General features: G+C 64.2%; 42 protein-coding genes and 1 pseudogene. 28 read left to right on the forward strand and 15 right to left on the reverse strand.

Annotated features, from left to right (window positions below; all coding sequences use genetic code 11):
• Positions 1 to 2 precede the first annotated feature (2 nt).
• The 4 genes from ACIPY3_RS19860 to ACIPY3_RS19875 all read left to right on the forward strand — a co-directional run bounded on the left by ACIPY3_RS19860 (position 3) and on the right by ACIPY3_RS19875 (position 4,454).
• A complete protein-coding gene (locus ACIPY3_RS19860; protein ID WP_400336759.1) occupies positions 3 to 893 on the forward strand; it encodes a glycine betaine ABC transporter substrate-binding protein in 891 nt (296 codons plus the stop codon).
• 219 nt (positions 894 to 1,112) lie between these two features.
• The gene (gene dapA, locus ACIPY3_RS19865; RefSeq protein WP_400336760.1) at positions 1,113 to 2,015 is read left to right on the forward strand and encodes a 4-hydroxy-tetrahydrodipicolinate synthase; all 903 of its coding nucleotides are present in this window, start codon (positions 1,113 to 1,115) and stop codon (positions 2,013 to 2,015) included.
• 85 nt (positions 2,016 to 2,100) lie between these two features.
• Positions 2,101 to 3,606: an aldehyde dehydrogenase family protein gene (locus ACIPY3_RS19870; RefSeq protein WP_400336761.1), complete on the forward strand. Its 1,506-nt coding sequence runs from the start codon at positions 2,101 to 2,103 to the stop codon at positions 3,604 to 3,606.
• A 173-nt stretch (positions 3,607 to 3,779) separates the two neighbouring features.
• Complete coding sequence (locus ACIPY3_RS19875; RefSeq protein ID WP_400336762.1) at positions 3,780 to 4,454, forward strand: GntR family transcriptional regulator; 675 nt, start codon at positions 3,780 to 3,782, stop codon at positions 4,452 to 4,454.
• A 29-nt stretch (positions 4,455 to 4,483) separates the two neighbouring features.
• Here the strand turns inward: ACIPY3_RS19875 and ACIPY3_RS19880 are convergent, their stop codons facing one another.
• Entirely contained in the window at positions 4,484 to 5,608 is a 1,125-nt protein-coding gene (locus tag ACIPY3_RS19880) for a mandelate racemase/muconate lactonizing enzyme family protein (RefSeq protein ID WP_400336763.1), read from the reverse strand.
• Positions 5,609 to 5,830: 222 nt separating this feature from the next.
• On the opposite strand from ACIPY3_RS19880, the gene ACIPY3_RS19885 reads away from it, so the two are divergent.
• The 7 genes from ACIPY3_RS19885 to ACIPY3_RS19915 all read left to right on the forward strand — a co-directional run bounded on the left by ACIPY3_RS19885 (position 5,831) and on the right by ACIPY3_RS19915 (position 11,562).
• Positions 5,831 to 6,928, forward strand: a complete 1,098-nt coding sequence (locus ACIPY3_RS19885) for an alcohol dehydrogenase family protein (protein WP_400336764.1) — start codon at positions 5,831 to 5,833, stop codon at positions 6,926 to 6,928.
• A 2-nt stretch (positions 6,929 to 6,930) separates the two neighbouring features.
• Positions 6,931 to 8,040 (forward strand): mandelate racemase/muconate lactonizing enzyme family protein, encoded by a 1,110-nt coding sequence (locus tag ACIPY3_RS19890; RefSeq protein ID WP_400336765.1) that lies wholly within the window; start codon positions 6,931 to 6,933, stop codon positions 8,038 to 8,040.
• 29 nt (positions 8,041 to 8,069) lie between these two features.
• Positions 8,070 to 9,182 carry an App1 family protein gene (locus tag ACIPY3_RS19895; protein ID WP_400336766.1) on the forward strand — a complete coding sequence of 371 codons (1,113 nt, stop codon included), beginning with the start codon at positions 8,070 to 8,072 and terminating at the stop codon, positions 9,180 to 9,182.
• Between the two features lie 37 nt (positions 9,183 to 9,219).
• Positions 9,220 to 9,648: a hypothetical protein gene (locus tag ACIPY3_RS19900; protein WP_400336767.1), complete on the forward strand. Its 429-nt coding sequence runs from the start codon at positions 9,220 to 9,222 to the stop codon at positions 9,646 to 9,648.
• Between the two features lie 157 nt (positions 9,649 to 9,805).
• A complete protein-coding gene (locus ACIPY3_RS19905; RefSeq protein WP_400336768.1) occupies positions 9,806 to 10,411 on the forward strand; it encodes a TasA family protein in 606 nt (201 codons plus the stop codon).
• A gap of 32 nt (positions 10,412 to 10,443) precedes the next feature.
• Positions 10,444 to 10,881 (forward strand): hypothetical protein, encoded by a 438-nt coding sequence (locus tag ACIPY3_RS19910; protein ID WP_400336769.1) that lies wholly within the window; start codon positions 10,444 to 10,446, stop codon positions 10,879 to 10,881.
• A gap of 66 nt (positions 10,882 to 10,947) precedes the next feature.
• A complete protein-coding gene (locus ACIPY3_RS19915; protein WP_400336770.1) occupies positions 10,948 to 11,562 on the forward strand; it encodes a dihydrofolate reductase family protein in 615 nt (204 codons plus the stop codon).
• An 8-nt stretch (positions 11,563 to 11,570) separates the two neighbouring features.
• Here ACIPY3_RS19915 and ACIPY3_RS19920 read toward each other — a convergent pair whose 3' ends face one another.
• The 4 genes from ACIPY3_RS19920 to ACIPY3_RS19935 all read right to left on the reverse strand — a co-directional run bounded on the left by ACIPY3_RS19920 (position 11,571) and on the right by ACIPY3_RS19935 (position 14,808).
• Positions 11,571 to 11,723 (reverse strand): hypothetical protein, encoded by a 153-nt coding sequence (locus ACIPY3_RS19920; RefSeq protein ID WP_400336771.1) that lies wholly within the window; start codon positions 11,721 to 11,723, stop codon positions 11,571 to 11,573.
• A gap of 139 nt (positions 11,724 to 11,862) precedes the next feature.
• Positions 11,863 to 12,855, reverse strand: coding sequence for a Gfo/Idh/MocA family protein (locus tag ACIPY3_RS19925; protein ID WP_400336772.1), 993 nt, complete (start codon positions 12,853 to 12,855; stop codon positions 11,863 to 11,865).
• A 41-nt stretch (positions 12,856 to 12,896) separates the two neighbouring features.
• Positions 12,897 to 13,418 (reverse strand): methyltransferase family protein, encoded by a 522-nt coding sequence (locus ACIPY3_RS19930; protein WP_400336773.1) that lies wholly within the window; start codon positions 13,416 to 13,418, stop codon positions 12,897 to 12,899.
• A 10-nt stretch (positions 13,419 to 13,428) separates the two neighbouring features.
• Positions 13,429 to 14,808 carry an MFS transporter gene (locus ACIPY3_RS19935; RefSeq protein WP_400336775.1) on the reverse strand — a complete coding sequence of 460 codons (1,380 nt, stop codon included), beginning with the start codon at positions 14,806 to 14,808 and terminating at the stop codon, positions 13,429 to 13,431.
• Between the two features lie 217 nt (positions 14,809 to 15,025).
• Here ACIPY3_RS19935 and ACIPY3_RS19940 point away from each other — a divergent pair, with 217 nt between their 5' ends.
• Positions 15,026 to 16,237 (forward strand): MFS transporter, encoded by a 1,212-nt coding sequence (locus tag ACIPY3_RS19940; protein WP_400336777.1) that lies wholly within the window; start codon positions 15,026 to 15,028, stop codon positions 16,235 to 16,237.
• A gap of 22 nt (positions 16,238 to 16,259) precedes the next feature.
• Here the strand turns inward: ACIPY3_RS19940 and ACIPY3_RS19945 are convergent, their stop codons facing one another.
• The gene (locus ACIPY3_RS19945; protein WP_400336778.1) at positions 16,260 to 16,958 is read right to left on the reverse strand and encodes a FadR/GntR family transcriptional regulator; all 699 of its coding nucleotides are present in this window, start codon (positions 16,956 to 16,958) and stop codon (positions 16,260 to 16,262) included.
• Positions 16,955 to 17,770 (reverse strand): SDR family NAD(P)-dependent oxidoreductase, encoded by an 816-nt coding sequence (locus tag ACIPY3_RS19950; RefSeq protein WP_400336780.1) that lies wholly within the window; start codon positions 17,768 to 17,770, stop codon positions 16,955 to 16,957. The genes ACIPY3_RS19945 and ACIPY3_RS19950 overlap by 4 nt, the downstream gene beginning before the upstream one ends.
• Before the next feature lie 58 nt (positions 17,771 to 17,828).
• Between ACIPY3_RS19950 and ACIPY3_RS19955 the strand changes: the two genes are divergently transcribed.
• Positions 17,829 to 18,548, forward strand: coding sequence for an SDR family oxidoreductase (locus ACIPY3_RS19955; protein WP_400336781.1), 720 nt, complete (start codon positions 17,829 to 17,831; stop codon positions 18,546 to 18,548).
• Positions 18,549 to 18,566: 18 nt separating this feature from the next.
• On the opposite strand, the gene ACIPY3_RS19960 is transcribed toward ACIPY3_RS19955, so the two are convergent.
• The gene (locus ACIPY3_RS19960; protein WP_397326126.1) at positions 18,567 to 19,403 is read right to left on the reverse strand and encodes a helix-turn-helix transcriptional regulator; all 837 of its coding nucleotides are present in this window, start codon (positions 19,401 to 19,403) and stop codon (positions 18,567 to 18,569) included.
• Between the two features lie 85 nt (positions 19,404 to 19,488).
• On the opposite strand from ACIPY3_RS19960, the gene ilvD reads away from it, so the two are divergent.
• Positions 19,489 to 21,351: a dihydroxy-acid dehydratase gene (gene ilvD, locus ACIPY3_RS19965; protein ID WP_400336783.1), complete on the forward strand. Its 1,863-nt coding sequence runs from the start codon at positions 19,489 to 19,491 to the stop codon at positions 21,349 to 21,351.
• A 200-nt stretch (positions 21,352 to 21,551) separates the two neighbouring features.
• Entirely contained in the window at positions 21,552 to 22,823 is a 1,272-nt protein-coding gene (locus ACIPY3_RS19970; protein ID WP_400336785.1) for a flavin-containing monooxygenase, read from the forward strand.
• Between the two features lie 80 nt (positions 22,824 to 22,903).
• Here ACIPY3_RS19970 and ACIPY3_RS19975 read toward each other — a convergent pair whose 3' ends face one another.
• Genes ACIPY3_RS19975 through ACIPY3_RS19990 form a run of 4 tightly spaced genes read right to left on the reverse strand, consistent with a single transcriptional unit; the run spans position 22,904 to position 26,589 of the window.
• A complete protein-coding gene (locus ACIPY3_RS19975; protein ID WP_400336787.1) occupies positions 22,904 to 24,322 on the reverse strand; it encodes an aspartate ammonia-lyase in 1,419 nt (472 codons plus the stop codon).
• 32 nt (positions 24,323 to 24,354) lie between these two features.
• Positions 24,355 to 25,509 (reverse strand): M20 family metallopeptidase, encoded by a 1,155-nt coding sequence (locus ACIPY3_RS19980; RefSeq protein ID WP_400336789.1) that lies wholly within the window; start codon positions 25,507 to 25,509, stop codon positions 24,355 to 24,357.
• The gene (locus ACIPY3_RS19985) at positions 25,499 to 26,170 is read right to left on the reverse strand and encodes a DUF1028 domain-containing protein (RefSeq protein ID WP_400336791.1); all 672 of its coding nucleotides are present in this window, start codon (positions 26,168 to 26,170) and stop codon (positions 25,499 to 25,501) included. The genes ACIPY3_RS19980 and ACIPY3_RS19985 overlap by 11 nt, the downstream gene beginning before the upstream one ends.
• Positions 26,167 to 26,589, reverse strand: coding sequence for a RidA family protein (locus ACIPY3_RS19990; RefSeq protein WP_400336793.1), 423 nt, complete (start codon positions 26,587 to 26,589; stop codon positions 26,167 to 26,169). Before ACIPY3_RS19990 ends, ACIPY3_RS19985 begins: the two co-directional genes overlap by 4 nt.
• A 132-nt stretch (positions 26,590 to 26,721) precedes the next feature.
• On the opposite strand from ACIPY3_RS19990, the gene ACIPY3_RS19995 reads away from it, so the two are divergent.
• Positions 26,722 to 27,648, forward strand: a complete 927-nt coding sequence (locus ACIPY3_RS19995) for a LysR substrate-binding domain-containing protein (protein ID WP_400336795.1) — start codon at positions 26,722 to 26,724, stop codon at positions 27,646 to 27,648.
• Here the strand turns inward: ACIPY3_RS19995 and ACIPY3_RS20000 are convergent.
• Complete coding sequence (locus ACIPY3_RS20000; protein ID WP_400336797.1) at positions 27,645 to 28,235, reverse strand: TetR/AcrR family transcriptional regulator; 591 nt, start codon at positions 28,233 to 28,235, stop codon at positions 27,645 to 27,647. The two genes, ACIPY3_RS19995 and ACIPY3_RS20000, sit on opposite strands and share 4 nt — an antisense overlap.
• Before the next feature lie 104 nt (positions 28,236 to 28,339).
• Positions 28,340 to 30,322, reverse strand: a complete 1,983-nt coding sequence (locus tag ACIPY3_RS20005) for a primary-amine oxidase (RefSeq protein ID WP_400336799.1) — start codon at positions 30,320 to 30,322, stop codon at positions 28,340 to 28,342.
• Positions 30,323 to 30,441: 119 nt separating this feature from the next.
• On the opposite strand from ACIPY3_RS20005, the gene ACIPY3_RS20010 reads away from it, so the two are divergent.
• The 4 genes from ACIPY3_RS20010 to ACIPY3_RS20025 all read left to right on the forward strand — a co-directional run bounded on the left by ACIPY3_RS20010 (position 30,442) and on the right by ACIPY3_RS20025 (position 34,819).
• Entirely contained in the window at positions 30,442 to 30,921 is a 480-nt protein-coding gene (locus tag ACIPY3_RS20010; protein WP_400336800.1) for a hypothetical protein, read from the forward strand.
• Positions 30,922 to 30,957: 36 nt separating this feature from the next.
• Positions 30,958 to 32,454, forward strand: a complete 1,497-nt coding sequence (locus ACIPY3_RS20015; protein WP_400336802.1) for an aldehyde dehydrogenase family protein — start codon at positions 30,958 to 30,960, stop codon at positions 32,452 to 32,454.
• Positions 32,455 to 32,742: 288 nt separating this feature from the next.
• Positions 32,743 to 34,275 carry an APC family permease gene (locus ACIPY3_RS20020; protein ID WP_400336804.1) on the forward strand — a complete coding sequence of 511 codons (1,533 nt, stop codon included), beginning with the start codon at positions 32,743 to 32,745 and terminating at the stop codon, positions 34,273 to 34,275.
• An 88-nt stretch (positions 34,276 to 34,363) separates the two neighbouring features.
• Positions 34,364 to 34,819 (forward strand): iron chaperone, encoded by a 456-nt coding sequence (locus ACIPY3_RS20025; RefSeq protein ID WP_400336806.1) that lies wholly within the window; start codon positions 34,364 to 34,366, stop codon positions 34,817 to 34,819.
• On the opposite strand, the gene ACIPY3_RS20030 is transcribed toward ACIPY3_RS20025, so the two are convergent.
• Positions 34,816 to 36,375, reverse strand: a complete 1,560-nt coding sequence (locus ACIPY3_RS20030; RefSeq protein ID WP_400336808.1) for a glycoside hydrolase family 32 protein — start codon at positions 36,373 to 36,375, stop codon at positions 34,816 to 34,818. The genes ACIPY3_RS20025 and ACIPY3_RS20030 overlap by 4 nt on opposite strands.
• Before the next feature lie 315 nt (positions 36,376 to 36,690).
• Here ACIPY3_RS20030 and ACIPY3_RS20035 point away from each other — a divergent pair, with 315 nt between their 5' ends.
• The 8 genes and pseudogenes from ACIPY3_RS20035 to ACIPY3_RS20070 form a co-directional block, all read left to right on the forward strand.
• A complete protein-coding gene (locus tag ACIPY3_RS20035; RefSeq protein WP_400336810.1) occupies positions 36,691 to 38,127 on the forward strand; it encodes a GH32 C-terminal domain-containing protein in 1,437 nt (478 codons plus the stop codon).
• 50 nt (positions 38,128 to 38,177) lie between these two features.
• Positions 38,178 to 39,515, forward strand: coding sequence for an ABC transporter substrate-binding protein (locus ACIPY3_RS20040; protein ID WP_400336812.1), 1,338 nt, complete (start codon positions 38,178 to 38,180; stop codon positions 39,513 to 39,515).
• A 64-nt stretch (positions 39,516 to 39,579) separates the two neighbouring features.
• The gene (locus tag ACIPY3_RS20045) at positions 39,580 to 40,461 is read left to right on the forward strand and encodes a carbohydrate ABC transporter permease (protein ID WP_400336814.1); all 882 of its coding nucleotides are present in this window, start codon (positions 39,580 to 39,582) and stop codon (positions 40,459 to 40,461) included.
• The gene (locus ACIPY3_RS20050; protein ID WP_400336815.1) at positions 40,458 to 41,363 is read left to right on the forward strand and encodes a carbohydrate ABC transporter permease; all 906 of its coding nucleotides are present in this window, start codon (positions 40,458 to 40,460) and stop codon (positions 41,361 to 41,363) included. Before ACIPY3_RS20045 ends, ACIPY3_RS20050 begins: the two co-directional genes overlap by 4 nt.
• Positions 41,364 to 41,401: 38 nt before the next feature.
• Positions 41,402 to 42,478 (forward strand): LacI family DNA-binding transcriptional regulator, encoded by a 1,077-nt coding sequence (locus ACIPY3_RS20055; protein WP_400336817.1) that lies wholly within the window; start codon positions 41,402 to 41,404, stop codon positions 42,476 to 42,478.
• Positions 42,479 to 43,027: 549 nt separating this feature from the next.
• Positions 43,028 to 44,413, forward strand: a complete 1,386-nt coding sequence (locus ACIPY3_RS20060) for an MFS transporter (protein WP_400336819.1) — start codon at positions 43,028 to 43,030, stop codon at positions 44,411 to 44,413.
• Complete coding sequence (locus ACIPY3_RS20065; protein ID WP_400336820.1) at positions 44,403 to 45,665, forward strand: alpha-L-fucosidase; 1,263 nt, start codon at positions 44,403 to 44,405, stop codon at positions 45,663 to 45,665. The genes ACIPY3_RS20060 and ACIPY3_RS20065 overlap by 11 nt, the downstream gene beginning before the upstream one ends.
• A gap of 117 nt (positions 45,666 to 45,782) precedes the next feature.
• Positions 45,783 to 46,266: pseudogene (locus tag ACIPY3_RS20070) on the forward strand (HNH endonuclease); the annotation flags it as partial.

Genomic DNA, 46,266 nt, shown 5'->3' on the forward strand with positions numbered 1-46,266 from the left:
ACGTGTTCAAGAAAATCGGGGCCTTCGCGGCCGTCGCACTGCTCGCTACCGGCGTCAGCGCCTGCTCGGGAGTCAGTACCGCCTCGTCGCAAGGCGGCGGGACTGACACCAAGACCATCACCGTCGCACTGCCTGCAGGGTATGACGACTCCGTGGCCGTCACCGGTCTCTGGACGGAACTCCTGTCTGAGCGCGGCTACAAGCTCGAAACCAAGAGCGTGGACCTGGCCGCAGGATTCTCCGGCATCGCCCGCGGAGACCTGGACGGCTACCTCAACGCCTGGCTGCCCACCACGCACGGAACCATGGTGGACAAGTACAAGGACCAGCTGAACATCCTGGACAAGCCCTTCTTCGACAACGACCGCCTGGTCCTGGTCGCTCCCAAGTCGGTTCCGGAAAACACCATCGCCGACGTTGTGGCCAACGCGGCAAAGTACGACTCCAAGATCGTGGGCATCGAGGCCGGCTCCGGCGAAATGAAGATCCTCCCGGATGTGCTGAAAAAGTACGGAGCCACGGACAAGCTCAGCATCGTTGCCGGCAGTACTCCTGCAACCCTGGCAGCGCTGAAGGATGCCACGGCGAAGAACAAGCCGATCGTTGCCACTCTGTGGACCCCGCACTGGGCGTTCTCCTCGATGGACATCAAGGTCCTCGAAGACAACCTCGAGGGCTGGCCCAAGCCGGACGGATCCTACGTGGTGCTTTCCAAGGACTTCGCCTCGAAGCATGCCGATGTGGCCAAGTGGCTGGGCAATTTCAAGATCACCGAGCAGCAGTTCTCGGACCTGATGCTCAACGTCAGCGAGGCCTCCAGTCCCACTGAGGGCGCCAAGAAGTGGCTGGAGAACGCGGACAACAAGAAGGCGGCCGACAGCTGGTTCAACTAGTCGGGCCAAGGCCGCGACCTGCCGGAAATCGGTGCGTCGCGGCCTTCCTGCGACGTTTGTTTCGCCTGTGTTTCCCGGTCGTTTAACCCTTGTCTCGGGACGGGTAAAGCCTTGTGCCGACGTCCGGGAACCGTCAATAATGAACAAAGTGTTCACTTGATGAATATTGCCTCCCCAATGCACGGTAGTGATTTTTTTTCCAGCAGACAGGACCAACCCATGGCTACACAGCTCACAGGTGTACTCACCGCGCTCGCTACTCCGTTCACGCCCGATGGTGCCGTTGATGTTCCGGCGCTCCGCCGGCTGGTGGACCGTTCCATCGACGGTGGTGTTGATGGTGTGGTGGCTTGTGGTTCCACCGGCGAGTTCGCCTCCCTCAGTGCCGGGGAACGCAGGCTCGTTGTTGAAACAGTCACCCAGCACACAGCAGGTCGGGTGCCGGTGGTTGCCCAGACGGGTGCCACCAGCACGGCCGAGGCCATCAGCAACTCCCGCCATGCCCAGGAGTGCGGCGCCGATGTGCTGATGGTGGTGGCTCCGTACTACGATCCACTTTCCCTGGGCGAGACGACCCACTATTTCCGCGCCGTGGCAGAGGCCGTGGAACTGCCGGTGATGCTCTACAACTACCCCTCGGCCACCGGGGTGAACCTGGATCCCGCCACCGTGGGCAAGCTGGCCCGCGAGGTGGAGAACATCCGCTACATCAAGGACTCCAGCGGTGACATGGGCCAGGCTACCCAGCTCATCCACCACCACAGTGACTACATCTCCACGATTGTGGGCTGGGACGCGCTGATTCTCTCCGCGCTCACCGAAGGTGCTCCGGCCGTCATGGCTGGCACGGCCAACATCCTGCCGCGGGAAATCGTGGCCGTCCAGCGGGCAGTCGCCGCCGGTGACTTCGCCACGGCCAAGGCCGAATGGGACCGGATCTACCCGCTGATCGACGCCATCCTGTCCTCGCCCTTCGTCCCGGCCGTCAAGGCCGCCCTGGAGATCCTCGGCGAGCCCATCGGCTCCCCCCGGCGCCCCACCGCCGACCTGGATGCTGCCTCCGTGAACCGCATCCAAACACTCGTGAACCAGCTGCAACCGGCACCGGCACCGGCCGGCTAAAACGCACGACGGCGGCGCCCGCCGCCGTCGTGTCCCTCACCCCCGCACCGATCACCTGACCACCACAACCTAAGGACCATCAGTCATGACCATTGACGTCACCACCAACCAGGCAACCGTGCGACGCGGCACCGGTGCCATTACGGAAGCCGGCGTGCTGCCGCCCACCACGCACTTCATCGCCGGAGCGTTCCGCGATGGACTCGGCACCGATACGCAGGCCGTCGTCGATCCGTGCAGCGAAGAAACCATCTGCCAAGTCAGCCAAGGCACCGCAGCCGACGTCGACGCCGCAGTCTCAGCAGCCCTGGAAGCCAAGGCAAGCTGGGGACGCACCCTTCCCAAGCAGCGTTCGGAAATCCTGCACGCCATCGCGGACCGGCTCGCCGAAAACGCGGACCTCCTCGCAAGGTTGGAGGCCTGGAACACCGGCAAGCCCCTCATGGTCGCCGAAGACGACATTGCCGGTTCCATCGATTCCTTCCGCTTCATGGCAGGCGCCGCCCGCGCCACCACCTCGCTCGCCGCCGGCGAATACGCCGAAGACCACCTCTCCGTGATCGTCCGCGAACCACTGGGCGTGGTGGGCGTCGTTACCCCGTGGAACTACCCCTTGTTGATGGCTGCCTGGAAGATCGCACCCATCCTGGCCGCGGGCAACACGATCGTCCTCAAGCCCTCCGAACAAACCCCGCTGACCACCCTCAAGTTCGCCGAACTCACCGCCGACCTCCTTCCCGCCGGTGTCTTCAATGTCGTCACCGGCCTTGGCCCAGAGGTGGGCGGCCGCTTGTCCGAACACCCCAACGTGGACATGATCGCGCTCACCGGCTCGGTGAACAGCGGCAAGGCCGTGGCCCGCAACGCCGCCGAAACCGTCAAGCGCGTCCACCTCGAACTCGGTGGCAAAGCACCAGTGGTCATCTTCGAAGACGCTGACCTGGCCGCCGCGGCCGAATCCCTCCGCGCAGCAGGCTACTGGAACTCCGGCCAGGAATGCGGTGCCGGCTGCCGCGTGCTGGTCCACGAATCCGTCGCCGAGAAGTTCACCGGGTTGCTGGTCGACCAAGTGCAGACCCTGGTAGTCGGCGAACCCACCGCCGGCGACGACGTGGAGATCGGCCCCCTGATCTCCAAGGCACACTACGACCGCGTCCTGGCACACCTCGAGCGGGCCAAGGCCGACGGCGCGGAAGCTGCCCTCGGCGGCGGCGCCATGGAAGGCCCCGGCTACTTCGTAGTGCCCACCGTCCTGGCCAACGTCCCCGAAGGCTCCGCCTGCACCCTGGAGGAAATTTTCGGTCCCGTGATCACCGTTGAAACCTTCTCCACGGAAGAAGAAGCCATCACCCGCGCCAACGCCGTTCCGTATGGATTGGCCGCTTCCGCCTGGACCCTCAACCCGCAGCGCGGCCACGACGTCGCATCCCGCCTGGACGCCGGAACCGTGTGGGTCAACTCCCACCTGGTCCTCGCCAACGAAATGCCCTGGGCCGGTTTCAAGAGCTCCGGCTACGGACGCGACCTCTCCGCCTACGCCCTGGACGACTACTCCCGCACCAAGCACGTCATGCACAACAAGACGCGCTAGAAACGCCAACAGGCGCCCGTCTGGGGAACACCCAGCCGGGCGCCGTCTTGTCGGACGCCAGCCTGCCGCCGGAGAGTCGACGGCACGCCAACCTTTCCCAACCGCGTGAACGGTAAACCGATGACCGTTCCGGTAGGCTGATGTGGCTCATTCAGGAGGAAGGATCGCAGGCGATGGCCAGGCAGGTAGAGCGTCCAGCAGCGCTGGGACAGCAAGTGGTGACCTCATTGCGCGCGGACATCCTGTCCGGTGAGCTCGAACCAGGGGACGCCTTGGTGGAAGCAACGATCGGTGAGGCGTTCGGGGTCAGCCGGGGTCCTGTCAGGGATGCTTTGCGGACCTTGGCCGGGGAGGGCCTCATCGCGGCTTCCGGCAGGAGCTACCGGGTGGTGGGCCTGGACGAGAAGGACATCCGCGATCTCTTTTCGCTTCGGGAACTCCTGGAGGTTTCCGCGGCGCAACAGTGCGCAAAAGCAGACCCGGAAGGTCTGAGGGCTGCTGCCGAAGCTGCCCTGGACGCCATGCGGAAAGCGGCCGAGTCGGCTGATTCCGATGCCTTCGCACAGGCCGATGTTAGCTTCCACTCGGCTTTCTTTGCTTTCTGCGGCAACCGGCGCCTGCTGGCAGTGTGGGAGCAGCAAGTGCCCACCTTCACGGAGCTTTTCCGCCTGACCACGGCTTTGGACCACCCTCTGCTGAGCACGGTGGAGTCACACCGGGCGGTACTGGACATTATCGACGGAGGCGACCCCGACGCCATCGCGGCCGGTGTCCGGGAACTCATCGTCGGCGGTGACGAACAGATCATTGCCACGCAGAAGGCGCTCCGGGAAGAACGGGGCGCCTGAGCCGGCACCGCGGGCCGATGCGTTGCATGCTAGTCGCCCCAGACCGCCACGGGTTGACCCAGCACCTCTTCGTGGACGGTAATCCCCAGGCCTGGCGCTTCCGGGGGAAGGATTCCGCCGTCCCGCTGGATGAAGTTGAACTCCGCGGTCTTGAGCGTGACCATGTCGTCGCAATTGAGCACGCAACGGAGCAGCTTTTCGGGTACGGTCGCGCCCAGTTGGGCGATGCCGGCGAAGGCGATGGCTGAACCCACCGTGTCCTGCACGCTGACGGTCATCCCGGCGGCGCGGGCAATGTCGCGCTGGCGGCGGCCGGGCGTCAATCCGCCTGCTTTGGAGATCTTCAAGCCAATGCCGTCCGCGACGTCGTTGGCGATTGCCCAGGCCAGGTCGTTGTCCTGCTGGGCCAGTTCGTCAAGGATGATCGGGTAGGGGCAGCGCTGGCGCAGGGACATGGTTTCGCGCCACGTGGCACAGGGCGCTTCGATCACGAAATCCAGGCCGGCGGGCAGCAACGCCAGCATGCGCAGGGCGCTTTCCGGCGTCATGCCTCCGTTGGCGTCCACCAAAAAGAACTCGCCCGGTTGCCTGTCCGCCAGGCACGCGGTGATGCGTGCGGCGTCGATGGCCGGTCCGCCTTCGCTGTCCGGAGTACCGATCTTGATGGAATGGCCAAGGTAGCCCCTGGCCCTGTGGTCGGCAACCCTTGCCCGCATCTCTTCGGGTTCGCCCACGTGGATCGAGGAAATCATGACCATGGGAGTGCCGGTTCCACCTCCCAGCAATTCGTACACGGGCAACCCTGTGGATTTGCCGAAGATGTCCCAGCAGGCGATGTCCAGGGGAGTCTTCGCGTGGTTGTGCCCCACGAGCGTGGCGTCCATCAAGTCGTAGTTCCGGTCTACCCGGCGCGGGTCCCGGCCCAGGAGTGCTGGAGCCAGTTCGGCGATGCCCGCCCTGGTCCCGAGTGCATGGGCGGCGATGTAGGTGGAACCGAAGGGTGTGCTTTCGCCCCAGCCGACCGTCCCGTCGTCGGCGGTGATCTTGACGATCGACGCGTCGAAGGACTGGTAGGTCCTTCCGCCCGAGAGGTTGTACGTGCCTCCCGAGTAAGGCAGGTCAATCTGGAAGAGCTCAATGCGTTCGATTTTCATGAGGGTGTCCTGTTCAGAGGCAAGCGTGGTCTGCGGCCGCGTAAGTAGGGGTTGGCATCGTTCAATGGCTGAACGTGATGTTCAACATAGTTACCCACGTGAGCAATTGTCAACGGTAAACCGAAGCATTGTCATAGCGAGCTGTGTGTGAATAAAATGACCAAACCATCCATCTAGTGGATGACTTTCCATCCTGACCAAATCTTTCGAAAGGGATCGATGATGACCCTGCCAACAACAATGACCGCCGTTCTGCTGACCGGGCACGGGGGCCCCGAAAAACTTGAGTACCGCACCGACGTTTCTGTCCCTTCGCCGCGAGCCGATGAGGTTTTGATCCAGGTGGAGGCCGCCGGCATCAACAACACGGATATCAACACGCGCATCGGCTGGTACTCGAAAGCGGTCACCGGCGATACGAACTCGACGGCGACCGGGTCCGCCGGCAGCGCCGACGAGGACGACGCATCGTGGTCCGGTGTACCCCTGACGTTCCCGCGCATCCAGGGCGGCGACGTCTACGGCAAGGTCGTGGCAGTCGGACACGGCGTGGACGCGGCCCGGCTCGGGGACCGGGTCATTGTCCGCAACTTGATGCGCCATTACGTGGACCGCCGCCCGTTCGAATGCTGGACCTACGGCAGTGACTGCGACGGCGGGTTCGCCCAGTTCGCCGTGGCACCCTCGTCCGAGGCCTACACGGTCGAATCCGAGCTCTCCCCTGTGGAGCTCGGCGCCATTTCGATCGCCTACTCCACGGCTGAGGGCATGCTTCACAGGTCCCGCCTCAAGGCAGAAAAGGTGGTCATCACGGGTGCTTCCGGTGGCGTTGGCCTGGCAGCGGTCCAGCTTGCCAAGCTCCGTGGCGCCGAGGTCATCGCGATCTGCTCGCCCAGCAAGGCCGACGTGGTGCGCGAGGCGGGCGCCGACCAGGTGATCGACCGCGGCAAGGACCTGCTCGAGGCCCTCGGGGCGCGGTCCGTCGACGTGGTGGTGGACGTGGTCGGAGGAGATGGTGTATCAGGGCTGCTCGCCTTGCTGCGCCGCGGTGGCCGGTACGCCATCGCCGGGGCCATCGGCGGTCCCCTCGCTGAAGTGGACCTGCGGACCATCTACCTCAATGACCTTTCCCTGTTTGGCTGCACCTTCCAGGAGGATGAGGTCTTCGAGAACCTGGTGCGCTACATCAACCAAGGCCGCATCCGGCCGCTGGTTTCCCGGACCTATCCCCTTAGCGATATCCACCGCGCACAGGAGGATTTCATCTCCAAGAAATTCGCTGGGAAGCTCGTCCTGGTCCCGCCGGCCGTGGAGTCGTGACCGTGAAAATCACAGAAATAGCGATCTACGCGCACGATCTTCCCGTCAACAACGGACCGTACCGGATGTCCCACGGCGAGATCTTCTCGCTCGACACCACCCTGGTTCGCCTCACCACGGATACCGGCCTGGTGGGTTGGGGCGAGGCCTGTCCTGTTGGACCCGTCTACGAACAGCACCATGCAGCAGGCAACCGCGCCGCCCTGTCCGAGATGGCCCAGGGCCTCATCGGTCAGGATCCAACGAACATCGTCTTGCTTCACCGTCGCATGGACCAGTTGTTGTACGGCCACCGCTACGCGAAGGCAGCCATCGACATCGCGGCCCATGACGTTACCGGGAAGCACTACGGCGTTCGGGTTGCCGAGCTGCTGGGTGGCGTGGAAACGGAACGGATCCCGTCCTACTACGCCCTCGCGGTCGACGAACCAGACGTTGTCGCCGAACGCGCCGCCGAAAAGGCTGCGGGGGGCTATCCAAGGTTGCAGTTGAAGGTCGGTGGGCGGCCCATCGAACTGGACATCGACACCATCCGCAAGGTCTGGGAGCGGGTGGGGAAGAGCGGCGTCCGCTTGGCGGTGGACGCGAACCGTGGACTCACTACGCGTGATGCCTTGCGGCTCAGTCGTGAATGCCAGGACATCCCCTTCATCATCGAGCAGCCCTGCAACACCTTGGAAGAAGTCCGCTCGGTGCGCGATCGCGTGAACCATGCCATCTACCTCGATGAACTCACCACGGACCTGACCAAGGCGGTCACTGCGGTTGCCACGGGTGGTTGCGATGGATTCGGCCTGAAGGTCACACGCTTCGGCGGGCTGCACCCCGCCTCGGTCCTCCGGGATGTCTGCGATGCCTACTCGACACCGCACACATCAGACGATTCCTGGGGCGGCGACATCATCGCAGCGGCCTGCGCACACCTGGGGGCAACCATCCGACCCGAACTCAACGAGGGCGTCTGGATTGCGCAACCGTACATCGAAGGCCACTACGACCCCCGGGGCGGCATCACGGTGGAGGGCGGCCACATCGACCTTCCGCAAGGTCCGGGGCTCGGCATCGAGCCTGACGAAGCCCTCTTCGGCGAACCATTTGCCGTGTTCAGCTAGCGCCCCTCCAGCCGTGCCAGACTGGACCCATGCGTTCACGTTCCCAGACACCGCGCACACCGTCCCGGACCGCCGGAGCCGGCCACCCGCCGTCGTACGCCACCTCGGGCCGGCGGCACTTGGCTGCAAGGATCGACGACGCGTGGCTGAGGTTCCAGAACAAGCTCGCCATCCGCCGCGGCCACGTGGTCACGGTGATTCCGCATACCGGCTACGGGTCAACGTCCTGGGTCCGGGTGCTGGCGCGTGTGGTCCGCAGCGATCCCCGCTATGCCGGCAACGGATCGGTAGACGGCAAGCGGAAGCCGCTCACGGAAGGCCTGCGCGGGTGGCGCAACTTCACCAGCGCCCCGGTGGCCCATGCCGCCGTCCGCATCACCGTTGACGGGGTGGAGTACGACGTCGAGGCGGACCGCGGCGGGGTGGTGGACGCCAGGATTCCGGCCGGCTTTGCACCCGGCTGGCACACGGTGACCTTGCAGGCGGGGGCCTCCGCAGTGGTTGAGGCGCCCGTCCAGGTGGTTCCGGACGACGCGGATTTCGGCCTTGTCTCCGACATTGACGACACCGTGATGGTCACGGCGCTGCCGCGCCCTTTCCTGGCGGCGTGGAATACGTTCGTCCTCAATGAGCATGCCCGCACCCCGACTCCGGGCATGGCCGTGCTGTATGAGCGGATTACGCGGAACGCCCCCGAGGCACCCGTTCTTTACTTGTCCACCGGTGCATGGAACGTGGCTCCCGCGATCTCGAGGTTCCTCTCCCGCAACCTTTACCCGGCAGGGCCCAAGCTCCTCACTGACTGGGGTCCCACCACGGATCGTTGGTTCCGGAGCGGGAAAGAGCACAAGCACGGCAGCTTGGAACGCCTCGCTGAAGAGTTCCCGGGCATCAAATGGCTGCTGGTGGGGGATGACGGGCAGCACGATGTTGCCATCTACTCCGAGTTTGCCCAACGGCACCCGGAGAACGTGAAGGCGATCGCCATCCGTCAACTCTCGGCAGGCGAGGCGGTGCTTGCCGGCGGCCGCTCGTCCGACGCCCAGCCAACTCCCGGAGTTCCCTGGATTTATGCTCCCGACGGCGCCGGCATGGCGGCGCGGCTGGAGCAATTAGGCATCATTGGGCCCTCGCTGCGGTAGAATTTAGTAAGGATGCTTACTTATGCGAGGTGCAGCCATGGCAAAGGATTCAACTCCATCGGGCGAAATGTCCGTGCCTCAGGGGGAGCGGATGTGGTGCTCAACGTGCGGCTCGGACGAGCACTTGGTGCTCCACTCGATTGAGTCCGTCCGGGCCCACACGGTAGGGCTGCTGGTGGCGGTGTCCTACAGCTGTGCGGACTGCGGCTCAGTCCTCTCCCACTTCACCCCCTTCCGCGAGGTCGCCGCGAAGCTCAACACCAAGGCAAACCTCGAGGGGCTCATCCTCTTCGGCGACAGCTACCTCCATTGCGGTGAGCCCATGACCAGGGTGCCCATCGAAGTCAGGCGCAGCGTCACCGCGAAACCAGTGCCCGGGGAGGAGCTGGTCCTCCTTGATGTGCGGTTGGGAACCAAGGTGCTGCAGTGTTTGGGCTGCGGTTTCAGGTTGGAGTTGCCTGCTTGAGGAAGTCTTGAGGTTTTCCTGACGCGGTGCTGTGGGTTTGCAGCGTTCTGTCTTGAGGTGGGGCCGTCAAAGTATTTCTTGTCAGCCAGTAAGGCTGGAAACAAGGAAACGGCCGTCCGGGGAAACGGTGGCCACTTTGAAAAGGACACTGATTCACATGGCCATCAGCCTCAAGACCACCTCCGGCAAGATCCTCGCCTCCGTCGCCCTGGTCGGCACCGCAGCCGCTGTCGCCGGGATGGGCACCTACGGTGCGTTCACTTCCTCCACCTCCGCGTCCCAGGCCGTGACTGCCGGGACCGTGACCATCGCCCTGGGCACCGGGGCATCGAACACCCTGAACGTCCCGGTCGCGGGCCTGCTGCCCGGTGACAAGGTCGAAAAACTCGTCACCCTGGCCAACACCGGCAACTCGGACCTGAACAACGTCACCCTGACCACCTCCGCCGGCGCCACCGGATCCCTGCTGACCACCGACACGACCAATGGTTTGCAGCTGACCATCGAGAACTGCTCCGTGCCGTGGACCGGGTCCGCTGCCCCGTACACCTGCGGCGGGACCAAGACCACCGTGCTGGCCTCGGCCCCGGTGATCGGCGCGAACAAGGTCCTGAACAACCTGACCTCCCTGACCTCGGCCAAGACCGACAACCTCAAAGTCACCACCGCGTTCCCCACCACCGCGGACAACACCTTCCAAGGCGCCACCTCCACCATCGCCTTCTCCTTCACCGGCACCCAACGCACCGAAACCGTCAAGTAACCACCCCGCCACGCCACGCGAAAGGACCAGTCGTGAAAAGCCGCTTCAACTTCCTGCGCAGCGTAGCTGTGGCCGTGGTTGTGGCGGCTGGCGTGTTTTCGGGTACGACGGCGGCCAGCGCGGCTTTCCGCGACAGCGAACTGGCTTCTCCGCAGTTTTCGGCAGCGAGCCTGGCCGCACCCGCTGCCGCCAATGTCTCCATGAGCTGCCAGTTCGGCATCAGGGCCACCGTGACCGTCAATTCGTTCAGCGCGGTGGCAAATGCCAACTACCACGAGGTCAAGATCTTCGACCGCTCCGGAAACCTCGAATTCACCGGCGACCTCAGCAAAGCTGCCGGCAAGACGTACACCTCCGGCTACGAGGTCATCGGCACGTGGTCCTACGAGATCCGCGGCTATTACAAGGTTCCCGGCACCTCCAACGCCTGGACCGGCAAAGTCCTCAAGGGCAACCTCACCTGCGCATAGGGGCTCTGTTCATGAACCCGTCATCATGGCAGGCTGGAGCAAAACCACCTCCTGAGGAGCGCTCACATGGGAATGCTGTCCGTTGATCTGTTCATCACCCTTGATGGCGTGTACCAGGCGCCCGGCGGGCCGGACGAGGATCCTTCGGGCGGTTTCGAGTTTGGTGGCTGGCAGGCTGCCTACTCGGACCAAGGGACCGGTGCTGTAATCATGGCCGGCATCGATCGCATGGACGCCCTGCTGCTGGGTCGGCGGACCTATGACATCTTTGCGGGGTATTGGCCCAGCCAGGACGCCGGCGATCCAATTGCCGGCAAGTTCAACGCCATGCCGAAGTTTGTTGTTTCACGTTCCCTGACTGACCCGTCCTGGCAGGGCACCACCGCACTCCCTGACGTATCAGAGGTGGGCCAACTGAAGGACCGCTTCGAAGACATCCATGTGGTGGGCAGCGGGGACCTGACCCGCTCCTTGCTCAATGCCGACCTTGTTGACCGGCTGAACCTCTACGTCTACCCGCTCACCTTCGGCAAAGGGAAGAAGCTGTGGACCGAAGGCACAGGTATTCCCGCGGCCTTCCGGCTGGTTGGACAGCCGCAGGCTTTCCCCAAGGGAGCCCTCTGCTTGGTGTACGAACGCGCCGGTGATCCCGTGACCGGAATCGATATCGGCCAGCAGTAGCGGCGGGCCTACTCCGCCATGTCCGGGAAGAGCGGTCCGTCGTAGTCGGCCGCCGGGAGGTGCTTGGTGGAGGGCTCTGTTCCGTGCCCCGAGCGGCTCTGCCTGCTCGCTGCCCCGCGGTTATTGACGTTGATCCTGTCGCGACGAGTCATCGCAATCATCTCCAAAGAATGAACTAAATGTTCACTGAATGAACCAACTTCAGTGTGATCTTCACAGGTCTCCCTGTCAAGCATTTTTGAACACTTCGTTCACTGAATGAATATTCTTAGGGAGAGTTCTTGGCCTAGCTACGGATTGTCAGGCCTCACTGTGCTTCCGGGCAGCGTCCCGAAGTGCTGTCAGGGTGCGGGCGTTGTTCGCCGCGTCAGCGAGGTCGTAGCGGAGCGGGGTGCCGTTCAGGACGCTGTCCGCGAAGTGTTCGCCCATCCGGACAAAATGGTTCCGGCCTTTGACGTGGTGACGAACGGGATCCTGCCCGAAGTGGTGCTCCTCAAGGACGGAATCCTCGTCCAGGAGCCCGAACGGGTTGTCCAGGTACAGCCGGCCTTCAGTGCCAGTGATCTCCAGGAAGTTGCGGCGTTCCAGATTGACGCCGGTATCGAACAGCACAGTGGCGTTGCCCGGGAAGCGCATGATCCCGGCGATGCTGGTGTCGATCAGTCCGTCGTCGCTGGCTTCGCGCATGTTGGCAAAGGCTTCCACGGAGGTGGGCTCTTGGCCGGTGACCATCCGGGCCGCATTGACGCAGTAGCAGCCGGTGTCGAAGAGCGCACCGCCGCCCAGCCCGGCGTACCAGCGGATGTTGTCGTCTCCGCCGGCATCGAAGGAATGGGCGACGTGGACGAACGTCAAGGTCCCCACGGCTCCTGCCTCCAGAAGTTCCTGCAGCTTCTCGAACCGCGGATGGAAGCGGTACATGAAGCCCTCAAGGACTTTGAGCCCCGTCCCGTCGGCCTTGCGCGCGATGTCTTCGCATTCGGCGGCGTTCATGGCCAAGGGCTTCTCGCAGAGGACGTGCTTTCCTGCGTCGAGGGACTTCAGGATCCATTCATGGTGCAGCGCGTTGGGCAACGGCAGGTAGACCGCGTCAATGTCGGGGGAGGCCAACAGTTCGTCGTAGGAACCGAAAGCCTGCGGAATGCCGTGCTTGTCTGCCAATTCCTTTGCTTTCACTTCAGAGCGGGAAGCAATCCCCACTACCTCGCCGTTGGCCGTGGCCTGCAGTGCCGGAATGGTCTTGCGGACAATGCGTGCGCCGCCCAGGATGCCCCAACGTACTTTCGCGGTCATTGAACTCCCCTTTGCCACCGCTTCCGTTTACCCCGGACAGCCTACTGTGCGCCTTCTTCCCCGCGCCACGGTGTGAAGCGGGGCCACCAGCCGGGGACGTGGCGCCGGTAGTCGAGGTACTGCCCGCCGTATCTGTCGGTGAGAGTCGGTTCCTCGTAACCCTTGACGAAGGTGAAGACGGCAAGGAAAACCAAAGCGGCGTAGAACGCCACCCACCAGTTCGCGAACAGCAGGGCCTGCCCCAGGATGATGGCGAGGACCGCCAGATACATCGGGTTCCGGACGAAGCGGTAGACGCCCGTGACTACCAGTGTCTCTGTGGGCGCAACCGGGGCCGGAGTCCCGCGGTGGATCGCGAAGAGGGCGAATGCGTACAGCAGGAAGGCAACCCCGACGGCGATGGCCACCAGGGCGATCGGCTCGACAATCCAGGCCTCACCCCAGTCGTGCCGCCGCCAGCCGGAGATGGTCCACGGCACCAGCCCCGCCACGACTCCGGGCGCAAGGAACAGGAAGAAGACGGTGCCAATCCATGCGCGGGCGGAAGCGGCGGGGCGTGCCATGAGGATCAGGTCAGCGCGTTTCCAGCTCGTCCAGCGTCTTGCCCTTGGTGTCCGAGGACAGCAGGGTGGCTACGGCGGAGACGAGGCAGATGCCGAGGGTGGTCAGGCCGATGACCAACGGGATGTTCGCGGACCCCGGAGGAGCGATCGCGGTAAACAGGCTCGGGAAGAAGGACGCGATCATGAGTCCGATGTTCTGCGAAACGGCGAAGCCGGTGACGCGCATCCGCATGGGGAACTGCTCCTGGAAGAACGTGGCGAAGGTGCCGTTCCACATCTGGAAGAAGATGCCCTGGACGATCACTACGCACACGAACACCAGGGGCAGGCTGCCCAGCTGGATCGCATACAGGTAGCCCATGGTCAGCAGGCCACCCACAATGCCACCGGCAACCATGAGCGTCCGCCGGCCCATGCGGTCGGACAGGGCGCCGAAGACCGGGATGGTGACGACGGCCGCAACGTTTGCAGCCATGGTGACCCAGAGGAACTCGCTGCTGGTGAAGCCGATGCCGTAGCCCTTTTGGGTGGCGAAGGAGACGCCGAAGATGAGGGTGGCCATGCCGATGACGTTGGTGAAGGTCATGGCGATGCAGCGGACCAGGACCCACGGGTGGGTGCGCAGAAGATCGAACAGCGGGAAGCGGCGCTTGGCCTGTGTTTTCCCGGTCAGGGCCGCCTCGGACTGTGCCAGGTAAGCGGGTGGTTCCGTGACGCGCCGGCGGATGATGTAGCCGGCCAGGATCACTACGGCGCTCAGCAGGAACGGGATGCGCCAACCCCAGGAGTGGAACTGGTCATCGGGAAGCAGGGAAGCGAGCGGGATCAGGACGGCCGTGGCCAGGATGGAACCAACCTGGGTGCCCTGCAGGCTGAAGCTGGCAAAGAAGCCGCGGCGTGCATCGGGGGAGTGCTCCACGATCATGGCGCTGGCCCCGCCAAGCTCGCCTGCCACGGCGAAGCCCTGGATGAGGCGGAGGATCACCAGCAGTACGGGAGCCAGGAGTCCTACCTGTCCATACGTCGGCAGGAGGCCGACGGCGAAGGTGGCGAAGCCCATGAGCAGCATGGCAAACACAAGGACTTTCTTGCGTCCATGCTTGTCGCCGTAGGCACCCAGGACCACTGCGCCGATCGGCCGGGAAACGTAGCCCACGGCGTAGGTGGCCAGGGAAGCGATGATGCCCACGGTGGGGTTTTCGCTGGGGAAGAAGATCGTGGGGAACAGAAGTGTCGCGGCCAGCGAGTACAGGGCGAAGTCGTAGTACTCGAGTGCGCTTCCAATCCAACCGCTCATGGCGGCTTTCTTGGGGTCTTTCCTGCCTGGTCCATTGTCGAGAGGGGCGGTCTCGAGCGTGGGCTGGATGTCCCGTCGGTGCATGACGCTCATTCGTGAGTCTCCTTTGTCCGTCATTGGCAAGGAACAAGAGCTCTTCCCCGCTTACGCAGCGTGAGGAGGGTTACATCTTGAATCGATTCATAAATCATAGAACGTGACCTGCGCAACGTCAAAGGGGGGTTGGTAGTAGGGGTAACGCCAGTGACTCCCTGCGCGTGGGATGCCACCGTAGCGTTGAAGGCATGTCCACCGAATTCCCCGCCGCCCCGTGAGCGCCCCAACTGCCTCGCGCACCCCAGCAAGCGCACCCACCAAGGATGGCCGCGGCTTTATCGCCGCTACCTCATCCTTCGTCAGCGTCTTCGCCGCCGGTGCCGCCGTCATCCCCTTGTACGACACTTACCGGGTTGCGGACGGCCTCACGAACGACCAATTCTCGCTGGTGGCCGTTGCCTATTTCTGCTGCGCGGTCTTTGCCTTGCTCTTCCTTGGCCGGCTCTCGAACCATTTCGGCCGCCGCCCGGTGTCGATTGCGGCGCTGACGCTGGCCGTCTTTGGCTGCGTCACCTTGTTGTGGGTCCACAGCTTCCTGCCCCTGCTGCTTGGCCGTTCCCTCCAGGGCCTCGCCGCCGGCGTCGCGTCGAGTGCCATCGGCGCCTACGTGGTGGACACCGCTCCTCGGCGGCCCCGATGGCTCGTGGCCGCCGTTACGACGGCGGGGGCCACGGTGGGGCTCTCCGTTGGCGTGTTTCTTTCCGGCGTTTTGGTGGAGTTCGCGCCCGCTCCGCGCCAGCTCACCTTCTGTGTCTTCGCACTGGTCCTTATCGCCTGCGCCATCGCACTGGCCACGCGGCCGGAAACGGTCAAGCGCGTGGGTGGTGGCTGGCGTTCGCTGGTGCCCAACCTGGCCGTACCCGCCGCCGCTAAACCGCATCTGCCCCTCGCGTCAGGCGTTTTCGTGGCCACGTGGGCGTTCGGCGGCTACTTCAACTCGTTCGGGCCCTCCCTTGCGGCCGACAACCTCGGCTCGCACAGCCCCATCATCGCCGCGGCCGTGTTTGCCTCCTACATGGCGCCAGGCTTCCTCGGCGGGTTCATCGCCGGGCGGCTGGGTCCCGCAACGGCCCAGCGGTGGGGGATGGCCTTGGTTGCCGCAGCGGGCGCAGGCCTGGCGTTCGCCAGCACGGCGGGGATCCTGGCACTCTTCATCGGCGCCGGGGTGGTGGGCGGCATCGGCATGGGCATCGCCACCTCGGGCAGCATGAACACGCTCCTGCCCCACGCCCTCCCCAAGGAACGTGCCGGACTCCTGGCGGTGATCTACGCGATCTCCTACACGGGTTCGGCGCTGCCCAGCCTCGTGGCCGGGCAGCTGAGCCGGAGCCTCAGCCTTCCCGCCATCACGGCCGGGTATGCCGCACTCGCCGCCTTGGTGTGGATGGCAACGCTGGTATGGGCGGGCCGCAAGGCGCGCACGTAGGGTACGACGGCGGGACGCGCCGTCAGCTGGCTTCGTCGGCGCTGCGGGTGAGCAGGTTCCGCATGGTGGCGAAGGCGGCTTCCGGTTCGCGGCGCTGGACGGCGGCGGCCACCTCCGAGTGGAGTTGCAGGGCCACGGGGTGCGGATGGCCGGGGCCAAGCCCGCCCGCATGCCAACCCTCAAGGAACTCGCTGATGAGCCCCTGCAGCTGGACGAACATCGGATTGCCCGAGCATTCGAGCATGAGCGCGTGGTACTGGACGTCGAGTTCCAGGAACGCCTGCAGGTTGCCTTCTTCGCCGGCGGCCCACATGCGTCCAGCCAACGCCACCAGCTCCGCCGCCTGGCCGGGCGAGGCGTTCAACGCGGCGAGGCGTGCGGACTCGGGCTCCACGGCGAGGCGCAGTCCAACGAGTGCTGCCAGTTGTTCTGGCCGTTGCGGTGATTGCATCCGCCAGCGGATGATCCGTGGCTCGAAAAGGTTCCACTGGTCCGGATCCAACACCTTGATCCCCACCCTTCGGCGCGAGACCACCAACTGCATGGATTCCAGGACACGCACCGTTTCCCGGGCCACCGACCGCGAGACGCCGTGTGTTCGTTCCAGTTCCTCCAGGGTCAGGGTGCTGCCCGGCGCCCGCACGCCTGAGCAGATGTCCTTTCCCAGACTGTCCAGGACCTGGTCGTGCAGTCCCGGCAAGGGGCGCGGCCGCTCCGTCACGGGCGGGCGTCCACGGCGTCGTAGGCCTTGGACGGGATCTGCGTGGCGAGCTTTCCTCCGCTGACATCGATCTGGGTTCCCGTGATGTACCGCGAAGCGTCGCTGGCGAGGAACAGCAGGAGATCGGCCACCTCCTGGGGCTCGCCCCACTTCCGCAGTGTCAGCGTGTTCAGCAAGCGGTCCTGCGCGTCTTGGGGCATGGTGGCGAAGCCGTTCATGCCGGTGGGGATCATTCCGGGAGCATAGGCGTTGACGGTGACGTTCCACGGCCCCAGCTCTCCGGCCAGCACTTTGGTGAATTGCACGACGGCGGCCTTGGACGCCGCGTAGGCGGCGCTGCCGATGCTGGGCACAATCGCAGCGAACGACGCCGCGTTGATCACCCGGCCGTGGCCGCTCTCCTTGAGATAGGGAATGGCTGCTTTGCACATGCGTGCCACGCCGGTGACGTTGACATCGAAGCAGCGTTGCCACGCCGTGTCCTCAAGCTCCTCCACCGTGCCTTCAACGTTGATTCCCGCGTTGTTGACCAGAATGTCGATCCCGCCGAAGTGCCCGGCAGCCCGTTCCACAGCTTCCTGCACCGAAGCGCTGTTGGTGACGTCGCAGGCAAGGCCGACGACGGCGGCGCCAGCCTTGGTCAGTTCGGCGGCTACCGCCTCGACGCCTTCTCGCGAGATATCCAGGGCGGCAACCTTGGCTCCGTTGCGTGCGAAGCTCTCTGCAATAACGCGGCCAATGCCCTGGGCCGCTCCCGTCACCACCACCACGCGGCCTTCGATTCCCCACTGAACTTCTGCTGCATTAGTCATATGAATAGCATACGATGAGTTCCAAAGATATGACTATTAAAAGTTGGAGTTGGGATTCATGGCTGGCACACTCTGGATCATCGGTGGCGGAAGCGGCATGGGCAGGGCTGCCGCTGTGGAGGCGGCCGAAGCCGGCTGGCGGGTAGCAGTCACCGGCCGCCGCCACGACGCCGTTGCCGAAACCACACGCCTCATCGCGCTCGCCGGTGGCGAAGCCCTGGACGTGGTGGCGGACGCCAGGAACTCTGAATCGTTGGCCGGGGCGCACTCAAGGATCGAGGAACACTGGGGCCCGGTGACCGCCGTCGTACTTGCCGCCGGCCTCAACGCGCCCAACCGAACGTGGGCGGACCAATCGATGGATGACTTCGCGGACATCGTGGACACCAACCTCACCAGCGTCGCCCGGGCCATCCACCTGGTGCTCCCCGGCATGCGGGCCGAAGGCTCCGGGAACATCGTGGTGGTGTCCTCTCGTGCCGCCTGGCGGTTCTCGCCCGGTTCCGGCGTGGCCTACATGAGCAGCAAGACCGGACTGTCCGCGCTGGTCGCGTCCATCAATGACCAGGAAGGCACCAACGGCATCAAGGTCTGCCATCTATGCCCGGGGGACGTGGACACCGATTTCCTGGCCATGCGCCCCGAAGTGCCGGACGCCGAACAGCGCTCGCAGATGCTTGGCGCCGGGGATGTGGCCAGGGCCGTGCGCTTCATCCTCGACAGCCCGCCACATGTGCGCATCGACGAACTGGCCATCAGCCCGATCGGGCAGCGCTAAGCCTGCGGAGGAGCAACCCTAGGATCCCAGCTCCATCAGTCGCGCGATCTGCTCCTCCGCACCGCTGTCCGGTGCCGGCGTGTACACCACCAGGTGCAGGTCCGGCCGGTCCGACGGCGAAACCTGGTGGTGCTCCAGGTGCAGGACGCCCACGGCCGGGTGGTGGAACTGGCGCTCGCGGGATTCGAAACCGAGGATGTCGTACTGGTCCCAGCTTTCCTGGAACTCCGGGCTGGCTTCCTTGAGCCGTTCCACCTGGAATTTCACGTCCGGATCGCCCAGGCGCTGGCCGGTTTCTGCGCGGAACTCCGCGAGGAAGCGGCGGCTGGTGACATCCCAGTCCGGGAGCAGATCGCGGATGTACGGATCCGTGAAGACGAGCCACAACAGATTCCGGTCCTCGGCGGGGACGTTGGCGATGTTCGGGTACAAGGCGGCGTAGGCCTTGTTCCACCCGGCAACTCCCCAGTCGGGGGAGAGCGCATACGAAGGGTTCGGGTCCAGGGCATCGAGCAGGCGTTGCACGTGCGGGGGAGCGCTGCCGGCAACGGGCGCGGTTGAAACCGAGGAGGCATAGCCGCCCAGGGACAACACATAAGCCAGCCCGGTATCGGACAAGTGCAGCGCGCGGGCGATCGCTTCCAATACCTGCCGGGACGGGCTGATGTCCCGCCCCTGCTCAAGCCACGTGTACCAAGTGACGCTCACGCCGGAGAGGAAGGCGACTTCTTCGCGGCGCAGGCCGCGCTCGCGTTTCCGGGAGATGGGGGGTAGCCCGTATTCGGAACGGAGGGCCTGGTCCCGCCGGGCCCTGAGGAAGAGGCCGAGTTCTTTGCGTCTCTCCGAATCGTGCACCCATAAATACTATTACTCTGGTACTCCTACTACTAGTATCAAGGCCGTCTTCTGCGCCGGGTCCCGAGGCAGCAGGATGGTATTCATGCCTGCACTACGTTCAAAAACTGTCACCCACGGCCGCAACATGGCCGGCGCCCGCGCACTGCTGCGCGCCTCTGGCGTCGCCAACTCCGACATCGGCAAGCCGATCATTGCCGTGGCCAACTCCTTCACCGAGTTCGTCCCCGGCCACACCCACCTTGCCCCGGTAGGCCGGATCGTTTCCGACGCGATCCTGGCTGCCGGCGCCGTGCCGCGTGAATTCAACACCATCGCCGTGGATGACGGCATCGCCATGGGCCACTCAGGCATGCTCTACTCGCTGCCGTCCCGCGACCTGATCGCGGACTCGGTGGAGTACATGGTCAACGCCCACTGTGCCGACGCCTTGGTGTGCATCTCCAACTGCGACAAGATCACCCCGGGCATGCTCATGGCCGCGCTGCGCCTGAACATCCCCGTGGTCTTCGTGTCCGGTGGCCCCATGGAAGCCGGCCGCGTGACGCTGAGCGACGGTTCCGTGCGCTCCCTGGACCTGGTGAACGCGATCGCCGACGCCGTGGACGAGTCCATCTCGGATGAGGACATCAACCTCATCGAAGAGAATGCCTGCCCCACGTGCGGTTCCTGCTCCGGTATGTTCACCGCCAACTCCATGAACTGCCTTGCCGAGGCGATCGGCCTCGCGCTGCCGGGCAACGGCTCCGTGCTCGCGACCCACACCGCCCGCAAGGCGCTGTACGAAAAGGCCGGCGCCACGATCGTCGAACTCGTCAAGCGGTACTACGAAGGCGACGACGACTCGGTGCTGCCGCGCTCCATCGCCACCGCCGAGGCCTTTGACAACGCCATGGCCCTGGACATCTCCATGGGCGGCTCCACCAACACCATCCTGCACCTGCTGGCCGCGGCCCAGGAAGCCGGCGTGGAATACGGCCTGGCCGAAATGGACGCCAAGTCCCGGCAGGTGCCCTGCCTGGCAAAGGTGGCCCCGAACGTTGCCAAGGACAAGACCTACTACATGGAGGACGTGCACCGCGCCGGTGGCATCCCCGCGCTCCTGGGTGAGCTGAACCGCGGCGGCCTCCTCCACAAGAACGTCCACTCCGTGCACTCCACCGACCTTGACGGCTGGCTGGACGACTGGGACATCCGCGGCGGCAAGGCCACCGAGGAAGCCCAGACACTGTGGCACGCGGCCCCTGGCGGTGTCCGTTCCTCCACCGCGTTCTCGCAGTCGAACGTCTGGACCTCCCTGGACACCGACGCCGAGGGTGGCTGCATCCGCTCCGTGGAACACGCCTACTCCAAGGACGGCGGCCTGGCCGTGCTGCGCGGCAACATCGCCGTGGACGGCGCCGTGGTGAAGACCGCCGGTGTGGACGAGTCCATCTGGAAGTTCGAGGGCCCGGCCATCGTGTGCGAGTCGCAGGACGAAGCCGTGGAAATGATCCTCAACAAGACCGTCAAGGAAGGCGACGTGGTGGTCATCCGCTACGAAGGCCCCCGCGGCGGTCCGGGCATGCAGGAAATGCTCTACCCCACGTCCTTCCTCAAGGGCCGCGGCCTGGGCAAGAAGTGTGCCCTCATCACGGACGGCCGCTTCTCCGGTGGCACCTCCGGCCTGTCGATCGGGCACATCTCCCCGGAAGCTGCTTCCGGCGGCGAGATCGCCCTGGTGGAGAACGGCGACATCATCAGCATCGACATCACGCAGCGCTCCCTGCAGTTGAAGGTCTCCGACGAGATCCTTGCCGAGCGCCGCGAGAAGCTCCTGGTCAACGGCGGTTTCAAGCCCAAGAACCGTGACCGCCAGGTCTCGCCGGCCCTCCGCGCCTACGCCGCGATGGCACTGTCCGCAGACAAGGGCGCTGTCCGCGACGTCTCGCTGGTGGAGAACCTCTAGCGGTACTGCTTTACCAACACGCACGACGGCGGCGGGTCGCCTCGGCTTCGAAAGGAGCCGGGTGGCCCGCCGCTTTCGCTGCCGCGACCTCCTTGCTGCATCGATATTTCCGATGTGATTGCGCTGTTTTATGTGCTATGCAGATGCACTTGGGCCGCCTGAAAATGGATCAACAGCCGAAGTGAAGCAGAGGAGATCGCATGACAAGCCAAGAGGTTGAGGTTCTCGTCGTTGGCGCCGGGCAGGCCGGCGTAGCGATGAGCGAGCATCTGACCAGCCAAGGGATCCACCACGTGGTCCTGGAGCGCCACCGGATCGCGGAGCGCTGGCGCTCCATGCGGTGGGATTCGCTGGTGGCCAATGGCCCGGCATGGCACGACCGTTTTCCGGGACTGGACTTCGACGGCATTGAACCTGGAGCATTCGCCTCCAAAGAACAGGTAGCCGACTACTTTGTGTCCTACGCCGAGAAGATCGGCGCGCCCATCCGCTGCGGCGTGGAAGTAAGCTCAGTCCGCAGGAATGCAGGCGCCCCCGGTTTCCACGTCCAGACCAGCGACGGCGACTATAACGCGCGTTACGTGGTAGCGGCGACGGGGCCGTTCCAGCGTCCGGTGATTCCCGCCGTCGTGCCTGAATCTTCGGGGCTGGAGCAGCTGCACTCAAGCCTGTACCGAAACCCGGGCCAGTTGCCCGAAGGCGCCGTGCTGGTGGTTGGCGCGGGCTCGTCCGGCGTGCAGATCGCTGCCGAAATCCAGCGCTCGGGCCGCCAGGTCTTCCTTTCCGTCGGTCCTCACGACCGGCCCCCGCGGAGCTACCGCGGCCGCGATTTCTGTTGGTGGCTGGGAGTCCTCGGCCTCTGGGATGCGTCCACTCCTCCCCAGGGGGCCGAGCACGTCACCATCGCCGTGAGCGGGGCCGACGGCGGCCACACGGTCGACTTCCGCGAACTCGCCGAAGAAGGCATCACCCTCGTGGGGCGTACAGAAGCGTTCGACGCCGGGACCGTGCGTTTTGCGGGCGACCTGCAGGACAACATCGCCAACGGCGACGCGAACTACTTGCGACTGCTCGACGAGGCCGACGAGTACGTGGAGCGCAACGGCCTGGACCTTCCGGAAGAACCTGAAGCCAGGGTGCTTCGACCGGACCCGGAATGCCTCAGTAACCCGGTCCGTGAACTCGACCTGGCTGCCTCCAGGATTACCAGCATCATCTGGGCCACCGGGTTCGCCCAGGACTACAGCTGGCTGAACGTGGAAGCCTTCGATGAGCGGGGCCGTCCTGTGCAGCAACGCGGCGTGTCCAGTGAACCGGGGATCTACTTCCTTGGCCTGCCGTGGCAGTCCCGCCGTGGATCAAGTTTTATCTGGGGTGTCTGGCACGACGCCAAATACGTAGCTGACCAGATCGCCATCCAGCGGAGCTACCTGCAGCATGACCAGCAGGCAGCGCAGCCGGTGGGCGTCTGACCGCCGAGCAACCAGAGAACGGACCAACAATGAGGGACCATGCCCACCGGGCATGGTCCCTCTTTGGCATGAGGCTCGCTTCAGCCAAGCCCGGCCAGCGCCGCCGCGGAGAGGGCCGTCTCTGCCTGCTGTCGGTCCAGCAGTCCCCGCTCGAGCACCAGTTCGGCGATGCCCCGGCCGGTGGCAAGTGCCTCCTTGGCCAGCTCGGCGGCAGCGGCGTACCCCAGCAAAGGTGCCAGTCCCGTCACAACGCTGATGGAGCCGAGCATGCGCTGCTGCAACATGGGGACGTTGGCAGTGATGCCATCCACGCAGTGGGTCCTCAGCTGCCTGCAGGCCACTGTGAGCCAAGCGAGGGACTCCAGCAGGGAATCGGCCATGACGGGTTCAAAGGCGTTGAGCTGGAGTTGGCCCGCCTCAACTGCCATGGTGACCGTCGCGTCCGCCCCCACCACGCGGAAAGCCACCTGGTTCACCATTTCGGGAATCACCGGATTCACCTTGCCCGGCATGATGGACGAGCCGGCTTGTACCGCCGGCAGGAAGATCTCTGCGAAGCCAGCCTGCGGGCCGGAAGAGAGCAAGCGGAGATCGTTGCAGATCTTGGAGAGCTTTACGGCCGCCCGCTTGAGCACTCCGGAGACGAGCAGGAAGACGCCGGTATCGCTGGTTGCTTCCACCAGGTTGCTTGCGGAAGCCAGCGGCAAGTCCGTGATGGACGCAAGCTCCCTGATCACGGCTTCCCGGTATCCCGAGGGGGCCGTAATACCCGTCCCGATGGCCGTGGCCCCCAGATTCGACTCGGCCAAATGCGGCAGGAGTTCCAGGAGACGGTGCCTGTCCTCGCGCAGGGTTTCCGCGAAGGCGCCGAATTCCTGGCCCAAGGACATCGGTACGGCATCCTGCAGTTGCGTTCGGCCCACCTTGACGATGCCGGCGAACTCAGTTGCCTTTGCTTGGAACGACTCGATGAGCAGGCTGTGCTCGGCACACAGCTTTGCCAGGTCCAGTTGCAGGGCGATCTTGACGGCGGTCGGGTACACGTCGTTGGTGGACTGGCTGCGGTTGACGTCGTCAATCGGATGCAGGGCGGAGTAGTCCCCCTTGCCGTGTCCCAAGAGCTCCAAGGCCCGGTTGGCGATGACCTCGTTGGCGTTCATGTTGGTGCTGGTCCCGGCACCGCCCTGGATCGCGTCCACCACGAATTGGTGGTCCCAGCGTCCAGCCATCACTTCGCGGGCGGCCGACTGGATGGCAGCGGATTTGTCCGGTTCCAGCAGGCCCAGGCTTTCATTGGCCCGGGCTGCGGCGCATTTCACAGCGCCCAACGCGTGGACCAGCGAACGCATGCTGCCGATGGTCCGTCCGCTGACCGGGAAATTCTCCACCGCCCGCAGCGTGCTGATTCCCCAATAAACAGCCTCGGGGACATCGCGGTCCCCGAGGCTGTCGTGTTCCCGGCGCACGGAGTGGGCCCAGGTGGATGGTTGATCTGTCATGGTCCTGTTCCTGAAGATAGGAGGACTCCCGGCTACTCCGCCAGGTAGTCCAGTGCCGTGAGCGCCAAGGCTGCGGCACCGTCGTGGATAGCTCGGTTGGCAGCATCGCCGATGCAGTGCGCGGCGAACTCCGGCTGGTGGTTGGCGGCGGGAAAGCAGCCCAGTCCGATGTAAGGGTGGATGGCGGGGACGATCTGGGAGACGTTGCCCATGTCCGTTGATGCCCTGTTCATGGTGGCCTGTTCCGGAGGAACGTTGAAGTCCCGGCCAAGGGACTCCGCGTGCTTGACGTATAGTTCGAGTGCACGCCGCTCGGTGCGGAACTCCGAATAGGGTTCCGATTCCGGCGTGATCTCCAGTTCGCACCCCGAGGCCACGGCGCCTGCCTCGAAGCACCGGTTGACCCGCTCTTCGAGCTGTTCGAGCTGGGCCAACGATTCCGCCCTCACGTACCAGCGCCCTTCGGTCTTCTCAGGAATCGCATTGGGAGCTTCGCCACCGCGCGTTTGGATGCCGTGCACCCTGGTGCCTGCGGGCAGTTGCTGGCGCAGGAGGCCCAGGGCAACCTGGGCCACGATGAATGCATCGTTCGCGTTGACGCCCTGGTCCGGGTAGGCCGCCGCGTGGGCGGACTTGCCACGGTATTCCACGTGGTTGTGGGCAACAGCAAAGGGCCGGGCCTCCGCGGAATCCACGGGGCTGGGATGGGCCATCATGGCCAGGTCCAGGCCGGCAAAGGCGCCCTTCTTGAGCAACTCGATCTTTCCGCCCCCGCCTTCTTCGGCGGGCGTACCGTACACCTCCACAGTGAGGTCCTGCTCGTCCGCGAACCGGGACAGTGCAACGGCCGCGCCACACGAGATGGCGGTGATGATGTTGTGGCCGCAGGCATGGCCCAGCCCGGGCAGGGCGTCGTATTCCGCCATAAGCCCCACACGGCGGGATCCGGAACCGAAAACCGCCCGGACCGCCGTCGGGAATCCCAGATAACCGCGCTCCACCTCGAAACCCTGCCGTTCAAGGAATTCGGCCGTCCACTCGGCGGCGCGGTGTTCCTGCCAGCCAAGTTCCGGGTTGGCATGGAGCGTCTCCGAGAGCCGCACCAAGGCGGCTTGCTGGGAAGCCACCAATTCCAGGACGTGAGCGCGCCGCACCGCTGGCGCCATGGGCGTGGTGTCAGCGGTCATCGCCAGGCACCCCGTAACCCACCGAGGCCGCGGGATCGAGCCCACGCGCCACGTAGTCCTGCCGTTGTGGCAGCCATACCTCCAGGAGGCGCCCAAGTTCCGCAATGGGATCATCGTGCCAATCGACCCGGAGGTCTGTGTCACGCCAGCCGTGGCCGGACACCACCGAGATCCCAGCAGACCGTACCGGTCCAACCTCCCCGCCGGCGGCTTCTGCGGCTTCGAGCGCACTGAGCAGCCGCCGTTCGAGCTCCCCGGTGGAGGCTTCAAACGCATCGCACAGCGACTGGGCAACCGCCGGGTCCGCAAGCATGTTTCCCGCGGAAACGCTGGAAGGCCCGCGTCCGTCGCCGAAGACACCCAGAGTGTGCTTGCCGCTGAACACGGCAGCTCCGCCACGGGCGTCGAGGACCACCAGTTGCCGGTAGTCCACATCCGGCGTTCCATGGACGACGGCGTCAATCGCCTCTTGAGCAGAACAGCCCGCTTGCAGCCGGTCGAGAAGCGCAAGGCCCAGGCGCGGATCGGTGATGTTTTGCGAGCTGACAGCCCCCACTCCATCCCGCAAATGGGCGCAGCGCGCTGCAACGGCAGGGGAGGACGAAGAAACCGCTATGCCGAAGCGGCCCTGCCCGTCCGTGGCGGCAATACTGAAGGTCACTGTTGGCCCTCCGTGGAGAGCACTGCGGTTGCATCGATTTCCACGAGCCATTCCGGGCGTGCGAGGGCCTGCACCACAATGCCGGTCGAGACCGGGAAGACGCCCTTCAACCAGCGCCCTATGGTCCGGTAGACCGTTTCGCGGTAGCGCGGGTCAATGAGATAGACCGTGACCTTCACGATGTCCTCGAGGCTGCTGCCCGCTTCCTTGAGCAGCATGTCAATGTTGGCCATGGCTTTCTCGGTTTGCGCCTCGACGTCGCCGATCCCCACAGATTCGCGGGTGTCCAGGTCTTGGCCGATCTGGCCCCTGAGGTAGACCACGCCATTGGCGACCACTGCCTGGCAAAGGTCGTTGTCGAGGTTCTGCTCGGGGTAGGTGTCCTTGGTATTGAAGGTGCGGATGCGTTGGTGCTTCACGGAACTGCCTTTCGGTCCTGTAGGTGACGGGTGGTCGTATCCTTCAGCTTCCTGCGACCCATCAAATCTGTCCAACAGTTCTTTCCGAACGATTTCATCGGTATTTCTGATGAAGCAAGGTAGTCTCTTGCCATGGATGTCACCCTGACGCAGTTGCGCTATTTCGTGGAAGCCGCCGCCCAACTGTCCATGACGGGCGCGGCCCTTCGGCTCAACGTGGCCCAATCGGCCGTGTCGGCCGCGATCGCGCAGTTGGAGCGCCACGTGGGCACGCAGTTCTTTATCAGGCAGCGCTCCAAGGGACTGGTGCTGACCCCCGCGGGGGAGTTGTTCGTGCGCGATGCCCAGGCAATCCTTGCGCAAGTGGAGGAAAGCATCGACCACGCCCGCGGTGAACACCAAAGCGTCACCGGACGCATCCGGATTGCCTGCTTCAGCACATTGGCCCCGTTCCTGCTGCCAGGCGTGCTCACCAAGCTCCGGGAGGACCATCCGTCCCTGGAAGTTGAGGTCATCGAAACGGATACCCCGGGGTGCATCAGTGCGCTGCTCACAGGGCAAGCCGACCTGGCGCTGTGTTACGACCTTGACCTTCCGGAAGCCCTCTCGCGGTCGGTGGTGGATACGGTCCGTCCCTACGTGGCCCTTCCGCCGGACCACAAACTGGCACGCTCAAAGAAGGTCCAGTTGTCCGCGCTCGCCGACGAGTCGTTCGTCCTGCTGGACATGCCCCACACCCGGGACCTCATGCTCACCATTGCCAGGCTTGGCGGACGGGAGCCGGAGGTCAGATTCCGCTCCGCCAGCTACGAGACGGTCCGCACGTTCGTGGCGCGGGGACTTGGCTATTCCATCCTCCACCAGCGCCCCCAGCATCACTTGACGTACGACGGCGGCAAGCTGGCCGCCGTCGAAATACGTGACGACGTTCCGGAGCTGAAAACCGTCCTGGCCCACCTGAAGTCGCATCGCCCGACGGCGCGCGTCCGTGCCGTCGCCCAGGCTGTTCGGCACCAGATAGCGGCGGCCAAGGACCCGGAGGGGCGGAACCAGGGCTAGGCAAGCCTCGCCAGTGCACGCTCCATCAGATGGCGTTGCCTGGACCCGGATACAGCGTCGGGGTCCAGCATCGATGTGACGTGAAGGCCCATCATGATGTTCAGCAGCTCATCCGCAACCGCGTCCGGGTCCACCAAAGGCGCGCACCCGCCGTCGTACTCTGCCTGGGCAAGGAAATCCAGTATCAGACCACGCCAATGAAGCAACGCTTCGCGCCCCACGGCGCGCAGCGCGTCCTCCGTCTGGGCGCGCTGCCAAAAAGATACGGCCACGCGCGCTTCCACCACGGTGAGCGGGTCGGCAGGGATGATCTCCAGGCACAGTCTCCGCAAAGCAGGCAGCCCTCGCTTACCCTCGGTTCCCCCGGCGATCCGTTCGTTGGTGCGCTCGCAAATCAGTTGATAGGAAGCCAGCAGGAGCGCGTCCTTGTTCGGGAAATAGTGGGCCAGGACGCCCGGTGCGGCGTAGCCGCACTCCCGGGCGATGTCCCGCATGCTGGCGTTCTCGATGCCTTCGTCTGCGATCAGCCGCCACGTGGTTTCGATGATGGAGCGACGCCGTTCATCGTGATCGACCAAGCGGGGCATGCTGCTCCTTCAGGGGTTCAGGGTTTCAGTGCCGGGACCGTGTGCACCCTACCACCGCGGGAGCGGCTGCGTGTCCCGCGGCGGTGAGTGGGTGCTTGGTGCGGTCAGCTCCAGTGAGCGCAGTGGCCTGGCTCGGACTGCCCGACGGCGGTGCCGCAATGGGCCGCCGCCGTTGACGGCACATTCAGCGTGGGGTTTTGGTCGAAGAAGCCGTGCGGCTTGAGGGTGAACCCTGTGGTGTCGACGGGCATGATGGGCCAGTCTTCGGGGCGGGGGAAGTGCGTGAGACCGAACGAGTGCCACACCACGATGTCCTGTCCATCGATGTCCCGGTCCTGGGCGATATACGCGGGGAGGCCGGCACCGCCGGGGTGCTGGTTGACGAAGTCGCCGGCAGCGTACAGTTCGGCCTGGTCGTGGCGGGTGACCCAGAGGTGGTGGCGGGCGAAGGCTGCCCTGGAAGCGATGGACGAGTCATCAGCCATGGCCAGCGTGGGGTTCCCTTCCGGATAGAGCGTGTAGCCCACGGGGTGGCCAAGGTGGTTCAGCGAGTCCGGGTTGCTGATGTGCCAGACCCTGCCCTTGGTTCCGTCCGCGTCGCGGACAGCCTCGGATTCGCGCGCCAGCATGGTCCGCTTCTGCGTGAAGGCGTTGCCGTGCGGGTTCCCGGGCCCTTTCGGAAGCCGTACGAGGTCCAGTTCCTCTACCCGGTTGGCGCCGCCGTCGACGTCCATGTCCAGGCGTGCGCTGAAAAGGTGCTGGTGATACGGCGCGCCGAGTCCCGGGGCGATCTCCGAAGCGTAGGCGTAACCCTTGTCCGGAAGGGCGGCCGTGAAGACTATACCGGTGGCTTTGGCCTCGAATTCGATGGTGCCGTCCAAAGAGAGGTACCAGTAGAAGCCGTAGTCGTAGTTGCCCACAGTGGTGAAGAAGGACACCACCAGGCGGCGGTTGCGGCGAACCTCGTTTGAACCGGCCCACTCATCAGTGTGCTTCCAGAGGATGCCGGCGTCTTCCTCGTGGATGCAGATGCCGTTGTGGATGGTCCTTGGGTTGCCGAAGTCGTCCGCCACCACGGGGGACATGTAGGTGATGTCGCCCAGGCAATCGCAGCCGAGCTTGAGTGAGTTGGCGTCCCGGCCCACGAGGTATTCACCGGAATCGAAGTAGTTTTGCCAGCTCCGGTACGGAGACGGATCGCCGTAGGGGACCACCATTTCGGAGATGGAGGCCCGGTGGATGATGGGTCGCCGGCGGCCTTGGTGGGTGTGGTGGAGCTGGTGCAGGACCACGCCTTCACGGGCATCGAAACCCACGCGCAAATCCCAGCCGGCCCACGAGAGGTGGTTCCCTTCCAAGGTGAAGCTTGGGCCTTCCGGCTGGGTGATTTCGATCGGCTTGAGGTCAGTACGCAGTTCCCCCTGGATAGCTGGCTCGGTGTAGTTGCCGTTGACGTCCGGGACCGGAACCGGGCCGTCGTCGATCAAGTGGTCCACGCGGCGCTTCTCCACGTCAACGAACGCCACCAGGCCATCAATCGGGTGCGCCCAGGGGTGGTCGGCAGGGTGGTCCTGACGGAATCCGAGACCACGGAGGAGCCGCTTGCCTTCCTCGTTCTCATACTCGAAGACTCCGGCCGAGAGCGGTGCCACGCGCACCTGCTGCGGAGTAAGGTCCCGGCTCGCCAGGGCAGCATTCCACTGCGGGTCCACGGCCAGGATGTCCTCGATGAGCTCGAATTCTTCCAACAGGACGGGCAGTTGACCGTCGACGGCGGGATTAAGGTCGCGCTGTTCCAGCACCTGGCCGGCGGTCAGGGACACACGGACGTCGCGGGACTGCGATGTGGCGGCGTCCCACAGCATTGCGCGGACCAGGCGATCGGTAACTGGGGCGTCCTCGCGAAGGGCCGCCTTGGGAGGTTCGATCAACCCGAGGTAGGCAAAGCGGGTGGTGTCGGCGACGAGGCCGGCGTCGGCAAGGATGTGGCGGGCCCGCTGGATCTCCTCCGCGTTGAGCTGTTCCAGCGGGTGCTGTGCCCCGGAGCCTGGTCCGAGTGGTGCCAAAGGGGTGGTGTGAAGGGTCATGACACTTCCTGAAGTCGAATTTTGATGGTACAACTGTTCAACCAACGCTTTGATGTTACCCACCTCACAAGCCCGGCGTAAAGTCCCAGACCCCAATGCGCCGCACAGCCAGGAGAACCATGGACCAGAGAACCCGCTTCCTCCCCGGGTGCGCCCCGGCGGGCATCGTCGGCACCGCCGCTGCAGGCAGTGCCGCGGCCCACGTGGTGGCCGCCGCGCTCGGCCCGGCGGGAGCGATGGCATGGTGGATGGCCGGCATGGGGATTGCCTGCCTGGCCTGCCTGGGCCCGATGCTGCCGGGGCGGCTGTGGGCAGGGAGGGCCGGGAGAACGGTTCCGCTCCCTGCTGACCAAGCCGCTGGCCGGGCCGCCGGGCACTTGCTGGTCATGGGCGCCGCCATGGTGCTCGTCCACTTGGTCCTCTTGGTGGCACCGGGCGCCGGCGGCCACCATGGCCGTGCGGACACCGCGCTCCCTTCCGCCCACGGCGTCACCATGCTGGCGCTCATTGCCGTTGAACTGCTCTGCCTCATCGGCGCTTCCGCCGCCCTGCGCCTGGCGCGCCGGGGCCTGCACCGCCGTCGAGCAGTCACCACCTGACCCACCACTGACAGACCACTTCAAAGGAGCCCACCTATGAACACCGCATCCACCATGATTTCCTCCGACTGGCGGCGCCGCGCGGAAGGCCTGGCCATTGACGGCCGGGCCTTCATGGATGGCCGCCGGACAACCGCCAAGGGCGCCCGGGTGCGTCCCACGAGCAGCCCCATCGATGGCCGTGTGCTGGCTGAACTGGCCGCGTGCGGATCCGACGAGGTGGACCAGGCCGTTGCTGCTGCCCGACGCTCATTCCCTGCCTGGTCCAGGTTGGGGGCCGAAAAACGAAAGAGCGTGCTGCTGGCGCTCGCCCGGCTCATGGAAGAGCACTCCGATGAACTGGCGCTCCTGGAAACCCTGGACAGCGGGAAGCCGATCCTGCAAACAACCACCGTGGACGTGCCGGGAGCCATCTCCACCCTGAGGTGGTACGCCGAAGCCGCAGACAAGCAAAGCGGAGAACTCCCTGCCGTGCCATCCGGCGCCACTGCCTTGGTGACGCGCGAACCGATGGGGGTGGTGGCAGCGATCGTGCCTTGGAACTTCCCCCTGGAAATCGCCATGTGGAAGTTGGCGCCGGCGCTCGCTTCCGGCAACGCAGTAGTGCTGAAGCCCGCGGAACAAACTTCCCTCAGCGTTCTGCGGGTGGCGGATCTGGCGGCCGAGGCGGGGATTCCGGATGGTGTCCTCAGCGTCGTCACCGGCACTGGGCGGGAAGTGGGCGCTGCCCTGGCCCATCACATGGACGTTGATGCCCTTGCCTTCACCGGATCCACTGCGGTTTCCCGAACCCTCTTGGAGGCCTCGGGCAAAAGCAACCTCAAGAGGCTCAGCCTTGAAGCAGGTGGGAAGAGCTCCAATCTCATCTTCGCGGACACTGCTGACCTCGCCGCAGCAGCGGCGAAGGCAGCCTTCGGCGCCTTCTATAACCAGGGCCAGGTATGTTCGGCCAACTCCCGCATTTTGGTCCAGCGGAGCATCCATGATGAATTTGCGGCGCTGCTGGCCGACGCCGCTGCCGGCTACGGCGCGGCGGACCCGCTGGCGGGACTGGAAGGCAATGGCGCGCTGATCAGCAGCGCCCATACCGACGACGTCGAACGCTGGATCCTGCGCGGACGCGAGGAAGGAGAGGTGCTGTTCGGTGGCGAGCGCCGGGAGATCAGGGGCTCTGACGCGTACCTCGAACCGACGCTGCTCGGCGGGCTCAGCGCCGCCCATGAGATTCACCGCGAGGAAATTTTCGGCCCGGTTGCGGTGCTGCATCCCTTTGATACCGAGGCAGAGGCGATAGAGCTGGCCAACGCCACGGACTATGGCTTGGCTGCATCAGTGTGGACCTCCGACCTCTCCCGTGCCCATCGGGTGGCCGGCGAATTGCTGGCCGGAACAGTGTCCGTGAACACCGTTGACGCCCTGGGCAACACCACGCCCTTTGGCGGCTTCAAGCAGTCCGGGTTCGGCCGTGACCTTTCGTTGCATGCGTTCGACAACTACACGGCGCCAAAGACCACGTGGATCCAGTTCGGCTGATCAGCCTCATCTTGGGAAGATTCATCTAAAAAACAGATGATGTGCATCAAGATTCAATGGTTTACGTGATGCAGCTCACAAGCTTACGCTGGGTCTGACAGCAGACCAGGCAGGGCGTCGAGGGGCTTGCGGAACGCCCGCCAGCATCTGCGAGCATCCTTCCACCGTTCTGGGGACACCCTCCCATGAAATCGATGCTCCGCTCCCGCCTCTTCGACATCGAACAAGGGCGTACTTTCCACTCTTTCTTTCCCAGTAGCAGACTTAAGCCGTAGCAAAGGACCAATCATGGACCAACCAGCAGTCTCAACGGGCACTGCCCAAACTCAATTAGCCCAGGAGCAAAGCAACCACCTGCAGAAATCCCTGGGCCGTTTCGACATCCTCTTGTTGGTGGTGGCGGCCGTCATCTCCGTGGAGGTGCTGGGGCAGGTTTCCGGCTTTGGTGGCGAGACCTTCACCTGGACCCTCATCCTCGCCGTCACCTTCATGGTTCCGTATGGGCTGATCTTCGCCGAGACGGGCGGCGCCTTCACCGAAGAAGGGGGCGTGTACGTCTGGACCAAAATGGCCTTCGGCCGCGTGGTTGCCGCCATCACCTCACTCTTCACGTGGGTGACGCAGCCGGTATGGGTGGGCGGGGCCATGGCGTTCGTGGCCGTGGAAACGTGGTCAGAGTATGTGGGCCACGTGGAAGCCGGCAGCCTGGGCGACTACCTTTTCAAGCTGGTGTTCATCTGGATCACGGTGACGTCTGCGATCGTCAGTCTGAAACACGGTAAATGGCTGCCGTCGCTCGGGGCGATCCTCAAGGTGTTGTTCCTGACTTTCTTCATCATCGTCACTCTGGTTTACGGACTGCAGCACGGCTTCAATGGGCTGGACCTCGGCTTCTTCTCTCCCACGTTGGCCGGCTTCCTCGGGGTCACGCCGTTGCTGCTCTTCTCCTTCCTTGGATTCGAATCCGGTAACAGTGCGGCCGGGGAGATGAAGAACCCGGCCAAGGACGTGCCCATCTCGGTAGCCCGTTCCTCCATGATCGCTGCGGCAAGCTACCTCCTGCCGGTCCTGGCCATTCTCCTGGTGGTGCCGCTGGACCAGATCACGGGCATCGGCGGACTGTTCGGTGCGGTATCCACTGTGTATGCCGTGTTTGGACCGGCGGCAGACGCCATGCTGGCCATTTCCGCCGTCGTGTTCTGCTTTGTCCTGGTGTCCCAGGGTGCGGCCTGGATGATCATCAGCGACCGCATGCAGGCCATGGCCGCAGCCGATGGCTCGTTCTTTGGCGGGTTCTTTGGACGCTTCCATCCCAAGCTGGGCACGCCCATCCGCGTCAACACGCTCTCGGGCGTGGTGGCCACACTGTTCATGCTCGCCGCGATGCAGCTGACGGGGACCAGCAGTGCACTGTTCGGGGTAGTGCTCTCCATCGCCATCTCGACGTTCCTGCTCAGTTATCTCTTCGCGGTTCCCGCGGCCGTGAGGTTGCGCAGCAAGTATCCGGATGTTGACCGCCCTTTCAAGGTCCCTGTCTCCGACGCCGGGTTCCGCCTCCTTGGCATCATTTGCTTCGCGTGGATCCTTGTTGGTTCGTGGGTAGCGATCTTCCCGGCGACTCTGGATGTACTGTTCGGACTCCAGTACGACTTCGAGGCGACCTGGGGCGTTTCCCAGATCGCCTTCGAAGCCTTTGCCCTGGGCACGCTCGCATGCATCCTGGCCTTGGGACTCGTGGGCTACGCCCGCGGCAAGAAGGTCCGCGACGCGGCAGCGCCGGTCCGCGAGGCGCCGGAGCTGGTGAAAGGGCCGCGGTCCTGATCGAGCAGTTTCGGAGAAGCCGCGGCAGGGTCACCCGCTCTAGCGTTGGATGACAAGCAACATTCGACACTGAGAGAAGGGCCCTGCCGTGGCTGAGACCGGAACCGCAGAGAAATCCAAGTCCTACGACGGCTTCACTGAGGACGAACGCGCGGCCATGAAGGAGCGTGCGCAGGAACTCAAGAAGTCTTCGCGCACCAAGGCCGGCAAAGCCGACGGGGAAGCGGACGTCCTCGCGAAGATTGCCGAGATGCCTCCCGCCGACCAAGTCATGGCCGAACGGATCCACGCCATCGTCACGGAGCATGCCCCCGCGCTTTCGCCGAAGACCTGGTACGGCATGCCCGCCTACGCCAAGGACGGCAAGGTGGTGTGCTTCTTCAAGTCCGCCGATAAATTCAAGTCACGGTACACGACGCTCGGCTTCGAAGAAACTGCCGCCCTTGACGATGGCAGCATGTGGTCCACGTCCTTTGCCCTGACCCAGCTGACACCCCAGGACGAAGCGCGGATCGTGGAGCTCATCAAGCGGGCCGCCGGCTAGATCGCGTTCCCGAACTCGCGGATGGTGATTCCCGTGAAGGTCGCGGGGCCGCCGTCGGAGTACAAAGAGATCCCCGTATCGCCCTCTGCAAAGTGGACCTGCTGCGAAACCACAGTGTGCCCGGCGTTGATGAAGACCTCCACGCTTTGCGTGTCCACGAAGATGCGAAGGTGCACGGATCGGGCGTTGGCATCGATCGGTGCGGCCGCGCGCGTGTACGGCACCAGGGAGTAGCCGGCCAGGTCGGAGGGAGCCCGGTCCACGTAGAGGTCTCCGCCGTACTTGCCGATGTTCGTGTGGCGGGAACCATCCGCTGAGCGCCCCACGGATACTCCCACATTCGCCGCCGCGTCCCAGGCAATGTCGAGTTCCAACTCATAGGACCGCCCGCTCCACGGCAGGACGAAACTGCCGTTAACGGTCTGGTTGGGGAGGGTGGTGGTTGCCGTGACGTACCCGGACAGGCCGGCCACCGGTCTGCTGAGCAGCGAATACCAACCGCCGCCCTGGCGCTCCAAAGTGAGCTCACGGGTGATGGAGTTCTGTCCGTTGTAGCCGTCCGACGGATCCGTCGGCACGTCGCGGGCGGCGTACTTCCAGTTGTTCATCCATGCCGTGGCCAGCCGTTTGGTTTCGGGGGCGTCTACGGACGGCCACGTCACAGCCGCGTACCAGTCCCAGCCCCAGTCGAGCCATTGCGGGGTGAGGTTGTCGGCCACGAAGGACGTACCGTTCCAGGTGCCTGTCCAGTATGCATAGGTCATCGGGAGCCCGATGCTGTAGGCATCCATGCTCGCTGCGAACACCCAATGCCGCGTGCCGTCGCCGGCTGTCATCTCGAACAGGTCCGGACACTCGATCCCCCCGAGCGCGTGGTTGGGGTAGTCGAAGTTGGACTTCCATTGCCAGTCCCGCAGGTTCGCAGACGTATAGAAAGCTGCGTACCTGGCCCGTCCGATCACGCACACCCACTCACCGCGCGCTGCATCCCAGTGGATCTTGGGGTCGCGGAACCACTCGGCGTTCTCGATCTCGGCCTGGGTAGTGGCCGTCCGGCCGTCCGTGTTCACGATCACCGGATCCGGCAGGGGAGTGAAGGTGTACCCGCCGTCCGTGGACCAATACAGGTACTGTTCCTGATACTTGCGGATGCCCTCGGTCGGCTTGGTGGCCAGTACGACGACGGCTCCCGCACCAAAGCCTGCCGTGTTGGCCGTGTCCACCACGCCGGAGCCGGACCACACCGGGAAGTTCGGCTGGAGCGGCAACACTGCTCCGTGGTGGGTGAAGGACACCCCGTCCGTGGTGGTGGCGTGGTCCCAGCCGCCTTGGCCGTTGTTGATGCCGGAGTGCAGGTAGTAGAGCTGGTAGGCGCCGTTGGTGTAGACGGGCCTTTGCGGATCGCACAACCATCCTGTCGGTGGCGTCATGTGGTAGACCGAGCGCAAGGACGGCACTGCCTGGGCTGCGCCGGCCGCGGCGCCTCCCATGAAGAGAGCCAAAGCTCCGGCTCCGGTGCCTTGCAGGACTGTCCGTCGGGAGAATTCGAGCGTCATGAAGCGGTTTCCTCTCAAGCATTCATTGGTTGAGAACGCGATGGCAGTACGGACACGGAGATGCATCCGGGCACGCCAAAGTGCGCCATCAAAGGGGCTGGAGTTACTTCGTCCGGTGGCTGTAACCCACTCCGCCCGCTCGGCGTCGAGGGGCGTGGGTGTGCCATCGGTAGCAAGGACCCTAACTGGCAAGGAATGACTTGGTCAAGCGTTTTAGCGGAGCAAAATAACTTTTGCTAAAACGCTTGACCATCACCAACCCAAGAGCTAACTTCATGGTGATCAAACGCTTTAGCAGAATGGATATCAGCGCAGATGAAACGCTCAGTCTTCTTCCAACCCAGCGATGGCTGGGTTGGGGACCTCATCCCCTTCGAGAAGGGCGGGGAGTTCTGGCTCTTCTACCTCCACGACGTACGCACCGACCCCAAACCAGGTACGTCCTGGAACCTCGTGACCACCAAGGACCTCACCCAGTTCGAGTACCACGGAGTCGCCTTGCCGCACGGCAGCGAGGACGATGCGGACTTCAACGCCTACACCGGCAGCGTGGTGACCGACGACGACGGCACCCACCACCTGTTCTACACAGGCCAGAACCCGGGCAACCTGGGTGCGGACGGTGCGCCCCTCCAGTTGGTCATGCACGCCACCAGCCGCGACGGCATGCAGAGCTGGACCAAGCACCCGGAGCACACTTTCGGCGCACCCGAAGGCTACGAGACCGGCGACTGGCGCGACCCTTTCGTGTTCCGCGATGAGGCCACGTCCCAGTGGCGCATGCTGATCGCCGCCCGCCACGCGGCCGGACCCGACCGTCGTCGGGGTGTCATCGCCCAGTGCGTTTCCACCGACCTCGTGACTTGGGACTACACGGAACCGTTCTGGGATCCGCGCCGGTACATCACCCATGAATGCCCCGACGTCTTCCAGTGGGGCGAGTGGTGGTACATGGTCTATTCCGAATTCTCCGAGACCTTCACCACGCGGTACCGCATGGCCAAGAGCCCGGACGGCCCGTGGACAGTGCCGGAACTGGACAGCATCGACGGCCGCGCCTTCTACGCCTCCAAGTCCGCAGGCCGCGAGGACCGCCGTTTCTTCTTCGGCTGGATCGCCAGCAAGGAAGGAAATTCCGACGACGGCGCCTGGCAGTGGGCGGGCACCATGTCCGTCCTCGAAGCCCGGCAAAACCCGGATGGCACCCTGGGATTCGGTTTCGCCGACGAGCTCGTGGACAGCTTCTGGGAGGAGCTGCCGGTCTCGCTCTCCAGCCAAATCCCGGCCGCGCTGGACGTCCCTGACAGCTACGCAGCCATCCTCTCTGATGAAGAGCTGCCCAGCCAGTTCTACGCGAAAGCCGTCTTCGACATCGCGCCGAACACCACCGAATGCGGGCTCCTGCTTCGCGCAAACCACGACGGCGACGAGTCTTACGTCCTGCGCCTGGAACCCAAGCGCAACCGATTGGTCTTCGACCGCTGGCCCCGTGAGGTTACCGGCGACGCGCAGTGGCACGTCTCGGGCGACGTCCCCTACGACGTCGAACTTGAGCGCCCCTGCACCCTCACCCCGGGCGAGCACACGCTTGAGGTCATCGTCGACGGCGACTTGTGCGTCGCCGTCGTCGACCGCCAGGTTGCGCTGAGCGCAAGGCTCTATGACCGCCCGACGGGGCGCATCGGTCTGTTCGCCGGTGAGGGATCCGCCGTCGTCACTGAACTCGATATCCGTCAACGCATCGACAACTGAAACACCATCCCCAACCCCAACCTCCAGAACAATCAAGGGAGATTGCCCACATGAAGAAGCTATTCCGAGTCGCGGCCGTAGCCGCGGCAGCAGCCCTGGCCCTGACGGCCTGTGGTGGCGGCGGAAATGCCAGCAGCCCGGCCGACGTGAACCCCACCGGTGAGATCAAGCCCCGCGAGATTTCCTGGCTGCTGTCCCGCCCGGCCGACGGCGCCGTCATCAACATCATGAAGAAACTGGCCGATGACTACGCCAAGGACCACCCCGGGTTCTCGCTGAACCTCATCACCACCCCGGATCGCCCGTCCTACATCCAGAAGCTCGAAACCCTGGCCGCGGCCAACAAGCTGCCGGAACTGTTCGATACCGACGCCACGCCGTTCGCCCAGCAATTGGCCAAGCAGGGCAAGATGCTGGAGGCGGACAAGTTGCTCAAGTCCCTGGGGCTGTACGACGACTACCGCCCCGGTGCCCTGGACTACCAGCGCTTCGATGACGGGTCCCTCTACATGATCCCGTTCCAGTTCGAGCTGGAATTCGTTTGGTACAACAAGGCCCTGTTGGAGAAGGCCGGGGTAGCCGTGCCGAAGTCGCTCGACGATATTCCCGCCATGTGCACGGCACTGCGGTCGGCCGGCATCACGCCGATCGCCATCGACGGCCAGGACCAGTGGCCGCTGGAACGCTACGTTGCCTACCAGCCCTTCCGTGAGGCCGGACCGGATTTCGTGCAGAAACTGAAGAAGGGCGAAGCGAAGTTCACGGACGCCGCCGGACAGAAGACCGTGAACTGGATGGCTGAACTGGGCAAGGCCAAGTGCTTCCAGGATGGCTTCTCTGCCCAGGGCTACTCGGACGCGCAGAACCAATTCACCTCGGGGCAGGCAGCCATGTACAACATCGGCACGTGGGAGCTGCCCAGCCTGGCCACGGACAAACTGAATCCGGCTGTCCGGGATGACGTGGATTTCTTCACCCTGCCAACCACAGCGAATTCGGTGACGGCCGCGAACGAGTTCGTTTCGCCGTCGGGCATTGGCATGGCCGTCAACGCCAAAACCTACGATCCCCTGGTGAGCGACTTCCTGAAGTTCGCGCTGCAGAAGTACCCCAGCGAGTATGCGGCAACGGGAGCACTCTCGCCCACCACCAACGTGCAGACCGCCGTTCCGGCCAACGCCACCCCGCTGTACAAGAAGGCCTTGGACGCAGCCAACAACCTCGGTTCCAAGCAGGCCATGCCGTGGGACACCCAGTTGGACCCCACCACCAACGGCCGGCTCCAGCAGGAACTCGTCCTCCTGGTCCAGGGCAACATCACTCCTGAGCAGTTCACCAGCACCATGGACCAGACCATCAAGCAGAACGCACCGAAGTTCTTCAAATAAGCGGTTCTTCACGTAGATCCCAGCGGCGGGGGATCGGCAGGTCCCCCGCCCGAAAGGCCCAGAAATGCTACCCAACAGATCAAAGACATCCGTCCTGGTCTTCCTGCTCCCGCCTCTTTTCCTGTACGGCGCCGCAGTGCTGTTCCCGATCCTTCAGTCTCTGTTCCTGAGCTTCTTCTCCTGGAACGGCATCAGCGACATGGAGTTCGTCGGCCTCGCCAACTACATCCGGATGCTGACCGGCGACGATATCTTCTGGCGTTCCTTCGCCAACGCGCTCATCTACCTGGCCATTTGCCTGGTCCTGCAACTCGGCGGTGCCTTGGTGGTGGCCAGCCTGTTGACGTCGCTGACCCGTGGCCGCGAGCTCATCAAGACCCTTTACCTTCTTCCCGCAGTCATCTCCACGGTGGCCATCGCGTTCCTCTTTGTACGGATCTACTCGATTGACCCCGTGGGACTCCTTAACCAGTTGCTGCACTGGATCGGGCTCGGTTCCTTGGAGCGTGCCTGGCTGTCCGACGTGAATACTGTCCTCGCGGCCGTTTCCGCTCCTGAAGGCTGGAGGTTTACCGGCCTCTACATGCTGATCATCTACGCTGCCCTGATCGCGGTGCCGAAGGAGTTGGAGGAAGCCGCGGTCCTGGACGGCGCCTCCAAGTGGACGCTGTTCACCAAGATCCGCTTCCCGTATATCCGCCCGGTGTGGATCACCACCACCATCATGGCCACTACCTACGGCCTGCGCGGCTTCGACATCCCGTACCTCATGACCAACGGCGGCCCCGGCCAATCCTCCGAACTGCTCACCACCTACATGTACAAAACGGCCTTCACGAGCACCGATTTCGGGTACGCCAGCACCATCTCCGTCTTCATCGTGATCGAGTGCCTCGTCGCCGTCGGCCTCATCCTGTTCATGCTCAAGCGGAAGGCTGACTCATGATCGCCCAAACAGCACCTGCCACACCGCGGACTCCCATCCGGCCCCCGGCGCCCGTCATCAAGCGCCGCCGCCGGAAGCCCAACGTGTACCGCACTCTTTCCAGGGTCCTGATCTCCCTCATCGTGATTGTCCAGGTCTACCCCCTGGCATGGCTCTTCCTCACCAGCCTCCGGACCGAGCACGACTTCGCCACAGGAGACCCGTTCGCCCTGCCCGGGGCCTGGACGTGGGACAACTATGCGCGGGCTTTCGAAACAGGGGACCTGGGCCGGAACATCCTCAACAGCTTCATCGTCACCATGGGCGCCAACGTGCTGATCGTCCTGTTCGGCATGATGGCCGCGTACGCCATCCAGGTCCTCGGCTTCCGGCTGAGCAAGTTCGTGCGTGGACTCTTCCTGATCGGCATCATCGTGCCCGTCCAGATCGCACTGGTTCCGCTGTTCATCGACTACTCCGCAGTGAACCTGCTCGACACCTACCAATCGATGATCATCCCCTTGGCCGGATTTGCGCTGCCCATGTCCATCTACTTGTTCTCGTCCTTCTTCGAATACATCCCGCGGGAGACGTACGAGGCCGCCTCGCTGGACGGTGCCGGCCCCTACCGGATCTTCGGCCTCATCACCTTGCCGCTGTCCCTCAACACCGTGGTCACCGTAGTGCTGGTCAACAGCATCTTCATTTGGAACGACTTCATCTTCGCCAACACTTTTGTCCTTTCCGAAGACCTCAAGACCATCCCGCTCGGCCTGCAGAACTACATCGGAGCCATGGGCAAGGTTGACTGGACCGCCACGTTCGCTGCCGTGTGCGTGACCATCACCCCGTTGCTCCTGGTGTTCCTTGTCCTGAACAAGGCCATGATCCAGGGCTTGGAGAGCGGGGCGAACAAGGGATGACCGCCCCGGCTGATGGATATACTCCTGATGGAGGGCAGATGATTTCGCAGGAGAAAGATCCAGGCACGCCGGCGACCCCCGACGCTCCTGTCGGAACAGGCCGCGCACATCCGGTGACCCTCCGCGAAGTAGCCGAAGCGGCCGGCGTTTCCACTGCCACGGTCTCGCTGGTCATCAACAAAAAGAAGAACGCACGCATCGCCGAGGACACCCGGCAACGCGTGAAGGACGCCATTAGGAAGCTCGGCTACCGCCCCAACGCCATGGCCAAGACCCTGGTCAGCGGCACCTCCAAGTTCATCGGGCTCGTGGCCGACGGCGTTGCCACCACCCCTTTCGCCGGCCAGATCATCCACGGAGCCCAGGACGAGGCCTGGAAACACGGGTACGCCCTGCTGATCGCCAACACCGAGGGCAACGTGGACCTGGAAAACGACGCGATCAACATGATGCTTGAGTACAAGGTCCGCGGGATCCTGTATTCAACGTGGTTCCACCGGACCACGGACATTCCGGAGACCCTGCGCGAGGCCGACTTTGTGCTGGTGAACTGTTTTTCCCCTGAAACCTCGGCCCGTGCTGTGGTCCCTAACGAAGCCCAGGGCGGCCAGTCGGCTACGGACATCCTGATCCGCGGCGGCCACCGGCGCATTGCCTTCATCAACGCCACCACCCCGGCTCCTGCCCGCGACGGCAGGCTTGAGGGGTACAAGTCAGCGCTCGAAGCAGCAGGCATTGCGTTCGATCCAAGCCTGGTCCTGGAGGCTTTTCCTGACCAGGAAGGCGGATACGGAGTCACGAAGGAGCTGCTCAAGCGTGACATCACTGCCGTGTACTGCTACAACGACCGGATGGCCATGGGCCTCTACGACGGACTGCGCGAGAACGGCCTGTCCATCCCGGACGACATTGCCGTGGTGGGGTTCGACAACCAGGAAGTCATCGCAGCACACCTGCGCCCGCCCCTGTCCACGGTTTCCTTGCCGCACTACGAATTGGGTGCCGCGGGCGTGCGTCTGCTGCTCGGCCTGGACCAGGCTCCCGCCGATTCGGCGTTGCGGATCGAATGCCCGGCCGTGGAGCGCGCCTCCGTCGCGGTGCCGTCGAAGGCTTAGGCCCCCGAACACCCTTGTTTAAAGCCCGACGGCGGCTGGTCGCGTGAGGCGACCAGCCGCCGTCGTACTTCACTTCAGTTGCGCCGCACTTCAGTTGCGCCGCACTTCACTTGCGCCGCCTCACTCGGGCAGCGGGTCTCCGAAGGTCGGGTCCGGGTGTGGAGGAGGAGTTGCCGGGCCGGGATCCGGAATCGGCAGCGGTCCTGGCTCCGGATTCGGGCCGGGCGATGGCGGTGGGAACGGTTGCGTCGGATCCGGCGGCGGCTGTACAGGCCCCGGTTCGGTGGGTGGCTGCGTAGGCCCGGGCTCGGGCGGGAACGGATCGGGTTCGTGCTGTGGAGGAAGGGTCATCATCACTCCTTGGAACTCGGATAATCAGGTGGCTTACTGAAGGGTCCAGCCTACGCCTCCATCGTGCGTCAGGCCATGGCTGGGAAAACCCTTGACCCGCTTGCTGAAAGGCTTGACCCGTCCGGGACGAGCGGTCAATGCTGGATATGCCGCGCTTTTCACCCAGGGGGACACTCGCATGCATAGGGGCCGGAACGAATGACCGAGCAGACAGCCAACGTTGATCTCTCCCTGCGCAGCCCGGCCCAGCGATCCCGCACCTTCATGGGCATCCTGGTCAACACAGCCGCGGCCAACATCACCACCAGCTACCTCTGGTTTGCCCTGACGTTTTGGGTGTACTTGGAGACCCGCAACGTCATCGCCACCGGTGTGGTTGGTGGGGCATACATGCTGTTGATCGCCGTTTCCAGCATCAGCTTCGGGACGTTCGTGGACCGCTACCGCAAGCTCGCCGTGATGCGGTTCGCGGCAGCCTTCACACTGGTGATGTTTGCGATCTCCGGGGTGGTCTTCCTGCTGGTCCCCACTGCATCCTTGCTCGACCTCGGCCAGCCCTGGTTCTGGGCCTTCACGCTGATCATCCTGGTGGGTGCCGTGGTGGAGAACATGCGAAATATCGCCCTCTCCACCACAGTGACCATCCTCATCGAGCCGGACCGCCGGGCCAACGCGAACGGCCTGGTTGGCATGGTCCAGGGCTTGATGTTCATTGTTACGTCCGTCTTGTCAGGGCTGTCCGTAGGGCTCGTCGGCATGGGCTGGACGATTGCGATAGCGCTGGTTCTCACCGCGCTCGCCTATGTACATCTCCTGACGCTCCGGATGCCTGAAGAGTTGCAACCGGCGGCTACGGATGCGAAAGGCGGCTTCGACCTCCGCGGTTCCTACGCTGCCGTGGTGGCTATTTCGGGGTTGTTCGCGCTCATCATCTTCTCTACGTTCAACAACTTTGTGGGCGGGGTCTACATGGCCCTGATGGATCCGTACGGCCTGGAAATGTTCCCCGTGGAGTTGTGGGGGACGTTCTTCGCGGTGGCGGCAACGGGGTTCATCATTGGCGGTGCCTTGGTGGGCAAGTTCGGCTTGGGCGCCAATCCCTTGCGGACCATGCTCATTGCCGTGGCCGTCATGGGTGTGCTGGGAGCGCTGTTCACCATCCGCGAGTGGCCGTGGCTCTACATTCTTGGGATCTGGCTTTACCTGACCCTGGTTCCGATCGTCGAAGCCGCCGAGCAGACCGTGATCCAGCAGGTGGTTCCGTTGCCCCGACAAGGGAGGGTGTTCGGGTTCGCCATGGCCTTCGAGTCGGCGGCAGCGCCGATCACGGCCTTCCTGATTGCCCCCATTGCCCAGTTCTGGATCATTCCCTATGCGCGGTCCGAATCAGGCGCTGCGCAGCTGGAACCGCTTCTGGGCGAGGGTACGTCGCGCGGAATAGCTTTGGTGTTCCTGGTGGCCGGCATCATCATGATTCTTGCCGCCGCGTTGGCCTTCCTCACGCCCGTTTACCGGCGGGTCTCGGCGTCCTACAAAGAGAAGGCCACCGAAGAAGGTGCCGCCTCGACTGCTGATGAAGGCTAGCCCCGCGCAGCTGCGCTGGCAGCAGCTCGAGTTCGGCATCTTCATCCACTTCGGCATCAACACTTTCGCGGGCAAGGAATGGAGTGACGGCACTGTTTCTCCTTCTCTCTTCAACCCTGTGGATTTCGACGCCGGAAGCTGGGTCCGCGTGGCCAAGGACGCGGGTGCCAGGTACCTGATTCTCACCGCGAAGCACCACGACGGTTTCTGCCTGTGGCCTTCCTCGACCACGGACTACTCCGTCGCCGCCTCGCCATGGCGCGGGGGATCCGGCGATGTAGTGCGTTCCGTTGCCGACGCGTGTGCTGATTTTGGCCTGGGCTTTGGTGTTTACCTCTCGCCCTGGGATCGGAATGCGGCTTGCTATGGCGATCCTGCGGCCTACGATTCCTTTTACGCCCGGCAACTCACCGAACTCTGCACCGGTTACGGACCGCTCATGGAACTCTGGTTCGACGGTGCCGGCTCAGTGGGCCGGTCCTACGACTGGGACCGCATCATGGCCGTGGTGCATGAACACCAGCCCGACGCCATGGTGTTCAACATGGGCCAACCGACCATCCGCTGGGTGGGCAACGAGAACGGACTCGCTGCGGATCCCGTGCAGTATGTGGTGGATCAGACCCTCGACAGCCAATACACCGAGTCGAGTTCAACTCTCACTGCCCGCTACCTTCCGCCGGAGTGCGACGTTTCCCTCCGGCGCGGCTGGTTCTGGCATCCCGACGACGAGCCCAAATCCACCGAACACCTTCTCGCCATCCACCATCAATCAGTTGGCATGGGAGCCAACCTGCTGCTCAACCTCCCGCCGGACACGCGCGGCCTCATCCCTGTGGAGGACCAGACCCGGCTGCGTGAATGGAAGGCAGAGCTGGACCGACGCCTTTCCGGCGCCGTTGAAGCAGCGCTGGAACACCACGACGACGGCTCTGTGACCATGCGCTTCCCGACGCCGGTCACGTTCAACTACGTCGAGTTGGTGGAAGACCTGGGTTCCGGGCAGCGGATTACCCGCCACAGCGTCACGCACGACGGCGGTACTCACGACGGCGGTGAAGTCGCCACCGGGCTCACGGTCGGGAACCGTCGGCTCCACCAGGTTCCTGTCACTACGGCCATTGGGCTGCGAGTATTTCTCTCCGGTCCCGGGGCGGTGTTGGCCTCGGCGCGCGTCTACACTGGCGCGCTGGACGCTTCGCCTCCTAGGATCCCCGAAGGCTACGAAGCCCCGACGGACGCGCCGGAGTAGTGGAGCTCTCAAAGACTCCGTGCTGTGGAGGAACAGTGCTGGGGGGAGTTTTTGAGGCTGTCCACATAGGCCTGTCGGGGTCTTATCCCGGTGTTTCTGGGCTGGAAGAGTGGGGGTATGGACGGGTTTTCGGGGCAGTTGGGTGGTGGTGTTGGTGGCGCTGCCGGGGTTGCTGCTGCCTCCGGTCATGTGTCTGTGGAACGCTCCTTGGCGGTGGGCTGGTCGATTGCGGATTTGATTGCGGCTGTTGGTGCGCTTGAGCTTGCGGGCGACAGCGGGGTGTTGGTGGATTTGTTGCGGGGGTTGGAGGATGTGAAGTCGGCGGTTTCGGCGGCGCAGGCGAGGGTGGCTGTGGCGTTTGATCTGGCCCAACGCAGGGAGCAGGCGGAGGCGGGGGTTCCTGTTTCGGAGCGGGGTAGGGGTGTGGGGGCGCAGGTGGCGTTGGCGCGGCGTGAGTCCCCGAATAAGGGGGCCCGGTTGTTGGGGTTGGCGAAAGCACTGGTGACGGAGATGCCGCGGACGTTGGCTGCGTTGGAGTCCGGGTTGTTGAATGAGTGGCGGGCGACGTTGTTGGTGCGGGAGACGGCGTGTTTGTCGGTGG

This window comes from Paenarthrobacter sp. NPDC089714, assembly GCF_044748905.1.
Taxonomy (GTDB): Bacteria; Actinomycetota; Actinomycetes; order Actinomycetales; family Micrococcaceae; genus Arthrobacter.

Bases quoted from the DNA above. Each gene is read 5' to 3' on its own strand.
- ACIPY3_RS19900 (WP_400336767.1), top strand. From the start codon at position 9,220: ATGGCAAAGGATTCAACTCCATCGGGCGAAATGTCCGTGCCTCAGGGG.
- ACIPY3_RS20015 (WP_400336802.1), top strand. From the start codon at position 30,958: ATGAACACCGCATCCACCATGATTTCCTCCGACTGGCGGCGCCGCGCG.
- ACIPY3_RS20035 (WP_400336810.1), top strand. From the start codon at position 36,691: ATGAAACGCTCAGTCTTCTTCCAACCCAGCGATGGCTGGGTTGGGGAC.
- dapA (WP_400336760.1), top strand. From the start codon at position 1,113: ATGGCTACACAGCTCACAGGTGTACTCACCGCGCTCGCTACTCCGTTC.
- ACIPY3_RS19970 (WP_400336785.1), top strand. From the start codon at position 21,552: ATGACAAGCCAAGAGGTTGAGGTTCTCGTCGTTGGCGCCGGGCAGGCC.
- ACIPY3_RS20010 (WP_400336800.1), top strand. From the start codon at position 30,442: ATGGACCAGAGAACCCGCTTCCTCCCCGGGTGCGCCCCGGCGGGCATC.
- ACIPY3_RS19875 (WP_400336762.1), top strand. From the start codon at position 3,780: ATGGCCAGGCAGGTAGAGCGTCCAGCAGCGCTGGGACAGCAAGTGGTG.
- ACIPY3_RS19925 (WP_400336772.1), bottom strand. From the start codon at position 12,855: ATGACCGCGAAAGTACGTTGGGGCATCCTGGGCGGCGCACGCATTGTC.
- ACIPY3_RS20060 (WP_400336819.1), top strand. From the start codon at position 43,028: ATGACCGAGCAGACAGCCAACGTTGATCTCTCCCTGCGCAGCCCGGCC.
- ACIPY3_RS19870 (WP_400336761.1), top strand. From the start codon at position 2,101: ATGACCATTGACGTCACCACCAACCAGGCAACCGTGCGACGCGGCACC.
- ACIPY3_RS20050 (WP_400336815.1), top strand. From the start codon at position 40,458: ATGATCGCCCAAACAGCACCTGCCACACCGCGGACTCCCATCCGGCCC.
- ACIPY3_RS19885 (WP_400336764.1), top strand. From the start codon at position 5,831: ATGACCCTGCCAACAACAATGACCGCCGTTCTGCTGACCGGGCACGGG.
- ilvD (WP_400336783.1), top strand. From the start codon at position 19,489: ATGCCTGCACTACGTTCAAAAACTGTCACCCACGGCCGCAACATGGCC.
- ACIPY3_RS20045 (WP_400336814.1), top strand. From the start codon at position 39,580: ATGCTACCCAACAGATCAAAGACATCCGTCCTGGTCTTCCTGCTCCCG.
- ACIPY3_RS20005 (WP_400336799.1), bottom strand. From the start codon at position 30,322: ATGACCCTTCACACCACCCCTTTGGCACCACTCGGACCAGGCTCCGGG.
- ACIPY3_RS19920 (WP_400336771.1), bottom strand. From the start codon at position 11,723: ATGATTGCGATGACTCGTCGCGACAGGATCAACGTCAATAACCGCGGG.
- ACIPY3_RS19935 (WP_400336775.1), bottom strand. From the start codon at position 14,808: ATGAGCGTCATGCACCGACGGGACATCCAGCCCACGCTCGAGACCGCC.
- ACIPY3_RS20040 (WP_400336812.1), top strand. From the start codon at position 38,178: ATGAAGAAGCTATTCCGAGTCGCGGCCGTAGCCGCGGCAGCAGCCCTG.
- ACIPY3_RS19975 (WP_400336787.1), bottom strand. From the start codon at position 24,322: ATGACAGATCAACCATCCACCTGGGCCCACTCCGTGCGCCGGGAACAC.
- ACIPY3_RS19980 (WP_400336789.1), bottom strand. From the start codon at position 25,509: ATGACCGCTGACACCACGCCCATGGCGCCAGCGGTGCGGCGCGCTCAC.
- ACIPY3_RS20055 (WP_400336817.1), top strand. From the start codon at position 41,402: ATGATTTCGCAGGAGAAAGATCCAGGCACGCCGGCGACCCCCGACGCT.
- ACIPY3_RS19995 (WP_400336795.1), top strand. From the start codon at position 26,722: ATGGATGTCACCCTGACGCAGTTGCGCTATTTCGTGGAAGCCGCCGCC.
- ACIPY3_RS20065 (WP_400336820.1), top strand. From the start codon at position 44,403: ATGAAGGCTAGCCCCGCGCAGCTGCGCTGGCAGCAGCTCGAGTTCGGC.
- ACIPY3_RS19880 (WP_400336763.1), bottom strand. From the start codon at position 5,608: ATGAAAATCGAACGCATTGAGCTCTTCCAGATTGACCTGCCTTACTCG.
- ACIPY3_RS19895 (WP_400336766.1), top strand. From the start codon at position 8,070: ATGCGTTCACGTTCCCAGACACCGCGCACACCGTCCCGGACCGCCGGA.
- ACIPY3_RS19950 (WP_400336780.1), bottom strand. From the start codon at position 17,770: ATGACTAATGCAGCAGAAGTTCAGTGGGGAATCGAAGGCCGCGTGGTG.
- ACIPY3_RS19930 (WP_400336773.1), bottom strand. From the start codon at position 13,418: ATGGCACGCCCCGCCGCTTCCGCCCGCGCATGGATTGGCACCGTCTTC.
- ACIPY3_RS19915 (WP_400336770.1), top strand. From the start codon at position 10,948: ATGGGAATGCTGTCCGTTGATCTGTTCATCACCCTTGATGGCGTGTAC.
- ACIPY3_RS20020 (WP_400336804.1), top strand. From the start codon at position 32,743: ATGGACCAACCAGCAGTCTCAACGGGCACTGCCCAAACTCAATTAGCC.
- ACIPY3_RS19955 (WP_400336781.1), top strand. From the start codon at position 17,829: ATGGCTGGCACACTCTGGATCATCGGTGGCGGAAGCGGCATGGGCAGG.
- ACIPY3_RS20030 (WP_400336808.1), bottom strand. From the start codon at position 36,375: ATGACGCTCGAATTCTCCCGACGGACAGTCCTGCAAGGCACCGGAGCC.
- ACIPY3_RS19905 (WP_400336768.1), top strand. From the start codon at position 9,806: ATGGCCATCAGCCTCAAGACCACCTCCGGCAAGATCCTCGCCTCCGTC.
- ACIPY3_RS20000 (WP_400336797.1), bottom strand. From the start codon at position 28,235: ATGCCCCGCTTGGTCGATCACGATGAACGGCGTCGCTCCATCATCGAA.